The sequence below is a fragment of the Phytoactinopolyspora halophila genome, assembly GCF_003287285.1.
Classification (GTDB): Bacteria; Actinomycetota; Actinomycetes; order Jiangellales; family Jiangellaceae; genus Phytoactinopolyspora_A; species Phytoactinopolyspora_A halophila.
In genome coordinates, this window is sequence record NZ_QMIG01000006.1 from 1 (window position 1) to 57350 (window position 57350).

General features: G+C 66.1%; 52 protein-coding genes, 2 tRNA genes and 1 pseudogene (1 of these 55 running past the window's edge). 27 read left to right on the forward strand and 28 right to left on the reverse strand.

Going from position 1 to position 57350, the window contains the following annotated elements; genetic code table 11:
• Positions 1-108 precede the first annotated feature (108 nt).
• The 7 genes from DPM12_RS08670 to galU all read right to left on the reverse strand — a co-directional run bounded on the left by DPM12_RS08670 (position 109) and on the right by galU (position 5111).
• Positions 109-181: transfer RNA gene (locus DPM12_RS08670), tRNA-Ala, on the reverse strand.
• Positions 182-242: 61 nt separating this feature from the next.
• Positions 243-1133, reverse strand: coding sequence for a divisome protein SepX/GlpR (sepX, locus tag DPM12_RS08675; protein WP_112257928.1), 891 nt, complete (start codon positions 1131-1133; stop codon positions 243-245).
• 145 nt (positions 1134-1278) lie between these two features.
• Positions 1279-1896: a GNAT family N-acetyltransferase gene (locus tag DPM12_RS08680; RefSeq protein WP_112257929.1), complete on the reverse strand. Its 618-nt coding sequence runs from the start codon at positions 1894-1896 to the stop codon at positions 1279-1281.
• Positions 1893-2390, reverse strand: a complete 498-nt coding sequence (locus tag DPM12_RS08685; RefSeq protein ID WP_112258077.1) for a MogA/MoaB family molybdenum cofactor biosynthesis protein — start codon at positions 2388-2390, stop codon at positions 1893-1895. The genes DPM12_RS08680 and DPM12_RS08685 overlap by 4 nt, the downstream gene beginning before the upstream one ends.
• A 5-nt stretch (positions 2391-2395) precedes the next feature.
• Positions 2396-2866, reverse strand: a complete 471-nt coding sequence (gene moaC / locus DPM12_RS08690) for a cyclic pyranopterin monophosphate synthase MoaC (protein WP_112257930.1) — start codon at positions 2864-2866, stop codon at positions 2396-2398.
• Between the two features lie 6 nt (positions 2867-2872).
• On the reverse strand, positions 2873-4099 hold the full coding sequence (gene glp, locus DPM12_RS08695) for a molybdotransferase-like divisome protein Glp (RefSeq protein WP_112257931.1): 1227 nt from the start codon (positions 4097-4099) through the stop codon (positions 2873-2875).
• 94 nt (positions 4100-4193) lie between these two features.
• Entirely contained in the window at positions 4194-5111 is a 918-nt protein-coding gene (galU, locus tag DPM12_RS08700; protein ID WP_112257932.1) for a UTP--glucose-1-phosphate uridylyltransferase GalU, read from the reverse strand.
• A 92-nt stretch (positions 5112-5203) separates the two neighbouring features.
• Between galU and DPM12_RS08705 the strand changes: the two genes are divergently transcribed.
• On the forward strand, positions 5204-5827 hold the full coding sequence (locus tag DPM12_RS08705; protein WP_211658686.1) for a 5-formyltetrahydrofolate cyclo-ligase: 624 nt from the start codon (positions 5204-5206) through the stop codon (positions 5825-5827).
• An 8-nt stretch (positions 5828-5835) separates the two neighbouring features.
• On the opposite strand, the gene DPM12_RS08710 is transcribed toward DPM12_RS08705, so the two are convergent.
• Positions 5836-8346, reverse strand: a complete 2511-nt coding sequence (locus DPM12_RS08710) for a penicillin acylase family protein (RefSeq protein WP_211658688.1) — start codon at positions 8344-8346, stop codon at positions 5836-5838.
• 198 nt (positions 8347-8544) lie between these two features.
• On the opposite strand from DPM12_RS08710, the gene DPM12_RS08715 reads away from it, so the two are divergent.
• From DPM12_RS08715 to mscL, 5 genes are all read left to right on the forward strand, one after another.
• Entirely contained in the window at positions 8545-9126 is a 582-nt protein-coding gene (locus DPM12_RS08715) for a hypothetical protein (protein WP_112258079.1), read from the forward strand.
• A gap of 77 nt (positions 9127-9203) precedes the next feature.
• On the forward strand, positions 9204-9887 hold the full coding sequence (locus DPM12_RS08720) for a hypothetical protein (RefSeq protein WP_170313682.1): 684 nt from the start codon (positions 9204-9206) through the stop codon (positions 9885-9887).
• 138 nt (positions 9888-10025) lie between these two features.
• On the forward strand, positions 10026-10409 hold the full coding sequence (locus tag DPM12_RS24270; protein ID WP_112257934.1) for an FmdB family zinc ribbon protein: 384 nt from the start codon (positions 10026-10028) through the stop codon (positions 10407-10409).
• Between the two features lie 124 nt (positions 10410-10533).
• On the forward strand, positions 10534-11160 hold the full coding sequence (locus tag DPM12_RS08730) for an SAF domain-containing protein (protein ID WP_112257935.1): 627 nt from the start codon (positions 10534-10536) through the stop codon (positions 11158-11160).
• Between the two features lie 29 nt (positions 11161-11189).
• On the forward strand, positions 11190-11582 hold the full coding sequence (mscL, locus tag DPM12_RS08735) for a large conductance mechanosensitive channel protein MscL (RefSeq protein WP_112258081.1): 393 nt from the start codon (positions 11190-11192) through the stop codon (positions 11580-11582).
• A gap of 28 nt (positions 11583-11610) precedes the next feature.
• On the opposite strand, the gene DPM12_RS23420 is transcribed toward mscL, so the two are convergent.
• From DPM12_RS23420 to DPM12_RS08745, 3 genes are all read right to left on the reverse strand, one after another.
• Positions 11611-11751, reverse strand: a complete 141-nt coding sequence (locus DPM12_RS23420) for a hypothetical protein (RefSeq protein ID WP_164465317.1) — start codon at positions 11749-11751, stop codon at positions 11611-11613.
• 85 nt (positions 11752-11836) lie between these two features.
• Positions 11837-15847 carry a DUF4011 domain-containing protein gene (locus tag DPM12_RS08740; RefSeq protein ID WP_112257936.1) on the reverse strand — a complete coding sequence of 1337 codons (4011 nt, stop codon included), beginning with the start codon at positions 15845-15847 and terminating at the stop codon, positions 11837-11839.
• Between the two features lie 174 nt (positions 15848-16021).
• Positions 16022-16759, reverse strand: a complete 738-nt coding sequence (locus DPM12_RS08745) for a TetR/AcrR family transcriptional regulator (RefSeq protein ID WP_211658691.1) — start codon at positions 16757-16759, stop codon at positions 16022-16024.
• A 121-nt stretch (positions 16760-16880) separates the two neighbouring features.
• On the opposite strand from DPM12_RS08745, the gene DPM12_RS08750 reads away from it, so the two are divergent.
• From DPM12_RS08750 to DPM12_RS08780, 7 genes are all read left to right on the forward strand, one after another.
• Positions 16881-17852, forward strand: coding sequence for an NAD-dependent epimerase/dehydratase family protein (locus tag DPM12_RS08750; protein ID WP_112257937.1), 972 nt, complete (start codon positions 16881-16883; stop codon positions 17850-17852).
• A gap of 77 nt (positions 17853-17929) precedes the next feature.
• Positions 17930-18442, forward strand: coding sequence for a hypothetical protein (locus DPM12_RS08755; RefSeq protein ID WP_112257938.1), 513 nt, complete (start codon positions 17930-17932; stop codon positions 18440-18442).
• Positions 18443-18602: 160 nt separating this feature from the next.
• Positions 18603-18675, forward strand: a tRNA-Arg gene (locus DPM12_RS08760).
• Positions 18676-19079: 404 nt separating this feature from the next.
• Positions 19080-19373 carry a hypothetical protein gene (locus DPM12_RS08765; protein WP_123788596.1) on the forward strand — a complete coding sequence of 98 codons (294 nt, stop codon included), beginning with the start codon at positions 19080-19082 and terminating at the stop codon, positions 19371-19373.
• Entirely contained in the window at positions 19370-19648 is a 279-nt protein-coding gene (locus DPM12_RS08770; protein WP_112257940.1) for a winged helix-turn-helix domain-containing protein, read from the forward strand. Before DPM12_RS08765 ends, DPM12_RS08770 begins: the two co-directional genes overlap by 4 nt.
• Positions 19649-20137: 489 nt before the next feature.
• Positions 20138-20374, forward strand: coding sequence for a FitA-like ribbon-helix-helix domain-containing protein (locus DPM12_RS08775; RefSeq protein WP_211658692.1), 237 nt, complete (start codon positions 20138-20140; stop codon positions 20372-20374).
• Positions 20374-20769 carry a type II toxin-antitoxin system VapC family toxin gene (locus DPM12_RS08780; protein ID WP_211658696.1) on the forward strand — a complete coding sequence of 132 codons (396 nt, stop codon included), beginning with the start codon at positions 20374-20376 and terminating at the stop codon, positions 20767-20769. Before DPM12_RS08775 ends, DPM12_RS08780 begins: the two co-directional genes overlap by 1 nt.
• Before the next feature lie 121 nt (positions 20770-20890).
• On the opposite strand, the pseudogene DPM12_RS08785 reads toward DPM12_RS08780, so the two are convergent.
• Positions 20891-21187, reverse strand: a pseudogene (locus tag DPM12_RS08785) (SDR family NAD(P)-dependent oxidoreductase); the annotation flags it as partial.
• 99 nt (positions 21188-21286) lie between these two features.
• Here DPM12_RS08785 and DPM12_RS08790 point away from each other — a divergent pair.
• Positions 21287-21952: a TetR/AcrR family transcriptional regulator gene (locus tag DPM12_RS08790; RefSeq protein WP_112257942.1), complete on the forward strand. Its 666-nt coding sequence runs from the start codon at positions 21287-21289 to the stop codon at positions 21950-21952.
• Positions 21953-22099: 147 nt separating this feature from the next.
• Here the strand turns inward: DPM12_RS08790 and DPM12_RS08795 are convergent, their stop codons facing one another.
• Complete coding sequence (locus tag DPM12_RS08795; protein ID WP_211658701.1) at positions 22100-23335, reverse strand: sensor histidine kinase; 1236 nt, start codon at positions 23333-23335, stop codon at positions 22100-22102.
• A gap of 23 nt (positions 23336-23358) precedes the next feature.
• Positions 23359-24015 (reverse strand): response regulator transcription factor, encoded by a 657-nt coding sequence (locus DPM12_RS08800; protein WP_112257943.1) that lies wholly within the window; start codon positions 24013-24015, stop codon positions 23359-23361.
• A 154-nt stretch (positions 24016-24169) separates the two neighbouring features.
• Here DPM12_RS08800 and DPM12_RS08805 point away from each other — a divergent pair, with 154 nt between their 5' ends.
• From DPM12_RS08805 to DPM12_RS08830, 6 genes are all read left to right on the forward strand, one after another.
• The gene (locus DPM12_RS08805) at positions 24170-24736 is read left to right on the forward strand and encodes a hypothetical protein (protein ID WP_123788597.1); all 567 of its coding nucleotides are present in this window, start codon (positions 24170-24172) and stop codon (positions 24734-24736) included.
• Positions 24737-24759: 23 nt separating this feature from the next.
• Entirely contained in the window at positions 24760-25842 is a 1083-nt protein-coding gene (locus DPM12_RS08810; RefSeq protein WP_164465318.1) for a peptidoglycan-binding domain-containing protein, read from the forward strand.
• On the forward strand, positions 25839-26564 hold the full coding sequence (locus DPM12_RS08815) for an ABC transporter ATP-binding protein (RefSeq protein WP_112257946.1): 726 nt from the start codon (positions 25839-25841) through the stop codon (positions 26562-26564). Before DPM12_RS08810 ends, DPM12_RS08815 begins: the two co-directional genes overlap by 4 nt.
• Positions 26565-26608: 44 nt before the next feature.
• On the forward strand, positions 26609-27784 hold the full coding sequence (locus tag DPM12_RS08820; protein ID WP_112257947.1) for an ABC transporter permease: 1176 nt from the start codon (positions 26609-26611) through the stop codon (positions 27782-27784).
• Between the two features lie 28 nt (positions 27785-27812).
• On the forward strand, positions 27813-28463 hold the full coding sequence (locus DPM12_RS08825) for a phosphatase PAP2 family protein (protein WP_112257948.1): 651 nt from the start codon (positions 27813-27815) through the stop codon (positions 28461-28463).
• Between the two features lie 135 nt (positions 28464-28598).
• Positions 28599-29606: a TerC family protein gene (locus DPM12_RS08830; protein WP_112257949.1), complete on the forward strand. Its 1008-nt coding sequence runs from the start codon at positions 28599-28601 to the stop codon at positions 29604-29606.
• Between the two features lie 377 nt (positions 29607-29983).
• On the opposite strand, the gene DPM12_RS08835 is transcribed toward DPM12_RS08830, so the two are convergent.
• A complete protein-coding gene (locus DPM12_RS08835) occupies positions 29984-32251 on the reverse strand; it encodes a PQQ-binding-like beta-propeller repeat protein (protein WP_146751904.1) in 2268 nt (755 codons plus the stop codon).
• 632 nt (positions 32252-32883) lie between these two features.
• Here DPM12_RS08835 and DPM12_RS08840 point away from each other — a divergent pair.
• Positions 32884-33594 carry a DUF1961 family protein gene (locus tag DPM12_RS08840; RefSeq protein ID WP_112257951.1) on the forward strand — a complete coding sequence of 237 codons (711 nt, stop codon included), beginning with the start codon at positions 32884-32886 and terminating at the stop codon, positions 33592-33594.
• Here the strand turns inward: DPM12_RS08840 and DPM12_RS08845 are convergent.
• The 5 genes from DPM12_RS08845 to DPM12_RS08865 form a co-directional block, all read right to left on the reverse strand.
• Entirely contained in the window at positions 33591-35384 is a 1794-nt protein-coding gene (locus DPM12_RS08845) for a sulfatase (RefSeq protein WP_112257952.1), read from the reverse strand. The two genes, DPM12_RS08840 and DPM12_RS08845, sit on opposite strands and share 4 nt — an antisense overlap.
• A gap of 260 nt (positions 35385-35644) precedes the next feature.
• Positions 35645-35872: a hypothetical protein gene (locus DPM12_RS08850; RefSeq protein ID WP_112257953.1), complete on the reverse strand. Its 228-nt coding sequence runs from the start codon at positions 35870-35872 to the stop codon at positions 35645-35647.
• Positions 35853-36980 carry a transcriptional regulator gene (locus DPM12_RS08855; protein WP_123788599.1) on the reverse strand — a complete coding sequence of 376 codons (1128 nt, stop codon included), beginning with the start codon at positions 36978-36980 and terminating at the stop codon, positions 35853-35855. The genes DPM12_RS08850 and DPM12_RS08855 overlap by 20 nt, the downstream gene beginning before the upstream one ends.
• A gap of 63 nt (positions 36981-37043) precedes the next feature.
• Positions 37044-37970 carry a lysylphosphatidylglycerol synthase transmembrane domain-containing protein gene (locus DPM12_RS08860; RefSeq protein WP_158542828.1) on the reverse strand — a complete coding sequence of 309 codons (927 nt, stop codon included), beginning with the start codon at positions 37968-37970 and terminating at the stop codon, positions 37044-37046.
• A gap of 7 nt (positions 37971-37977) precedes the next feature.
• Positions 37978-39333: a Coenzyme F420 hydrogenase/dehydrogenase, beta subunit C-terminal domain gene (locus DPM12_RS08865; protein ID WP_158542829.1), complete on the reverse strand. Its 1356-nt coding sequence runs from the start codon at positions 39331-39333 to the stop codon at positions 37978-37980.
• Positions 39334-39467: 134 nt separating this feature from the next.
• Here DPM12_RS08865 and DPM12_RS08870 point away from each other — a divergent pair, with 134 nt between their 5' ends.
• Together DPM12_RS08870 and DPM12_RS08875 are read left to right on the forward strand one after the other, a co-directional pair.
• A complete protein-coding gene (locus DPM12_RS08870; RefSeq protein ID WP_112257957.1) occupies positions 39468-40730 on the forward strand; it encodes a polysaccharide pyruvyl transferase family protein in 1263 nt (420 codons plus the stop codon).
• Between the two features lie 21 nt (positions 40731-40751).
• Positions 40752-42485: a glycosyltransferase family protein gene (locus tag DPM12_RS08875; protein ID WP_112257958.1), complete on the forward strand. Its 1734-nt coding sequence runs from the start codon at positions 40752-40754 to the stop codon at positions 42483-42485.
• Positions 42486-42500: 15 nt separating this feature from the next.
• Here the strand turns inward: DPM12_RS08875 and DPM12_RS08880 are convergent, their stop codons facing one another.
• Together DPM12_RS08880 and DPM12_RS08885 are read right to left on the reverse strand one after the other, a co-directional pair.
• Entirely contained in the window at positions 42501-44144 is a 1644-nt protein-coding gene (locus DPM12_RS08880; RefSeq protein WP_112257959.1) for a glycosyltransferase family 39 protein, read from the reverse strand.
• 163 nt (positions 44145-44307) lie between these two features.
• Positions 44308-45417, reverse strand: coding sequence for a glycosyltransferase family 2 protein (locus DPM12_RS08885; protein WP_112257960.1), 1110 nt, complete (start codon positions 45415-45417; stop codon positions 44308-44310).
• Between the two features lie 347 nt (positions 45418-45764).
• Here DPM12_RS08885 and DPM12_RS08890 point away from each other — a divergent pair, with 347 nt between their 5' ends.
• The gene (locus DPM12_RS08890) at positions 45765-47156 is read left to right on the forward strand and encodes an endo-1,4-beta-xylanase (RefSeq protein WP_112257961.1); all 1392 of its coding nucleotides are present in this window, start codon (positions 45765-45767) and stop codon (positions 47154-47156) included.
• A gap of 107 nt (positions 47157-47263) precedes the next feature.
• Here DPM12_RS08890 and DPM12_RS08895 read toward each other — a convergent pair whose 3' ends face one another.
• On the reverse strand, positions 47264-49138 hold the full coding sequence (locus tag DPM12_RS08895) for an AMP-binding protein (protein WP_112257962.1): 1875 nt from the start codon (positions 49136-49138) through the stop codon (positions 47264-47266).
• A gap of 186 nt (positions 49139-49324) precedes the next feature.
• Here DPM12_RS08895 and DPM12_RS08900 point away from each other — a divergent pair, with 186 nt between their 5' ends.
• Positions 49325-50158: a LuxR C-terminal-related transcriptional regulator gene (locus DPM12_RS08900; protein WP_112257963.1), complete on the forward strand. Its 834-nt coding sequence runs from the start codon at positions 49325-49327 to the stop codon at positions 50156-50158.
• Here the strand turns inward: DPM12_RS08900 and DPM12_RS08905 are convergent.
• The 4 genes from DPM12_RS08905 to DPM12_RS08920 form a co-directional block, all read right to left on the reverse strand.
• Positions 50148-51836, reverse strand: coding sequence for an AMP-binding protein (locus DPM12_RS08905; RefSeq protein WP_112257964.1), 1689 nt, complete (start codon positions 51834-51836; stop codon positions 50148-50150). The genes DPM12_RS08900 and DPM12_RS08905 overlap by 11 nt on opposite strands.
• A gap of 79 nt (positions 51837-51915) precedes the next feature.
• Complete coding sequence (gene fahA, locus DPM12_RS08910; RefSeq protein ID WP_112258085.1) at positions 51916-53163, reverse strand: fumarylacetoacetase; 1248 nt, start codon at positions 53161-53163, stop codon at positions 51916-51918.
• Between the two features lie 32 nt (positions 53164-53195).
• Positions 53196-54056, reverse strand: a complete 861-nt coding sequence (locus DPM12_RS08915; protein WP_211658706.1) for a hypothetical protein — start codon at positions 54054-54056, stop codon at positions 53196-53198.
• Positions 54057-54082: 26 nt separating this feature from the next.
• A complete protein-coding gene (locus DPM12_RS08920; RefSeq protein WP_112257965.1) occupies positions 54083-55288 on the reverse strand; it encodes a homogentisate 1,2-dioxygenase in 1206 nt (401 codons plus the stop codon).
• A gap of 102 nt (positions 55289-55390) precedes the next feature.
• On the opposite strand from DPM12_RS08920, the gene DPM12_RS08925 reads away from it, so the two are divergent.
• A complete protein-coding gene (locus DPM12_RS08925) occupies positions 55391-56119 on the forward strand; it encodes an IclR family transcriptional regulator (RefSeq protein WP_112257966.1) in 729 nt (242 codons plus the stop codon).
• 27 nt (positions 56120-56146) lie between these two features.
• Here the strand turns inward: DPM12_RS08925 and DPM12_RS08930 are convergent, their stop codons facing one another.
• Positions 56147-56566, reverse strand: a complete 420-nt coding sequence (locus tag DPM12_RS08930) for an ArsR/SmtB family transcription factor (protein ID WP_112257967.1) — start codon at positions 56564-56566, stop codon at positions 56147-56149.
• Positions 56567-56707: 141 nt separating this feature from the next.
• Here DPM12_RS08930 and arsM point away from each other — a divergent pair, with 141 nt between their 5' ends.
• Positions 56708-57350, forward strand: partial view of an arsenite methyltransferase gene (gene arsM / locus DPM12_RS08935; protein ID WP_112257968.1) — the 5' portion only. The gene runs 158 nt beyond the window's last position; the window shows 643 of its 801 coding nt (coding positions 1-643); it begins with the start codon at positions 56708-56710; the stop codon falls past the right edge of the window.

Here is a 57350-nt window from a genome sequence, read left to right on the forward strand (position 1 = left end):
ACCCGCGACTACCAGCCCACCGGCCTGCCACGAGGACCCCACAAAAGCGAAACAGGGTGACCCTCCGAGGGTTCACCCTGTCGCCGATGTCTTGAGAGATCACAAGGGTGGAGCTGAGGGGACTCGAACCCCTGGCCTTCTCGTTGCGAACGAGACGCGCTACCAACTGCGCCACAGCCCCTCGTCAGACCGCCAGTCAGATTACCATTCCAGCGGCCCGAACGCCGAATCGCGCGAACCGATCACTCGCCTACCGCACGCCGCTTCTCCGGCGTCTCCTCGGCGCCGGCCTCGGACTCGCGTGCCTGCTGCGCGGACGCCGAGCCGTTCGCCGTGTGCGACGGCAGGTCGAACGATTTGCCGGGCTCCAGCCGGCCGGACGTCCACGAGCCAGGCTGGCTCAGATCGATCGTCCGGGTCGCACGGGGTGCCTTGGGCTTCGTCATGTACGTCGGAAGCGGCACCTTGACCGGCTCCCACGTGTCCTCGGCTGGCGCCTGAGGTTCTGGCGGGTCGAGGACGGCAATCCGCTTGCCGGTCTCCTCATCTGCCGCCGAGCCCTCGGATGCCTGCTCACTCGCCGCGTCGCGGGCACGCTGCCTCGCTATCCGGCGCCGCAGCACCGCGAGGCGGCGTTGCTGCTCGACCGCCGCCCGCCGGGCCAATGCCAGGAATCCGACGAGAGCGCCGATCGACAGTGCTGGTGCCCACCCGGGCAGCTGCCCGGCATAGGTCCCGGCGACGACTACCACGGTGGTCAGCATCACGAGGAACAGCATTCGCCGCCGGCGCATCGCCGCCCGGTTGAAGGAATCGCTCAACCGGCGCAGCGCCAGTTCGTCGCGCGTCAGGGGGCGCTTCGACCTCCCCCTCCTCGCGTTCGCCGGAGCAGGCATTTGATCATTATGCCCCTCCTCGTCGCTGCCGGTAACCCCCGACTCGCCGGTGGCGTCGGCTCGTGGTCGATGGGGAGCGTGTCGTGACTTCGACGGCTGATTCAGTACCCGGACACCGTTCGCGACATCGGTCTCGCGTGCACGCTCTACCTCTTCGTTGCGACGCACCCATCGAGGCACCAATACGGCAAGCCATGCAGCGACGATCGCCGCATAGATCAGGCCGCTGTACCCCATGGCATCAGACGGTACGGCGCTCGGCGTCCCAGGCGGTGGACCTGCTCCGGTGTGTCGCGGGTAACGGATGTGACGCCTGTGACGGAAGGCTCCGTATTCGTCCTGCCAGCAGCACCGACGTTATGCCCGTGACCAGCCAAGAAGTTCAGCGATCGTGCAGGCGCTGCGACTCTTTCCACCGGCACAACAGGCCCTCAGGGACATCCTCCACCGTGAGGGCGAACGAGCGATGGTCGCGCCAGGCGCCATCGATATGCAGGAGCCGTGGACGCATTCCCTCTTCACGAAAACCCAGCTTCTCCACGACCCGCAACGATGCATGGTTCTCCGGGCGGATGTTGACTTCCAGGCGGTGCAGCTCCGCCCGGAAGAAGCAGAAATCCACCGCCACGGCCAATGCCGTCGGCGCTATCCCCCGTCCCGCGAGCGCGCCGTCGACCCAGTAGCCGACGGTCCCAGAACGTGCCGAGCCCCAGACGATGTTCGTCACGCCGAGCTGTCCAGCCAGACGCCCCTGATAGGTGATAGCCCACGGCAATGCTTCATCCGCCCGGGCTTGTGCGGAATACATCCGGACCATCTGCCGAAAGCTCATACCGGAGGTCGCCGCCGACGGCGGCGTCGCCTCCCAGGGCTTCAGCCAGGTGGCGTTGCGGGCGCGGATCTCGGACCATGCCCGTGCGTCGCGATAGCGCAACGGCCGGAGCCCGACTGGCGGATGCTCCAGCTCGACTGGCCATCCCAGCCGGGATCCGCCTCTCATGGGGCGTGTCCCTCATCGCGCGGGTGGTCGCCTCCCCAGATCTGGTCCACGGCATGGTGCAGCACGGATGCGAGAACCGCGAGGCCATCACGCACGCCGCCGGACGATCCTGGCAGATTCACGACGAGAGCACGGCCGGCACGTCCGGCCACACCACGGGACAGAGCCGCCGTGGGCACGCCCTGTGCGACGCCGTACGCACGAATCCCCTCGGCCAGTCCCGGCACCTCGGCATCGATCACGCGCCGGGTCATCTCGGGGGTCGTGTCGTTCGGGTTCAACCCCGTGCCACCCGTGGTCACGATGACGTCATACCCATCATCGACCGCCGTGCGCAACGTCGACTCGACCGCCTCCCCATCGGGGATCACGGTGGGACCGTCCACCTCGAAGCCCAGCTCGCGCAGGCCGTCGACCAGAACCGGGCCACTGCGGTCGGCATAGACTCCCGTGGCCGAACGCGTCGAGACGGTGACCGCCAGTGCCCTCACCATCCGGTTCACTCTCGTTGCCACCTGCCCGAACGTCCACCGCTCTTCTCCTCGACCCGGACATCCGTGATCACGGCGGCACGATCGATCGCCTTGATCATGTCGACGACGGTGAGCGCCGCGGCGGATACAGCGGTCAATGCCTCCATCTCCACCCCGGTCCGGTCGGCCGTGCGGACGGTCGCATCGATCTCGACGGCACGATCGGCTACCTGCACCTCGACGTCGACCCCGTGGATGGCCAGCGGATGGCACAGCGGCACCAGATCCGGTGTGCGCTTGGCGGCCTGAATTCCCGCGATGCGGGCCACGGCGAGGACGTCCCCCTTGGGTACGTCGCCCGCGCGCAACGCATCGATGACAGCGTCGGAGACCAGCACCCGGCCCGAGGCCCGAGCGGTGCGCGCGGTCACCTCCTTGGCCGTGACATCGACCATGCGGGCCGAACCCTCGTCACTGATGTGCGTCAGCCGTGTCATGCGCCGTCAATCCCTCCGCTGTTCGAGCCGAACGGCGTCGACGACCTGGCCTGCGGCCACCTCGGTCAGGTGCTCGGGAACGACGACGAGCGCATTCGCGTAGGCGAGATCGGCGAGCCGGTGAGATTGTTGCGAGCTGAGCGGTGTCACCAGATACGAGCCATCCGACGAAGGCTGCAACTGGGCGCGGGCGAACTGACGACGGCCTTCCGGAGACCGCATCGATTGCTGCAAAACCGCTTTCACGCTGGATCGATGGAGGCGAGTCGCGCCGAACATCTTGCGGATCGCCGGGCGGACGAACACTTCGAACGACACGAAGGAGCTCACGGGGTTGCCGGGCAATGTGAAGATCGGAGTCGATTCTTCACCGATGGTGCCGAAGCCCTGAGGCTTGCCCGGCTGCATCGCCACCTCGTCGAACCTCACCGACCCGAGATCGGAGAGCACTTCCTTGACGACATCGTAGGCACCCTTGCTGACCCCACCCGTGGTGATGACCAGGTCGGCGCGGACGAGCTGGTCCTCGATGACGCTCATGAGCTGCTCGGAGTCGTCGGGAACTGGAGGTATGCGGTAAGCGATGGCGCCCGCTTCGCGGGCCGCGGCGGTCAGGGTGAACGAGTTCGAGTCGATGATCTGTCCCAAGCCCACCGGTTGGCCGGGTTCCACCAGCTCGCTTCCCGTCGAGATGACGACGATGCGGGGCTTGGGACGGACGACGACGCGATCGCGGCCAACTGCCGCGAGGAGGCCGATCTGCGTCGCTCCCAGGGACGTGCCCGCACTCAAGACGACCTCGCCTTCTTTCACGTCCTCGCCCGCCCGGCGGATGTGCGCGCCGAGTTTGGGCGGCGACGTCACGCGGACCCGGGCCGTGCCGCCGTCGGTGTGCTCGACCGGGACGATGGCATCCGCGCGCGCCGGAATCGGTGCGCCGGTCATGATCCGCGCCGACAGGTTCGGGCCGATGGCGCTGACGTCGAGGTCTCCCGCCGCGATGTCCGCGACCACCGGGAGCTCCACCGGGTTCTCCTCGGATGCCTCGGCCACGTCCTCGGCGCACACGGCGTAGCCGTCCATGGCCGAATTGTCGAACTGGGGCAATGGCCACGGAGCCGCGACGTCTTCGGTCAGGATGCATCCCTGCGAATCCAGCAGGTGCACGTCCAGAACCGGCAACGGCTGGATCGTCTCGAGGACGTCCGAAAGGTGATCAGCAACTCGTTTCACGTGGACACCTTGGCAATCTGGCGAGAGGGATCAGCGTTCGGGGGGTTGCCCGCTCGCGGCGTGGGCGGCCCGATTGCAGCGTGGCTAGCCCGCATCAGCCTTCCTCCGGAGGGAGCTCGGCGACGAATTCCCGAAGCCACGCCCGAAAGTCCGGGCCCAGGTCCTTGCGTTCACTCGCGAGCCGCACCGTTGTGCGGAGATAGTCGAGGCGATCACCCGTGTCGTAACGGCGGCCGCGGAAGACCACTGCCCGAACCCCGCCGCCAGACTCTGCGGGCATACCTGCCAGCGTCTTCAAGGCGTCGGTGAGCTGGATCTCGCCACCACGTCCCGGAGAGGTCTGGCGGAGAACGCCGAACACGGCTGGGTGCAGGACGTAGCGTCCGATGATCGCGAGATTGCTCGGCGCGTCGTGTGGATCCGGCTTCTCCACGAGGTCGGTGACCTCGACCACGTCCTCGCCCTCCAGCGCGTGCACCGCGGCGCAGCCATAGAGGTTGACGTGTTCCGGGTCGACTTCGATCAATGCGACGACGCTTCCCCCGTACTGCTGCTGCACCTCCAGCATCCGCGACAGCAGCGCATCACGAGGGTCGATCATGTCGTCACCGAGCATCACGGCGAACGGCTCGTTACCGACGTGCAAGGCACCGCACAGCACGGCATGTCCGAGCCCGCGTGGATCGCCCTGGCGCACGTAGTGAATGTCACCCAGAATCTGGGACTTGCGTACCCGTTCGAGTCGCTGGTCGTCACCCTTCTGCTCTAGCGCCGCCTCGAGTTCCCACGCGCGGTCGAAATGGTTCTCCAGCGAACTCTTGTTACGGCCGGTGACGAGCAGGATGTCGTCAAGCCCGGACGCCACGGCTTCCTCCACGACGTACTGGATGGCCGGCTTGTCCACCACCGGCAACATCTCTTTCGGCGTGGCCTTCGTCGCGGGGAGGAACCGCGTGCCCAGACCAGCTGCGGGGATAACGGCCTTCGTCACGGACTTGGTGAACCCACTCATGACGTCACCTTACTAACTGATCGCGCGATACACCCGCCACCACGGCTCGTCGACCGATACGCTCGGCACCACAGCATCGATCCGCCCCGTCCGTGAAGATCGGCGACGACAAGTACGGTGACAAGATGCCGGTTTCCATACGTGAATCGAAACGCGCCTTACGCGAGCGCGTCACCGCCAACCGTGGCCAGCTTTCGGCGCAGGCGCTTGCCGCCGGCGCACGCGAACTGCGCGACTTGGCGCTGGAACTGCCCGAGATGGCCACCGCACGGCGCGTGGCGACCTATGTCTCGGTCGGCGCCGAGCCCGGCACCGGGCCACTGATCGAAGCGTTGTACGAGCGCGGCGTCGAGCTCCTTCTCCCGGTGCTGCTCCCCGACTACGATCTCGATTGGGGCTACTATCGTGGCCCGTCGTCGCTGGCTAGCGCCCCTAAGGGGCTGCTCGAACCCACCGGGCCGACCCTGGGAGCCGAAGCGATCGCCGAGGCTGATCTCCTCCTCGTTCCCGCCCTGGCGGTCGATCGACACGGCACGCGCCTGGGCAAGGGAGCCGGTTGCTACGACCGCGTGCTCGCGCGACTCGCCGGGCAGGCGCCCGCGTTCGTTCTCCTGCACGACGGCGAGATCCTCGACATCCCTATCCCCAAGGAGCCCCACGACGTGCCGGTCGATCGCGCGCTCACGCCCTCGGGCATACACCACCTGCGACCGTGAGCGCGCCGTCACCGCACGTTCAACGTCTCGCGCGGGACAAGGGTGAATCGATGCTCGCCCGCCCGCGCGATCGCGTCGTCACTCCATCGCATGGGCAGCATCTCCCCGGTGCGCCAGAGCTCGGTCTGATCACCATAGTGCCGATGCCGCGGATGTCCGCTCACTCCCGTGAGATCCACCCACCGCGAGGCATCAAGATCGTCGAGGTCGACCACCATCCGCATCGACGGCACCCAGACCACCTCGTAGCCCTCGATCGAATTCCAGGCGTTCGCCTGCACCGTGGCCGAACCACCACCGACCGCCACGGGATCCAGGTTGAACAGGTCTTCCACCAACCCGATGCCGGATGTCCCGAACGTCTCGTTGGTGAGAGTCAACGTATGTGAGCGTCCCCACTCCCACATTTCCGGGTCCTTGCCCTGCAACCGGGTCATCTCGTCACGAGCCTTTTCTGCTGCCCGAGCGAGGATGTCATCGCGGCCTTCGACGTCGGCCGTCTCGGGCGTGTCCCAGAACGGATCGTCGGGGCTGTCGAGCAGATCCCGCATCACCTCGATCCATCGGGCACCTCCGCTCGGGCCAAGCGCGTCGGGCAGCTCGTCGCGGAAGGTGAGGTCGAGCACGCTCCGCCAGACCGCGTTGAAGTACGCCGCCGCCCCGGATTCCGGCTCTTGCATGTAGTCCCACGTGCGCAACATGCGCAACCCATCGCCGTAGTAATCCGGTGGCGCCGGGAGATCGAGCAGGTACGGTACGAGCACCTCGGCAGCGGCACTGTACGTGTCCATCTGGATGTCGACCATGGTGTCCGCGTCGATCCGCGCGTCGCCTTCGGTCGCGTTGGCGAGCAGTTCCCGGATGCGACCGGCCCGATGGCCATGGTCGAAATCCGCGGTGAGAAGGAACGGGTACTCGCCACTCGCGACGGGCTGGTTCGCCGTCACGATCATTCCCTCGTCCGGGTTGAACACGCTCGGCAGATCGTCGAACGGAATGTAGCCGCGCCACTGATGATCGTTCGTCCACCCCGGAACCGGATAGCGCCCGTCGCCGGCGCCGCGCACCGGAATCTTTCCCGGCGCCTGGTAACCGATATTGCCGTCGACGTCAGCATAGACGAGGTTCTGCGCGGGCACCTCGAAAAGCTCCGCCGCAGCACGGAACGACTGCCAGTCCTGTGCCGCGTTGAGCGCGAAGATCGCATCGGCAGTGCGTCCGGTGTCGAGCGCAGTCCATCTGAGGGCGACCCCGTAGCCCTCGCCTCCCTCCGGCGCCCCATCGGCCGGCGCCTCGGATCCGGCCTCGCGCATCTCCTCCGAGTGGTCGGAGAGCAGCGGCCCGTTCTGGGTGGAGCGGACGGTAATGGTGACGTCCTCGCCGCCGGCCACACGAATCCGCTCCTCGCGTACCTGCATGGGAAACCAGCGATCACCGACGCGATACTCGTCGTCCCGCACGTCTTCGAGGTACAGATCCGTGACGTCAGCACCCAGGTTGGTGAAGCCCCAGGCGATCTGGTTGTTGTGACCGATGACGACGCCGGGCAGCCCCGAAAACGAATACCCTGCCACCTCGAACGGACATTCCGGGCTGACCTCGCGGCAGTGCAGCCCGACCTGATACCAGATCGACGGCATGGCGGGGCCGAGGTGCGGATCGTTCGCCAGCATCGGTGCTCCCGTCTCGGTCAGGGATCCGTCAACGACCCACGAGTTGGAGCCGATTCCCGACCCCTCACCCAAGGTGGCCGGCGCAGCCCGCAACGCCTCCGCCGCGGAGCGCAGCGCTACGTCGACGTGCTCGATGTCGAACGGTTCGCCGTCCTCGTCGACGAGGTGCTCCGGCTCACGCGTGGTCAGATACTCGTCGGCGACGATCGGCGAGGCGACCGCGTCGTCGGACTCCGGATAGAGCTGCTCCACCTGTTCGCGCGGCATTTCGGCGGCCAGCAGTGCTCGATCGATCTCGTCCTCGACGTTTCCCCGGAGATCCCAGGCCATCGCCTTCAGCCAGCTCAGGGAGTCCACGGGGGACCACCGCTCCACGGTCGTGTCCGCACCGTTCAACCCGAGCAGGGTGTAGGCGAGCCCGAGCTCGCCGCCCGATCGCTCGCCCAGCCAGGCGTTGACCCCATCCGAATAGGCTTGCAGGTATCGCCGGGTTTCGGGATCGAGCAGCGGGAGTTCTTCCCGGGCCACGTCGCGCCATCCCATGGTGCGGATGAACGCGTCGGTTTCCACCTGGTCAGCTCCGAAGAGCTCGGATAGCCGGCCCGACGTGACATGCCGGCGGAAGTCCATCTCCCAGAACCGGTCCTGGGCATGAACATAGCCTTGAGCCCGGAACAGGTCCTCCGCGGTATCGGCGTAGATATGCGGTATGCCGTGTTCGTCCCGGATGATCTCGACTTCGGCGGACAGGCGGGGGACGTCCACGGTGCCGTCGTAGTCGGGAAACGGCCGGCGAATCGACCAGACTGCCAGGATGGTGGCGGCGATGAGCGCGACTACGATCACGCCGACAAGGATGAGCGACGCGACAGTGATCCGGCGACGAGTCACTGGCACAGGTTAGGTGACGGGCGCGGTGTCCGGAAGATCCGGGGTTTGGATCTCGACCCTGGAATCACTCGACGAAAGGCTCAAGGCTTTCACTGAGTCGTGAAAGGTTATAGGCTTGCTACCCTTCACGCAGGGCATTACGCTTTCGCCATGGTGTATGTCCTCACCGTCGACCAGCGGCGCAGTCGACGTGGCCGGGATCTGGTCGGCGAGGCCGTGGACATGCTCGCCGAACATCTTCCGAACCCGCTCCTGCCGTTCGAGCGGACCGCCGGCGACGAGTTCCAGGGCGTGCTGGCCGATCCCGGGGACGCCCTGGAGGCGGCATTGGCGCTCGTCCGGCACGGGTCGTGGAGCATCGGCATCGGTACCGGAGACGCGGAGCAGCCCTTGCCCACCAGCACCCGCTCCGCACGCGGTCCGGCATTCATCCACGCGCGACACGCGCTCGACACCGCCAAACACCGCCCGCACCGCATCGCCGTGAACGGCATCGACGACCGCACGAAGGATGCCGATGCCCTGCTCACGCTCATCGCCGCAGTCATCGACAAGCGCACCGACGCTGGTTGGGAAGCCATCGATCTGATCGAATCAGGCTGCGGCCTCACCGGCGCGGCCGAGCGGCTCGGCATCAGCCGCCAGGCAGTCGGCCAGCGCCTGTCCGTCGCCTTGTGGCAGCAGGAGAAGGACGTCCACCCGTTGGCGATACGACTCCTGGAGGAAGCATCGTGAGTACCCGGCTTCAGCAAAACGCACCCGTGCTGCCCGCTCGGGCATAGCCGACGAGGAGCCCGAGGAGGCATCGAGCCTTGACCACCATCGCACTCGTGACGTTTGCGGCCGTCGCCGTGGCCGGAGCCGTCCTGTGGTACGCGATCGACCGCCGGCGCGAGGAGATCCCCACCTTCGCTCTCGTTCTCGCCTCGGGCGTGCCGACCTTGTTGCTCGCCGCAGCCGCGCTCTTCGCCTTCGCCGGCGACGAGCCCGCGCGGGATCTCGTCGCACTCGCACGCGTCCTTGCTGTCGCCGCGGCCGTTCCTGGCGGGGCACTGGTCGCCACCACCTTCCTCCGCCTGACCGACCGCGTCCGGAAGGGGCACGGCTGGACCGACGCCCCCACCTATCCGGAATCGCCGGCACCGCCATTCAGCCTCGGCACGAGCGTCGTATCTCCTGCCCCGCCACCACCGCCTCCTCCACCACCACATACGGCAGCGTCCGCTCCAGCCACCACGCGGCCACGCTCCCGCGCGGCCGATCCCGACACGTTGCGCGGCGGGACGACCATCGGGGCACTCGAGCGCGCCGCCGTCGTCATTACGCTGCTCAGCGGCTGGCCAGAAGGGCTGGCCTTGATCCTTGCCGTCAAGGGCTTCGGGCGCTATCCCGAGTTGCGACGGCCGTCGGCTCCGGAACGTTTCATCATCGGCACGTTCGCGAGCATCCTGTGGGCGGCGGGCGTCGCTGGCGTCGTGGTGCTCCTGCGCGGGTGAGCAGCACGCGTGAGCACTACGGATGCGGCCAGCTCGCTCGCCGCGTGGACAAAAGGGCCCTCGAAGGCGCATTATTAGCAGTCGGGGTCCGAGAGTGCTAGCCCGGACCGATACGGATCAGCCCGGGGAGGATCAGGAGTGCCCACATACCAATACACGTGTACCGACTGCGGTGAACCTCTCGAGGTCGTTCAGAGCTTCACGGACGATCCGCTGACGGAATGCCCGACGTGCCAAGGCCGGCTGCGCAAGGTGTTCTCTGCTGTCGGCGTCGTCTTCAAGGGATCGGGCTTCTATCGAACGGACAGCCGCAACGAGTCGAGAAACGGCAGTTCGTCGAAGAACGGGACGAGCAAGGACACGAGCTCGTCCGGCAACGACTCCGGTGGCGACTCGTCGACCGGAGATTCGTCGTCCGCGTCTTCGTCCACGAGTTCCTCCGATTCGGCCAGCTCCTCCGGCACGTCCGGGGGTTCTGGAAGCTCGTCGTCCGCGACCTCCTCACAACCATCAGCCGCCTGAGGTCATCGCCGGCGTCGAGACCGTCGGCCGGAAGTCACGATCGCGACGTCCGTCGAGACCTGGGGTGAAATCTGCCTGTGGATAACCGCCACAGGGGAGCGCCAACCGGCTATGGTCGCGCTCCATGGAAGACCGGCGCGGACATCTCACCCGACTGGCCAGGGCAGCGGCACGGCACCGGCGCCTGCTCGCTGCCGGCCTGGCCGCTGGAGCCATGGCTCTCGCGATCGAGGCGGCCTCGCGCTCCGCACCGTCCGGCATCGACGTGCTCGTCGCAGCGCATGATCTCGACGGCGGCACGACGATAAGCCAGGACGACCTCACCACAACGTCCTTTCCTCCCGATGCCGTGCCCGACAGCGTTCTCGATCTCACCGAGGCCACTGGCGGCACGCTGGCAGCTCCCATGCGTGCCGGGGAGCCAGTGACCGACCAGCGCCTGCTGGGCCCCTCGCTGCTCGACGGGTGGGGAGACCATCTCGTGGCGGCACCGGTGCGAGTGACCGAAACGGGAGCCGCAGCCCTGATACGACCGGGTGATCGAATCAACGTTCTCGCAGCACCGGCCGACGGGCTGAACCCACCGCGTGTCATTGCCGAAGACGTCCCCGTGTTGACCGTTGCCGATGACTCCACCCCGGCCAAGGGCACCGTACTCGTCGTGGGCGCGACCGCCGAGCAGGCAACCGAGCTGGCCCACGCTGCCGTCACATCACGGGTGTCGTTCACGATGGGCGTCCCGGATACGTGATCGGCTCAGCTCGTGGCTATGGTGCTCCCATGCTCAAAGGATTCCGTGAGTTTCTCAGCCGGGGCAACGTCGTCGATCTCGCGGTTGCCATCGTCGTGGGCACGGCCTTCACTGCGGTGATCAACTCGATTGTCGACGGATTGATCAATCCGCTCGTAGCCGCGGTCTTCGGTGAGCGAGACCTGACACAGGTCGCGACCTTCACGATCAACAACGCCCAATTCTCGCTCGGGCTGATTCTCGACGCGCTCTTCAACTTCGTCATCATCGCGGCTGCCGTCTACTTCCTGGTGATCATGCCGATCAACAAGCTCCGGGCGCTCAAAGCACGCGAAGCGGAACAAGAGGCGGCGGTCGCCGAACCGTCCGAGGAGGTCGTGCTGCTACGGGAGATTCGCAACTCGTTGCAGAGCCGCACCTGAACCGCATGTGAACCGAGCGAGCGGCGATCTACTCCCAGTGAGGAGGCCGTTCCTCGATGAGACGCTGATCATTCTGGGTTTCGTCGTCGCCCCACCCGCGCCCGGTCTCGTCGTCGGTGATATCGGGGAGAACCACGAAATCGTCCTCCCAGCCTGCAGATGTACTCACGGGAACAGGATAACGAGCGGGTGCCTCGAACGCTGCCGTTCCCCATACGGCTTCGCCCCATTCATGCCAGATGAACGAGCGCGGCTCATTGCTCGGTGCGTGGGGACGCTTCGGCCCGGCCGACCCGAACCGCGTGGCGCAGCACGTCCCTGGTGCGGGAATCGTCGAGCGGCAGCTCCAGTTCGGCGGCCATCAGATCCACCACCTCCGCGTCCTCGCGAGCCACATCGTCGGACTCGACCCACCGGGCCAGCGCTGCCAGCTGCCGCCCGGTGTAGTCCGAGATGGTCCAACCGGGAATGATGGACGGCCGCTCCACCTCCCCCTCACCGGTCTCGACGTCGTCACGAAGCTCGTCATCGAGATCACTAGGAGATCCGGCATCAACGTCGGCATCGGCCGCAGCGACCGCCCAATCGTACGCGTCTGCCGCGTTCACGGCTTCCTCGTACGCCTGGACCAGCCGCTTCGCCTCTCCTTCGGGATCCGTGGCCCACGCCTCCGCGTATACACGGTGCACACTCCACCCTCGACGTTCGAGAAGGGCGGGGCGGATGCGCTCCCTCTCACGCACGGACAGCTGCGCCGGTCCACCCGGAGCATCGGTCTCGACCGCGAGAACGAACCGGTCACGCCGGGTCGGATGGCGAACCGCCACGGTCACGCCCGAGGCCCCCATCCCGCCGTACGCGATGTCGACGGCAGCGCCCGCCCGGCGCAGCCGCGCCGCGATCGCCTCGGCAAGTGCGTCGACACCGGGAGGGGGAGCGCCCGCGCTGGAGACCGTCGCCTCGTGCGGCAGCCGTCCGCCCTGCTCGACATATGCGAGAAAATCGCGCAGCGCCTGGGCACCGGAGCTCGTGAGCCGCCGCGGGCTGAGATCATCCGCACCGAACGTCGACACGACCGTGAACCGTTCCCGCGCCCGCGTGGTGGCAGATGCCAGCCGGCGTTCACCTCCGGGACGCCCCAGAGCGCCGAACCGGTACAGGATACGCCCGTCCACCGAACGCCCGTAGCCCAGACTGAGAATGATCGCGTCGCGCACGTCTCCGGCCACACGATCGACATCCTTCACGAAGAACGCTTCGTTACGATCTTCCCGCAGAAGATCGGCTATATCGGGGGCGCGCACGAGCGCCCGGCGCAGCGCCGCGTCGAGGCGTTCGGCGTGGCGAGGGCCAAGGGTGATGACTCCGAGGCTCTCATACGGCCGATGACGCAAGTGCTCCACGACGAGATCGATCACCCGCTTGACCTCAACCGACGAGCTGTCGACGGGGTCGTCGCCACCCGTGGGGGCATCGACCAGTTCGAGTGCCACCCGCCCGGACCCCCAGGCTGCGGGCACGCTGGTCATCCGCCCGGAATACGTGGTACGTGCCGCGAAACCCACCAGGCGATCGTCGCGCGCGCGATATTGCGTGCGCAGTGCCAATGCCGGCATCACATCCCGCAGCGCCTCGACCACCGACACCGGCGGGTCGTTCGCCCACGGGCCTTCCTGCTCGTCCGGATCCGGAGCCGGTTCCACGGCCGTCGTGAACGGTGGCTGCGCCAGCTCCTCGTCCGCCACCAGCACGACCCGGCCAGCACGCGCCAGCGCCGGAATCGCCTCCGGCACCGGCATGCGTGCCGCATCGTCCACGATCACCACGTCGAACAGCCGCCGCGCGGGCAACGCGCCGGCCACCGACAGTGGCGACATGACCCAGCACGGGATGGCCGCCAGAGCGATGTCCGGCGCGAGGTCCACGAGCCGGCGCGGTGTACGTGGAACGTCCCGCGCCCCTTCGCCCACCAGCACCTCGGCCTGCCCTTCAAACTCGGCACATGCCTCGCGGACGTGCGTGGCATGGGCGCGCAGCACCCGTTTCGCGCCGTCAAGCACGCGTGCCTGATCGGCCGCTCTAAACTCCTCGGCGAGCCGCCGGTGTTCAGCCAGGTCAAACCCGCGCAAGGCGGGGTCGGTCGCGCGCCAGTGGTCGAGCAGTGACGCGAACTGGACGTATTCGAGCGTCTGTACCGCACGCTCCGGGCGGACACCGCGGTTGCGCAGCTCCTCCAGCAGGGGGTCGAGACCGGCGGCATTGAGCTCGCCTTCCAACGTCGTGAGCCGGGGCAGTGCCCGCAGGTGACGATCATCCATGGCGAGTGCATTCAGGCGCCGGCTGAGCTCTGCGAACAACAATTCCGGGAACCCACGAGTGCGGGAATTCGCCTCGGCAAGGACGGCAAGGCGACGACGAACCTCCGTCATCGCATCCGCCGCCTTTGCCAGGTACTCACCCGTGCGAGGCAACTTCCCGTCCCGGGCCCGCTGTTTCCATTCCTCCAGGCGATCGCGGGCGGCAATCAGCTGCTGGTGCAACGACTCGCGCTGTTGCCGGCCCGCTCCGCCGGCCAGCTCGCTGGCCCGCCGGCGTAGCCGCCGCCGGGCCAGCAGACCGGGCTTGCTCGTCATTCCGGCCCGCGCGGCGCGGCTGCCCGTGGCCGCGACGAGATCGTCGAGAGGCTCGCTCCAGATCTGTGTCCCGAACGTATCGACCGTCGATTTCACCGACGTCAGCAGCTCGACGATCTCCTCGCATTCGGCCACCGTCGACGGCCCGCTCAGCCCAACCTCGACGGCCGCGCGGGTCACGGCGTCGCGCAACGCGGGAACGTAGGTGTCGCGCAACCCCACGACGGTGGTGGCAAGGGAGTCAGCTGCCGACGGCGTGCGCACATCCGCACCCCACCAGGGGGAGCCCTCCTTGGTGAGCGTCAACCCTTCGAGTTCGGCATATTCCCGCATCCGGGCACGCAAATCCGAGGGCGAGGTCATCTGCTCGAGCGCCTCGGCCGGCATCCGGACCGATGTGCGTGCCCCCTCGGGAGCGGTCGCGATCGCGACCATCGCATCGTAGGCGCTGATGTTCCACGGCTGTCGCGTCCGGTGGACGGCATCGCGATACGCGTCCAGACGCCGCCCGTGTTCGGCTGCGTCCCCGTCGCCCTCGCCATCCTCGTGGGATTGTTCCTCGTCGGCCGGTTCCGGCGTTTGCAGCTGGCGCGCCGTCGTGACCACGCGTTGCACCGCCTCGCCCGGGCTCGTGTCACCCACGTCGAGGACGAGATCGCCCAGTCCGGCACAGCTCAGGCGAGTGGCCACATCCGCCGCCGTAGCGCGCTTCGAGCTGACCACGAGCACGCGCTTGCCGCGCCCCATGAGTTCCGCCGCCATTCCCGCGACCGTCTGCGTGCGCCCGGTTCCGGGCGGCGCGTCGAGGAGAAAGCTGCCCTCCCCGGCCGCGGCCGCGATCGCATCGAGCTGATCGGCGTCCGTGTCGACGGAAACGTATTCCGGTGTCGCGCGGGTCGGTGGTACCGCGACCGCTTCGCGCGCCTTCTCGTCCCCAGCAAGAGCCGCGACGACGTCATGCTGCGCCAGCTCGCCGCCAAAGTTGTCGAGATCACGGCTGAGCAACAGGGGTTCGGTGGCAAACGTCGCGAGCACGGCGCGATGCGCGATGGAGAAGCCGTCAACGACATGAGCTGGCGCGAACTCGCGCAGTCGCTCGACCGCGGTGGTGTATTTGAGCTGACCCGCATGATCACGAAGGTCGTCGGCGTGGAACCGGAGTCCGATCTGGGTGTCGAGCGCGTGCAGCAGCACCGGGTTGACCATTGGGTCTTCCCGCACCGTGATGAGGAAATCCGTTTCAGCAGCATCGCGAGCCTCGACCGAGGCCGTGCGCAGCAACAGCGGCGCCGTGGGCCGGTGCGCGAGGAAAGGATTGGACCATGTGGTGATCCCCACTGCCAGCAGGCTCACCACGAGGCCACGCTCCTCGAAGAGCTCACGCGCCTTGTCCCGTACCGCCCGGGCCGAACGCAGCGCGGAGCTGCGCAGCGGTTCGTGTGGAAACAGGCTCGACAGCGGCACGGGCGCACCGTCGAGCAGTTCGCGGCGCGCTTCGGGCTCGGCGGCCGCAAGGTCGAGCGTGCCAACCTTGAGATCGCGGAACGACAGCAGCGGATCACGTCCACCCAGAGCGGCGAGCTCGTCTCTCCACCGCTCGATAACTTCGGTTGCGCGTTCGCCGTGTCTCACCCCGCCGAGAGTAGTTGAGGTCAGCGCTCAGAGCGACGCGGACAAGCCGTGGTCAGCAACAATGCTCCAAACTTGCCGGTCGGCTCGCCGGGTGCGGTGCCGGATATTTGTCGCGCTCGCTCCGATTTGTCCAGATCTGTCGGCGCGTGCCGACCGGGAATCGTGTCGCGCCGATCAGTGCAGACCCAAAGGCGCGGCGGCCTTTCGCGCCAGCCGTTCCAGATTGTCGCCTCGCGCGTCGATGACGCGCCGGTAGTGACCGAAGAGCTCGAAACTGACCGCACCGAAAAGCATCGTCCATGCGTCGATGACATGCAGGATCGCCGATGTCGGGGTACGAGCCAACGCCTCCGCGAGATCCGGAGGAGCGACAGACGGAAAGGTACTCTTCAACGCCTCGATGTCGGCGGCGAGGGCATCGCTGACACCTCCGGACTCGGCCGGAAGCGAGCCGTCCGTCCGCCCATTTCCAGCCGCCGCATCCAACGCGATCTCGGCCAGGAGCAACGCCACGTCGCTGGCCGGAGCCGCAGTGTCGTCTGGTGCGGCGTAGCCAGGAACCGGCGATCCGTAGATCAACGCGTACTCGTGCGGATGCGACCGAGCCCACTCCCGGACAGCCCGGAAGACGGTGAGCCACCGGTCGAGATGCCGCTCCCGAGCAATCTTCGACTCCGCGCGTCTTGCGGCCTCTCCCACACCCTCGTAAGCGTCGACGATCAGCGCGGTGAGGAGGGCATCGCGGCTGGGAAAGTACCGGTAGACAGCGGAGGACGCCATGCCCAGCTCGCGCGTCACGGCGCGCACCGAGAGCCCGGCAGCACCCCGTTCGGCCAGTTGACGGCGAGCAGCGTCCTTGATCTCGCCGATCAGCTCGTCACGAACTCGTTCCCGCAAACCACGTGTGGACACGAGAGCAGTCTGCCACAGCGATGAGCAACGAACTAATTCGAGAGCAGTGCTCTTGACAAATGTCGACCAGTAGTGAACAGTTAACCATGAAGAGAGCACTGCTCACAGATTGGATACTCGGATGCCCCTCCACGTCATCGTCGGCGCCGGACCCGTCGGAACGACACTCGCCACCACCCTGGCCGACGACGGGCACGATGTCCGCATCGTTACCCGTTCCGGCTCCGGTCCCCAGCACCAACGGATCGAACGCGTCCAGGCCGACGCCTCCGACTCAACAGCGCTTCGGCCCCTCGTGAAGGGAGCCGCCGCGCTCTACAACTGCGCCAACCCGCCGAGCTACCAGCACTGGGCTCGTGTCTGGCCACCGCTAGCAGCATCACTACTCGACGCCGCCGAATCGGCCAGCACCGTCCTGGTGACCATGGGAAACCTCTACGGCTACGGGCCCGCCACCGAGCCGATCACGCGTGACCACCCGTTGAACGCCACCGACCACAAGGGCACGCTGCGCAACGCCATGTGGCAGGACGCGCTCGCCGCACATCAGGCCGGCAGGATCCGCGCCACCGAAGCACGTGCCTCCGACTTCATCGGTCCGGGCGTGCAACCGGAGGCCGGGATGAGTGCCCGCTATGTGAAGACCGCCCTTGCCGGCAAGACCGTCTACATGTTCGGCGACCCCGACGCCGAACACAGCTGGAGCTACATCCCCGACGTGGCCCGCACCCTTGCTGTCTTGGGAACCGACGAGCGTGCCTGGGGGCAGGCATGGCACGTCCCGTCGCCGCCGCCCGTCTCACCGAGAGAACTCGTGGAATCGGCGTCCCGGGCGGCGGGCCTCCAGGCGCCCCGGATTCGCCGCGTACCCCGGAACGTGCTGCGCCTCTTCCACCCCTTCTCCGGGCTGCTACGTGAGCTCGATGGCGTGCTGTATCAATGGGAGCGACCGTTCGAAATCGACGCCACAGCTACGACGGATACGTTCGGCCTGACGCCGGCACCATGGCCTGAGGTCATCGAGCGGACACTCGAATACTGGCAATCCGCCCATGTCCGGCGCGGCGCTGGACAACGCCACCAGACCAGCTAGAGTTGCTCCCCGTGACGGGGGGACACATTCCGGCGATCTTTCGAGCCACACTCTCGCGTCTGTGAGGAGTTACCCGAGTGAAGCTGCTGGACGAGATCTCCTCGACCAAGGTGGCACGCCCCACGCGAGGACGCGTCTTCGCCACCATGTCGATCACACTGACACTGGTGCTCGGTGGCACCTTCTTCGGTTACGCGATGGTCACCGGCACCGACGACGACCCCGGTGATTCGCCGGTGCCGATGTCGTCGTGGGTCGAGGAAGCCACCGCCGCGTGCGTCACCGTCACGGAAGAACACCCGGTACTCACTCAGGGCCCCGACGCGAGGACCGACGGCGACAACGCCGAGGACGTCGATGCCGGGGTCACGGCGCTCGCGACCGCTATCAGCGAACTGCCCACCCCCGAAGATGCCAGCGACGAAGACACGGTGAACGAAATCATCGAGCTCGGCAACGGAGCGGCCGAGGCGTGGAACTCCGCCGCCGAAGGAGGCTCCGAGGACGACGTCGACGAAGCGTCCTCGCTGACAAGTACCTTCGTCGACGAGCTCGTCGACCTGGGCGCGGACTGTTCGGCGCTCAACTGATGCTCCAGAGGGGCCTCCACTGCCACCTCCGCCACCGCAGGGGAGGCCAGCCGGGACGACGAGGTCTTTATGCCTGCACGGCAACCACTTCGACCCGGTGGGCCGGGCCCGATAAGCTAGTTCCGGGTCAAAGCTGGTTCAGCGTTGTGAGGCATATCGGGCCCCCGTAGCTCAGGGGATAGAGCATCCGCCTCCTAAGCGGAGTGCCGCAGGTTCGAATCCTGCCGGGGGCGCCCTCTGACCAGCGTCGATACCGGCGCTCGTCTTCTTTCATTCACCCTCATTACCCCTCGCTGACCGACCCTTGGGGCACGTGGGGGGCACGCGTCGGCGAGGGTCGCGCGATATTGCGCATCAAATCTTTCGGCCGACCAACGCCATGGTGCGGCCATCACTGGCCCGGGATTCATCCACGGCGACCGCCTCGTGGTCCTCCCTCATTCCGAGCGACCGCATACCCCGTAATCGTTAGGCGGCCCCGACACGGCGACCTCACCACCGGTCGGGGCCTCGACCGAACCTGTACAGGAGGAATCGGCCGTGAAATCCCAACTTACACACCTTCACCGCGACCGCGAGATGGGCACGTCAGGGCTGGGTCGTGGTGTGCGACGAATATCCGAATGTCCGCGTTTCGGTGCGTACGCTCTCACGGGCGGGTGCTGAGCAGCGCCGGGCGTTGGCGGACATGTTGGAAGTGGCGGGCGAGTTGGTCACCGTTGAGGTGATCCCGATACTTCCGGACGAGATCCAGAAGCGCGTGGACCGTTCCCGGCGCTTTCGGCGCTACGCGGTGCTGGCGCAACGGCGCGCGAGCCGAGAGTGGCGTCTGGCCGCCCGCGAGTTGTACGCGTCGGGGATGAGCATGCGCGATGTGGCCACCGTGCTGGGGGTGTCTCATCAGCGCATCTCGCAACTGGTGGCACCATGACCGGCCTGCGTGAACACTCGCCGATACCACCGTTCACGTGCGACGATGAGGGTCCCGAGTATCTGTACATTACGGTTGCTGAACACCTCGCTGCGCGTATCCGTTCCGGCGAGCTGCCGGTGCGTGCCCGTTTGCCGGGTGAGCGTGATCTTGCGGTCGAGTATGGCGTGGCGATTGGCACCGTTCGTCGTGCTACCCGTGTTTTGCGCGCGCGGGGCCTGGTGGTGACGTTGCCCGCGAAGGGCACCTACGTGCTGCGAGCTCCTTGCCGGTGACCGGCACCACGGCATGCCGGACGAGGACCTCGACGACGGGTGAGAGCGTGGGGCCAGGTGAGGGGTGTTGCCCTCGTAGCTGCCATCTGTCGGTCGAAGCTGCGGGGGGTTCCAGGGTGATCGAAGATCATCACGAAGTGACGCCGGTAGGCGCCCTTGACCCCCGCAGCGCAGGCCGAACAATGGCCGCGTCGAGGGCAACACCGCGCTGGCAGGGCAGGCAGACACCGCGACCCGGGGGCGGCTGCCGACGACGGACAGCCCGCTGAGCGACAAGGGGTCTTCGTGATGCGTGGTTGGGTGCGTGCCCGGGTGCCCGGAACGGCCCGCCAGGGGCGCATGCCCGGCACCCGGGCACGCACCCGGCGGCGAGCGCAGCGAGCCGCCCTTGATCTCTAAGAGGTCAACTCGGCAATCTTCGCTTCAAGACATCGGTTCGGACGACCGCGATGCTGGTGCACGTTCGGCGAGTAGCGCTAAAGTAGCGCTATGAGAACGATCCAGGTGCGGGAGATCCCCGACGACGCCTACGACACCATCCGCGCCCGTGCACGGGCGGAGGGCAAGTCGTTGCAGGCATACATGCGTGATCAGGTCATCTCGATGGCCCGGCGCCCGTCCAAGCGTGAGGCCGTGACCGCAATCGAAGAGGCGCTGGCTCATTTTGGTCCAGTATCCACCACGGCGACGGAGATCAGTGACGACGTGCAGGCTGACCGCCGCTGATGTCGTTCGTCGTTGACGCCTCGGCGCTGATGTACGCGAACATCGCCAACGAGGACGCCGCTGCTCGGCTGCGTAACCGGCTCCGTGATGAAACCGTTCACGCGCCACACCTCATCGACGCCGAGCTTGGAAACGTGCTGCGTCGCCAGGTCATGCGTGGAACCATGACAGCTGATCATGGCGCTGCAGTGCTTCGGCACGCCCCCAGGCTCATTGACCATCGATACGACCACACGGGATCTATCGCGACGGCAGCGTGGGCGCTTCGGGAGAATGTCACCTTCTATGACGCGATCTACGTCGCGCTCGCCGCCGCCCTGGACGTGCCGCTCATGACGGCCGACCAGCGATTGTCCACCGCGCCGAGGTTGCCTTGTGCGCTTGAGACGCCGTAGGTAGCTGCTCGGTCGGTCAGATCAGATCGGCACGCCAGTAGATGGCGGTGGCATGGTTGGGGTGTGCTGGTTCGGTCGTGTACGAAATGTGCATGGTCCAGTCCTCTTCCAGCAACGTACCTACGCCAGCGTTGTTGATCAGCACGTCGATCTTCGAATGCGGGCCGTGCAGCTCAGCGGCAGCTGCGCGGATCGATTCCAGCGACGTCAGGTCCAACTCCTGCACCACGGTGTCGCCGGCGATACGGGCGGCTGCCCGCTTGCCCTTCTCGACGTCTCGCACCGCAAGCACTACCGACGCTCCATTTTCGGCAAGGGCCCGGGCGGCTTCGAAGCCGAGACCAGTGTTGGCGCCGGTCACGACCGCTACTCGGCCCTTCTGATCGGGGATGTCGCGTTCGGTCCATTTCTCGTCCATGACATCCTCCATTTACGGACCGCCGGTCTGTTACTTGCCACGACTTTAAGAGACCGGCGGTCTGTTGTCAAGAGACCGCCGGTCTGTAAAATGCAGCGTATGACGTTCCAGCGGGCACGCAGCGTGGAGCAGCGGCAGGTCCGCCGCCAGGCGATCTTGGACACGGCGGCGTCGATGCTCGCCGAAATGCCAGTAGCCGAGGTGAGCCTCAACGAGATGAGCCGGAGAGTCGGCTTGGCCAAGTCGAACGTATTGCGCTACTTCGAGTCTCGTGAGGCGGTGCTGCTCGAACTGCTGGACGGTGCCCTGCAGGCGTGGCTGGCGGAGATATCGGACGAACTCGCCGCGAGTGTCGATCCACAGCTATCAGCGAGGGAACGCGGAGACCAGCTAGCTGCGGTCCTTAGTCGGTCACTCGCAGGTGCCACCACGCTGTGCGATCTCATCAACGCACAGCCCGGTGTTCTGGAGCACAATGTGTCAGTCGACGTGGTCGTGCACTACAAACGATCAGCCTTACACCTTCTCGCCACCATGATCGACCTCGTGCGCAGCCACCTACCCGAACTGCGCGACCATGCCAGGATGGTGTGCATGACGACCTTGATCCTAGCAGGCGCGCTGTCGACCTACGGCCGACCTTCCGCCAGCACCCTCGCAGCCTACGAGGTGGACCCCACCCTGGCCGAGCTCCACCTGGACCTGGCCAGCATGCTGGAGAGTGCCGTCGGCACCCTGATCACAGGCGCGCTCGCCAGCGACTAGCGCCTGAGGGGCACCCAGGGAATGAATCTAGGCGAGGTCTGTTGAACTGCGGCGGGAACCAAGTGCTTCGTCATCGACACCACGATGCGGGCTACCGACGGGAAGGTGCAGCTAGCTCTGTCGTCCGGCCGCCGAATCAAGGCGGTACTACCGTCCCACTGTCGGCTCGCCCCCGAACGATGCATATTCGGCCCTTAGCGGGATATGCACCGTCACGTCCATCCCTCCGTCCGGCCTTCCGCGAGCGGACACGGCACCTCCGTGCGTCGTGACGATGGCTTTGACGATGGACAGGCCGAGCCCGAAGCTGTGGCGCCCGTTTACGGCGTCTTCGGACCGTCGCCGTTGGAACGGTTCGAAGAGGTTATCCACTTCGTAATCATGTAGGACCGGGCCCGAGTTGCTGATTGTCAGATATGCCTGCGTGTACTCGATTCCGGTCGTCACAAGCGCCCAGCCGTTGTCCACGTTGTGTCGCAGCGCGTTCTCAACCAGATTCCGGGTCAGCTGTTCCAGCAACACCGGGTCACCTCGTATGGGCGCGACATGAAGCTCGGACTCCAGCATCACTCCCAGTTCGTCCGCCATCGTGTGGTGTGCCGCCGCGACATGATGCGCGACGTCGTCCAAGTCCACAGCTACCGGCCTCTCCAGTACGTTCTGGCTGTTCGCCAGAAACAGCATCCCGTTGACGAGCCTGGTGTGGCGTTCATTGATCTCGAGCAACGAGCGGGCGAAGTGGATCGAGTCCGGCGTCGCGGAAGGTCTGGTCATCTCGAGTTCGATCAATCCACGCTCCATGGCAAGCGGCGTGCGTAACTCATGGGACGCGTGGGCAACGAATTGCCGCTGTGCGTCGAAGGCCTCATCAAGGTTGTCGAGCATCGCGTCGAAGGTATCGGCGAGTCTCTTGATCTCGTCGTCACGGCCGGTGAGCGCAATACGTTCACTGAGGTCTCGCTCCACACCACTGGAATTCGCGATGCGCTGCGCAGTGGTGGTGATCGCCCGCAACGGCCGCAGCCCGCGGCCGGCGACGGCCCATCCGGTTGCCGCAGCGACCAAGCCCACGCCGAGCACGGCGAGGCTTCCCTGGGTGGCCAAGGCGTTCAGAGCGGCATCCTTGATCTCCTCTTGCTCCGCCTGAGCTTGGGCGACCACCTGTTCTAACGGGACCTCGGAGCCGTCCGGCATCGTGACCGTCGAGTCCTCGGACCGGGCCGCCTCTTCCCGCAGCTGTGCAATGCGAGAGTCTTCTCCGCCGCCGGTGAGCTGCTCGTCAAGGCGATGCTGGACGACAACATAGAGGGTGGCCAGGGACAAGGCCCCAGCCAGCACGAACATCCCGCCATAGAGCAGGGTCAGCCGCAAGCGCAAACTCACCGGCCGCGCGTGGCGCACAGCTGTCAGGGGATGCGGTACCCGGCTCCGGGCACCGTCTCGATCACCGGGGGATTGCCCAGCTTGCGCCGGAGCTTCATCACCGTCACTCGCACCGTGTTCGTGAACGGGTCGATGTTCTCGTCCCATGCCTTCTCCAGTAACGTCTCGGCCGAGATGACCGCGCCGTCTGCACGCAGCAGCTCGGTGAGCACCGCGAACTCTCGATTCCCCAGGGCGATAGGGCGGCCGTCACGCGTGGCTTCGCGCCTGTGCGGGTCGATGCGAATGCCGGCCCGTTCGAGTGTCGGCTGGACTGGAGTGACCGAACGCCGGGCGAGCGCGTGCACCCGTGCCGACATCTCCGCGAACGCGAACGGCTTGGTCAGGTAGTCGTCAGCACCGATCGCGAGTCCCTCCACCCTGGCTCGCACTGTCGTGGCCGCAGTCAGCATGAGAACCCTGGCCCGCGAGTCCCCGTCCACTATCGCCCGGCAGACGTCGTCGCCGTGCATCTTCGGGAGGTATCGGTCTAGTACGACCACGTCGTAGTCATTCACCATGATCCTCTCCAGCGCTTGCTCGCCGTCGTAGGCCATGTCCACGGCGAATGACTCGCGCTGCAACCACTGCGCAATCGCATCCGCCAGTACGGGCTCATCCTCGACGACGAGTACCCGCATGCGCCGACCACCTCCTGCCTTCGATTGTTCACCAGGACACATAACCACGAGATAACCGCCGGGCGCGGTGGTTACGGCCTGGTTATCCGGCTGGCGCTGCACTGGACGAAGAACGCGGCAACCGCCAGACGAGAACTCTCGGAGGAACGACGAAGTGAGGACTACAACGATCAAGGCACGAGCACTCGTGACCGCCGTGATGACGGCCATGGTGTTCACCGGGTGCGGCTCGGGGGACTCGACTGACGACTGGAGCCCGCAGGTCGAAGCTTCCCCAAGTGATGAAGCTCAGCCGGACTCGCCGCAGGAACCATCCGATACGGATTCGTCCGAGTCCGAATCCGGCGGGCCGGAGGCGGAGGATCAGACATTCGCCGAATGTATGCGTGATCATGGCATCGATATGTCCGATCCGGACCCCCAGACGGGGATACCGGAGCTGGACCCTTCCGTCGATCCGGACAACCCGACTGTGCGCGACGCTATGGACGAGTGTGAACACCTCATGGAAGGCGGTGGGCGGGCGGCCCCGGACGACCAGGACATGGCCGCATATCTGGAGTTCGCCCAGTGCATGCGAGAGAACGGGCTGCCCGATTTCCCCGATCCGCAACCAGGCTCCGATGGCGTGTTCGGCGATGCGGACGTGGACCGGAGCGATCCAGCGTTCCAGCAGGCCGCTGAGGCGTGCCAGCACCTGCTCGACGAGTCCCGAGAGTGATCATGCACAGCGCAAACACGGTCATGTCCACCCTCATCTTGCGATTTCGTCGGCGATGGATGCTGGTCACCGGCGTCCTCCTGGTCGCACTCGTGGTGGCGTTCGCCGCCGCCGGGTTCGGCGGCGGCGAGCCCAGCACGACGGCCAGCAGCGGCGACGGGCTCCCGCCGGCGACGGCAGAGATCACGACCGAAACGTTAACCCAGACCCAGCACATCGACGGGATCCTCTCTCACGGAGAGCCGGAACCGCTGATCGTGCAGGCGACCTCCGGCGTGGTGACGTGGATCGCGGCGCCGGGAACGATCCTCGAGGAGGGCGAGGCCGTCTACGAGGTGGACGGCACGCCCGTGATCCTGGTCCACGGTTCCGAGCCACCGCACCGCACGCTCGACGTCCAGACTGTCGGCTCGGACGTCGAGCAGTTCGAGTCCAGCCTCGCCGACCTCGGATACGAGGGCTTCGACGTGGACGACACGTACAACGAGGATACGGCGACAGCGGTGGAAGCGTGGCAGGAGGACTCGGGCCTCGATCCGACGGGTGAGGTCCCACCCGGACAAATCGCCGTGGTGGAGCACGACATCCGTATCGCGCTCCACGGTCTCGACATCGGCAGCCGTCTCGGTGCCGAGCTCAATCAGACTGTCCTGACGTACTCCGGCACCAAGAAGCTGGTGAGCGTCCCGCTCGACGTCGACAAACAGCAGTATGTCGCGGAGGGGGACTCCGGCACGGTGACCCTTCCAGACGGCACCACTGTCGAAGGCACCGTGACGTACGTGGCTGCGGCGACGCAGGAGATCGAAGGTGAAGGTGGTGGCGAGTTCATCCCGGTCGAGGTGTCGATCGAGAACCAGGAGACCCTGGACGGCTACAACGCCGCACCCGTCACGCTCGACATCGTCACCGGCGAGGCTACAGACGTCCATTCCGTACCGGTGACCGCTCTAGTGGCACTCGGCGGCGGTGGTTACGGACTCGAAGTGCTCGAGAACGGTGAGACAAGCTACGTGCACGTGGAAACGGGGATGTTCGCCGACGGCATGGTCGAGATCAGCGGTCCGGGCATCTCCGAGGGCATGACCGTGGGGGTGGCGGAATGACCGTGAAGCAAAAACCCGTCGTCGTTCTGGACTCGGTGTCGAAGGTCTACGCCGCCGGAATCCGGGCGCTCGATGACGTCAGCATCACTATCGAAGCCGGCGAGCTGGTGGGGATCGTCGGCCCGTCCGGGTCAGGGAAATCGACCATGCTCAACGTCCTGGGCACACTGGACCGCCCGACGTCGGGAAAGGTCTTCGTCAACGGACATCACGTGGGTGAGCTGACCGACCGGCAGCTGTCGGCGCTGCGGGCGCGCACCATCGGCTTCGTGTTCCAGCAGTTCCACCTGGCGCCCGGAGTATCCGCGCTCGACAACGTCGCCGACGGGCAACTGTATGCCGGTGTCACCCGCGCCGTTCGGTTGCGCAACGCCGAGCGGGCGCTGATCCGTGTCGGGCTCGGCCACCGGATCGGGCATCGCCCACACGAGCTGTCCGGTGGCGAGCGTCAACGGGTGGCGATTGCTCGCGCGATCCTCGGTGATCCAATGCTGCTACTGGCCGACGAACCGACCGGAAACCTGGACACGACAGCAGGGGAAAGCGTCGTTGCGCTCCTACGCGAGCTGCATACGTCGGGTACCGCCGTGGTGGTCATCACGCATGATCATGAAATCGCTGATTCGCTGCCGCGACAGGTACACATGCGCGACGGGCGCATGATCTCGGAGGCGGCCATCGTGGCCGCAGTCGGACGGGGAAGCCAGGAGGTGTCGTCGTGAATGCCGACCGGAGACCAGGGGGCCGGGAGCTCACCCCGGCCCGCATGAACCTCGGTGACCTTATCCGCGTCGGGAGTGCCGGGCTACGGTCCCGCCCCACCCGGATCCTGCTGTCCGCGCTCGGTATCGCCGTCGGTATCGCCGCGATGATCTCGGTCATTGGTATCTCGTCGTCCAGCCGCGAGGACTTCAACCAGCAGATCGCCGCACTTGGCACCAACCTGCTCACTGTCAGTCCCGGGCAGGACCTGTTCGGGGAGGAGGCGCATCTGCCGGAGACGGCCGAGAGCATGATCGACCGGATCGGGCCGGTGGAGTCGGCTACCTCGGTGGGCATCCTGTCGGACACGATGGTCTATCGCAACGATCACGTCCCCGAGGAGAAGTCTGGCAGCATCGCGGTGATGAGGGCCCAGACCGGCCTGCTCGACACCATCGGTGGCACCGTGGCCGCTGGCTCATTCCTTACCGAGGCGATGCAGGACTTTCCTGCCGTGGTACTCGGAGCCACCGCGGCCGACCGGCTCGGTGTCGGGTCGGTCGGCCCGGAACAGCAAGTCTACCTCGGTGAGCAGTGGTTTACCGTCATCGGCATCCTCGACCCGGTCCCGCTAGCGCCGGAGATCGACACAGCGGCCCTCGTCGGCTGGCCTGTCGCGACCGACATACTCGATTTTGACGGCCACGCCACGACGATCTACACCCGCACGGATCCGGATGCAGTAGAGGCGGTACAGGATGTCCTCGGACCCACCGCAAATCCGGAGGCGCCACACGAGGTGGACGTGTCCCGCCCGTCCGACGCCCTGGCGGCGCAGCACGCCGCCGACGACACGCTCAGTGCGTTACTGCTGGGTCTCGGATCGGTGGCGCTGCTGGTAGGCGGCATTGGAGTAGCCAACACGATGGTGATCTCGGTTCTGGAACGCCGCGGGGAGATCGGACTCCGACGTTCGCTGGGAGCCACCCGTGGCAACATCCGCAACCAATTCCTCGCGGAGGCGCTGTTCCTGTCGACACTGGGAGGAGCCGGCGGGCTAGTCCTCGGGGTGGGTGTCACCACCCTGTACTCCACCATCCAAGGATGGCCGACCCTGGTTCCGGCGTGGGCCATCGCCAGCGGTATCGGGGCCACCTTGATCATCGGGGCGCTCGCCGGCCTGTATCCGGCGGTGCGAGCATCCCGACTTGCCCCGACCGAAGCGCTAGCCGTCCCCTGACGTCCGGGCCCTGGGTCACACTGGTGCCATGGAGGCAGCTACGTCCGGCCGGACGAATCGTGGTTTGTACGCCGGACTGGCCGCCGGCACGGCAGGTGCCGTGGTATTGGCCACCGTGGGTCTACTGCTCGACGATCACCTGCCACTGGTCGACGTATGGGCGCTGGATGTATTACGCACCACGCAGGGCGAGCCGGCCTACACCGTCGTGACCGCGGTGAGCGACGGGCTCGGCGCGGTGTGCGTCGGCGGTGCCGCAGCGGCCATAGCGTGGCTGGTCTGGCAGGCACCGCGGCACGCGTGGAGACTTGCACTGGGATATGTCCTGCTGTTTCTCCTCCTTGCCGGCTCGGCGGAACTGTTGAAAGCGGTGTTCGCCCGGCCCCATCCCGTCGGCATGGCCGACTGGAGTTTTCCGAGCGCGCACGTCGCCATCGTGGCCACGGCGACGCTTATCACCGTCGGGATCCTCGGAAGGCTCATCACACGATGGCGAAGGCATCTCGTGATGCTGGCGGTCATCGTCGTCGCCGTCATCGCCGTGACCCGGGTGTGGCTGGGTGAGCATCATGTCACCGACGTGGTCGCGACGGCGGCTGGTTACGCGGGTCTCGGATATGCCGGCCTGCGCTTGCTCGACACCTGGCTGGTCGCGCGCTCGGTGGACCGTGCCCCCTGAGCCGGCTGGCGATACCGTGAGAGTGTTCAACGCCATACGCGAAACCGCGGAGGGGCACCCGGGCGGAACCGGCCGTCGGACTACGCTTGGTTCTCGCGGATGTAGTACAGCGGATCTGCGCGGAGCGGAGGCAGCGTGCTCGATATCAGTGGGCTGACGTGGGGGGTGACGATCGGTCTGATCGTCGCACTGTTCACGGTCGACCTCGTCCTGTCCGCCACGCGTCCGCACGAGGTCAGGTTCCGCGAGGCGAGCCTGTGGACGGTGTTCTACATCCTCGTCGCGGTCGCCTTCGGCGTATGGTTCGCAGCCCAGCACGGTGGCGACTTCGGCACGGAATACTTCACCGGTTACATCGTCGAGAAGAGCCTCTCCGTCGACAACCTGTTCGTCTTCGTCATCATCATGGCCACCTTTGCCGTGCCGATCGAGCACCAGCGCATGGTGCTGACCATCGGCATCGCGCTGGCTCTGGTCATGCGAGCGATCTTTATCGCGCTCGGCGCCACCCTCTTGTCGCTGTTCTCCTTCATGTTCCTGCTGTTCGGCCTGCTACTCATCTACACGGCCGTGCAGCTGTTCAGGCACCGCGACGAAGACCCCGATATCGAGGACAATGCCGTCGTCAAGGTTGCCCGCCGCGTGCTGCCGATCACGCAGGAGTACGTCGGGGGGCGGCTGCTCACCCGCGTCGACGGCCGCCGCATGGTGACTCCGATGTTCATCGTGCTGATCGCGATCGGCAGCGTCGACCTGCTGTTCGCACTCGATTCCATTCCAGCGGTGTTCGGCATCACCGGAGAGCCCTACATCGTCTTCACGGTCAACGCCTTCGCCTTGCTCGGCTTGCGCGCGTTGTACTTCCTCGTGAAGGGGCTACTCGACCGGCTGGTGTACCTGTCTACCGGCCTGTCGGTGATCCTCGCGTTCATCGGTGTCAAGCTGATCCTGCATTGGGCACACGTCGACATCGACGAGCGTTTCCCCGAAATTCCCACGCTCGTCAGCCTCGCCGTCATCATTGTGGTGCTGTCCGCGGCGACGGTGGCGAGCGTGATCAAAGCCCGGCGGGACCCCGAAGCCAAGGCCCACTCCGGATCGTTGCGCGCACACCGCCAGGACCAGTCGACCGATCACCACTGAGGGGATGCCAACCAGGCATCATTAGGATTTGAGTCGATTGGCCACGTCGATGATTAGCGCTTCATGAGCCACGTCGAAATCGACTTCATCGATCACCGAGATCAGCCGATCCAAAACCGCTTCCATGGCCCGCCCTTTTCCGCGCTCAATCAATTTTAGTGAAACTTCCAGATGATCGGGCCAATCCTTCTAGGAAATATTCGACCGCGCGGACAAGCGCGGCCGGCGGCCCGAGACCCACGTAGGCTGTGTTGCCGATAGTCGAACGTTCCGGTTCCCCTCGTAGGGAAGTGTGAACGTTTCGCAGCGCGCAATGGAAGTCACCGATGCCCGACGCCGGTGGGTGACGGGGCATCCCCGTCACCCACCGGTCAGGATCAAGAAGACTGGCTGTAGGTCTGCACCTGTGACGAGTTCCAGGCGTCGTCGATAGCCCGGTACTCGAGCGTCTCTCCCCGCTTCACCACGACCGGCCGGGAGCCGTCGTACTCCGTCCAGTCGCCACCGTCAACGCGGTAGTGGATCGCAGGGTCGTCGTCGGTGTCGTCGTCGGCGCGCAACCACAGCACGGCGGCACCTCGACTCTTCGACGACGCAGGCTCGGCCGACACCTCCGGCGCGGTCGTGTCATCCGGCATCGTGTATCGCAGCAGGCGGGTGCTGGATCCGATGATGTACAGGTCGCCGTACCGATCGCGGGCCAGCTCCTGCACGCGCGGGCCGTCGTCGCCACCATAGAGAGTGGTGACCTCGCCGGTGATCTGGTCGAGCACAAACAGCTGGCTCGCGGCAGAGCCGAACAGACGGCCCTCGTCGAACAGCAACCGATTGTCATCACCGTAGCGATCGATCCCGGCGTCAGGGTCGATGTCGATCGTGCGGATGGTCTCTTTGGCTTCCAGGTCGAACTCGAAGACCGTCCGGCTGTCGGCGATGCCCCACAGGTGGCCGTCGTCGTCCATCGCCAGCCCCGACACGGTCGAGGCACCTGGCACCGGAACCTCCGACCACAGGGTTTCGGTTGACACCGGGTCCCAGGCAAACAGCACAGCCTCGTCGGTCACCGGGTCGACGCCGTAGCCACCTTCGATCGACGTACCGCCGAACAGCAAACCGTCGTGCTGGACCAGCGACACCGGCGACTGGTTCTCGACCACGTCGCGATACACCTGATGCGTGCCCTCGTCCGGCTGCCAGTGGGTGATGGCGCCGCCATGCTGGCCCGTCGTCGGGACAGACGCAATCGCGACCGTGCCGGGTACGGCGTCGAGCTCGACAAAGGCCTTGGTCCGGTTCTGGTCATCGCCGATCCGCAGCGGCGACGGCGGATTGGTCCGGTAATCCCACGGTTGCGACGGATCGTAGCGGTAGAGGTAACCCTGCGGGTAGCGACCGAAGACGAGATCATCACCGAACGTCCCGAAACCTTCGACCTGGCTGGTGCCATTCAGCAGCTCAAAGCCCTCGCCGTCCGGATCGTACTTACCCATACCGGGCGGGCTCAGGAAGGCGCCGGCGTAGATGTTCCCGAGCGGTCCGGCACCGAGGCTGATCAACGGGGCACCGGCGCCCATCAGGTCCGGTACCTGGTACGAGCCTTCTCCGGTTTCGAGGTTCCAGGCGTACGTGCGGCCCTGTCGCCAGTAGGTGAGCGCGAGCCAAGGACCGGTGCCGTCGAGATCGACCCACCCCCACGACTCCGGCGTGGCGTTGGGACTCTTGCCGGTACCGGTCAGCTCACCGGTACTGAGATCGTAGCGTGTGACCTCACCGTTCAGCCGCAGGTAGACCGCATCGGGGTCGGTCGGGGAGATCGGCGACACCCGCGCGTTCGCGCCGCTGAGCCGGTCCACCCATTCACCGGTCGTCACGTCCATGACGTGCATGTCAGTGGTGCTGACGAACAGGAGATCGTCACGCAGGTCCAATGCCGTGATCTTGTCCCCGGAGTGGTCCTCCGGCAATGCGATCTCGGTGAAGTCACCGCTGTTCCGGTCGTACTCGGCGAGGCGCGCGTTCGGCTGGGTGCCGACGTAGACCGTGTCACCGTCAGGGAAGATGGACCCGATGTACTGCTCGCCCTCGAGCGCCTGGCCGTGGTCGGTGATATCACCGGAGTCGGGATCGAGTGAATACAGCCGCCCGCCCGGGTAGGTACCGAACCAGACGGTCTCGTCGGGGCCGACCGCCACCGACCACACACGCTGGCCTTCCGGAGCCGGCCCGAGATGTTCGATCTCGGTGTCACCAGGCTGATATCGATACAGATGGCTGACGTCCGACGTGGCGAAGTAGATGGTGCCGTCCACCGGAGACTTCCCCAGGGTCCGCTGGCTGCTGTTGCCATACGGCACCCGGGTCTGCAGCACGTTCTCGTTCGTGCGCAGATTCATGACGGTGAACTCGGCGTTGGTGTTGGGATTTCCGGAGACGACGTAGTAGCCGAGGGGCGTACCGTCCGGCGTTTCCCCGATCGCCGAACTCAGCGTCTGCGCCTTGCGTACGGGCTCGCCGAGGTTGGTGATCGAGCTCTCGTCGGTGGTCGATACGGCCCCGGGTGCCGCGGCCGTACTCCCAGCGGACAGCCCGACAACCATAGCGGTCGCGGCTATGAGGGAGAATAGTACGCGGATCGGGCTCGTCATACAGACCCCTTTCCAGTAGGGACGGAATACAATTCCGTCATGTCCTAAACGTGGGTACAGAGTTTTCTCGGTCACAGGCATCCGCGTCAAGGGTTTCACGCGCCAATATGCCGCTTCCCTTCCCCGATCATGGTGCCAAGGCGCCAACCACACCGACGGAAACACACGTACGTGTGCTGCGATGATGCGGGCCGGCACGGCAACGTGACACGCGGATCGAAAGACACCATTCGGCGAGCAACAAAGCCCTGCTATCGCAGACAGCCGCCCGTAGACGACCACGCCGAGATGTCGAGCCCGGGCCTCGCACGGCACGAGATCATCCATTGACCGCTGCCGCGGATCCGAAGTACTACGACCGGCTGGTCGCGACCTTGCGAGACGGCACTGCACCGCGGAAGCACGCCGCGAGTGAGTACAATTACGGCGACATTTTAATTGAATTAAAGTCATTGACCTAATGGGTTCGCCTCGATATGGTCGTGCCCAACCACGAAGCCCCGCACCACGGGTGCGCCAGACGCCGGGAGAACGATGCGACCGTCCGGCACCGCTAATTGGCCAAGCGTCGTGTTCGGGCTGAGGAGGACATGTACGTGATCGATCCCACCTATGCGGGTGCTCTCCGGTAGATGGACCCGGAGGAGCGTCCCTATCGGATCGGCCGGCAGATCTATGCGAACCCGTTGTCATCAGAGGCCGACGTCGCCGATTTCCGCCTGGAAGGTTCGGCACACGTGACCTTTCCGCACGGTCGCATGCGGCTGGCGAACGTCCTCGATCCCGCGGAGGGGCAGCGAGCGAACTTCGTGCTCTGGTGTCCGCATGACCTCCCACCAGACATCGCGATCTCGTGGACGGTACTTCCGGTGCACGAGCCCGGCCTTTGCATGCTCTTCTTCGCGGCGGCCGGCAGGAACGGCGAGGACATCTTCGACTCCACGCTGAACGCGCGCGACGGGGAGTACGACCACTATCGCTACGGGGACATCAACGCTCTGCACGTGTCCTACTTCCGGCGCACTACTGCTGAAGCGCGCGCGTTCCGCACGTGCAACCTGCGTAAGAGCCACGGATTCCACCTTGTCGCTCAAGGCGGTGATCCCCTACCGGACGTCGACGAGATGCTCGAACCGTACCGGGCCACAGTCCTCACCTGCGGCCCCGACGTCGAGTTGTGGATCAACGATCTGCAGATCTTCACCTGGCACGACGACGGCCACAGCTACGGTCCGCCTCTCGGCGGCGGGAAGATCGGCTTCCGTCAGATGGCGCCCCTCGTGGCCGAGTACGAAGATCTTCAGGTGCACAGCGTCGAGCGACTCGCCGGACAGTCTCTCTAAGGCTCGGTGCTCGTCGGATCGAGCGCCGCGAGCTCCTCGGCGATGGCACGCACCGTCGGCCACGGCAGCAGCCCGATGGCCAGGGCGGCGGCACGGTACAGGGACAGATCCCCAGCGAGCCTCGCCACCGGGCCCGTGGAGATCTGCGGTGCGTGCCGGTCCAGGATCTCCGCCGCCGGCGCATGCGAGAGCAGGTCTGCCAGTGGCGAGTGGACGCTATAGGCGCCCTCCGGGAAATCCGCCGCAGCAGGTGGGGGTGCGGCGGCGCTCACGGCACGCTCGTAGTGTGCCCCGGCGAGGAGATGGGCGCCCGTGATCGGCCCATCGGCCGGCAACCCGAGCCGTTCGTACTGGCTCGCTGGCGCGTCGTTCGTCCGCATCAGCTCGACGAGTGCGCCAGCCATCCGCATTTCCAGTTCGTCGTCGACGAGCGGTGCCTCCTGCTGCGGGTCGTGGCGCAAATCGAACAGCAGGGTGCCGAAGGCATACGGGTTGGTAGCGCTGTATCCGGGAACCCTGAGCAGCGGCACGCCCTTGGTGAAGTCGAACGGTGCGGCGAGTTCGGCCGGACGGAGCTCCTGGGGCGCGAAGTGTCCACGCATGTGCGTGGGCATGAGCGTGTGCTCGAACAGGGGCGTGTTGGACTCGGACACGGGCGAGCGCATGTACACGTAACGGCCGTCGGTCACGCTGACGTGACCGCCGAAAGCTCCGAACAGGCCGAACTGGCGTACGGGGGTGTCGTCGGCGATTGTGCCGGCGAGCGGCGCCCCCTGAACGTCATCCGGGATGGTGACGCCAAAAAAGTCCAGCATGGTCGGCGCCAGGTCGATGGTCTGCACCAGGCTCGCCCGGCGCTCGCCCGCCACCCGGGAACGCGGATCCCACATGAACAGGGGCGTGTGGATCGTCTCGTCGTACCAGGGAGGCGCGGCCTTGCCCCACCATTCATGCTCACCTAGCAGGAAACCGTGGTCGGTGCAGACGATGAGCATCGTGTCATCCCACAGCGAGAGCTCGTCCATCAGATCGAGCACCCGGCCTAGGGAGTCGTCGCACATGCTCAGCAGCGCCGCGTACCGGTGGCGCACGTGCGCCGCGGTGGCGTCGTCCTCGACAACCTGCTGGTAGTCAGGCCAGTCATGCTCCGGGCCGGAATAGTCCTCCGGGTACAGCTTGTGGAAGCTGGGATGGCTGAAGAAGGGCTCATGCGGGTCGAACGTCTCGATCTGCACCATCCAGCCGTCCTCGCCGGCATTGGTCCGGATGAACTCGCAGCCGGCGTCGAACGTGCGCGTCTGCGGGTGGGTGCTGAGGTCGTCCATGTACCGGCGATTGATCAGATCCTGCCGCCACTGGCGGTGCCGATCGACCCTGAGCGTCTCCGGGATGTCCGGGCCCGCCACGCAGCCCTTCCAGGGATCGCCCTCCTGTCCGCGGACCAGCTCGAACGTGCTGTAGCGCGGATGGTACGTGGCGCCCCCGTCTTCCCAATAGTGCTGATGGTCCGTGGCTAGGTGCGTGTGCACGCCCGCCTGTCCCAGCAGTTCCGGCATCGAATCGTCGTACGGTTCGAGCGGTCCCCAACTGCGGTGGAGGAAGTTGTACCGTCCGGTGTGAAGCTCGCGCCTGGCTGGAGCGCAGGGCATCGAGCCGGCATAGCAGTTGTCGAAGGTCGCCGCCCGCTCAGCCAGGCGGCTGAAGTTCGGCGCATGGACCCAATCCGCACCGCCGTAAGGGGGAAGGTAGCGCCGGTTGAGGCTGTCGAACATCACCAAGATGGCCTTCATGAACCCGAATCCCTCTCATTTCCCGCCCGACGCGGTGGTTATCTTCTTCATGCCTTGCGTACCTCCTCGCCGAATCAGGCGAGATCCAGGGCGACGAATATCGGACTGGCTTAAATTACTGTTGCGGACAGTCCTAGTCAAAGGATCCCCTGGAACAACGGTGGCATGCCCGTGACATTTTCCAGACACACGCGGCACAGATTCACAGTCACCGGCCGGGAGGCACCAGGAACGAGCGCGACCGGGAGGAGCGCCGCTCCTCAGCGAGGAAGTTTGTCGACGAGAAGCTGATACGGCCGCGGTGGGCGACCGACCTTACTGGATCGCGCAGGCGGCATCGGCCACGCCAACCCCTCGTCGACGAGGGTGTTCAGCATCCGTCGCGCCGTTCGCAGGGTCACGCCCAGAAGCTCGGAGACTCGCTCCGCATCGACGACCCGCTCGTCGCCGGGCTCCTCACCCAGCTTGTCAGCGAGGCGCGCCAGCATCTCGATGGCCTTCGCGTCCTTCGCCGGCGGCTGGACCGGCTGGGCGGGACCGGCCTGGCGCCCCGCCGGCAGTTGGAGGATGGTTTCGCCGGGAGCCACCAGGTAGGCCACGTCCCCGTTGACCGTAGCCGCCTTGTCGACAGCCGACTGCGCGTTGAGGCTCTGCCTCGCGGGTGGTGCGGCCGAGCCCCAGCCCCACTTCCAGATTCACGCCAACCTCGCTCGTCAACCGTCCGAGGAACGGCGCGACGGTGAGCTCGTCCGTGGCGATATTGAGCGAGCCCATCGTGGTCACGATCAAGTAGCTGTGCTCGTCGCGCGGGAGCACCGCCGCATCCATGGGCCGGGCCTCGCGGAGCAGCTCCCGGTACAGCGACAGCTTCAGCTCCTGATACCAGTAGTTGCTCGGGCTCGCGTGCGGGAACGCGCCGCTAGGTACCCGGACGATCGCGGTGACGATGCGGGACTCTTCCAGCTTGGCGCCGCTGCCCATGAGCGCGGCGGTCTGCAGCACGTGCCGCAGGGTCGCGCCCGCCGGAGTCATCTTCAGCGACGGCACGCCGGTATCGGCGAGGGCGGCGGCCACACTGGGCACCGTGGTGACCGCACCGGTCGTCTCGCCGCGCTCGTACAGGCCGCGGTGGAATTCGAAGAACTCCTCCGCCGACTCGGGCTCCACGTACTGCTTGACGTGCACCTGACGCGGGTCGAGCTCCAGCTCGCGATATGCCGCGTGCAGATCATCAGGTGACACGGAGTCGACGCTGATCCGCAACGGGTCGAAGATCTCTTCCAGGGCACCGCGCAGGAGCGTGCCGTACAGCGCGGCTCCCCCGACCGGAGCGTATGTGGCGGGAACGGGCAGATCGCCGTGGCGCATTGCGACGTCGTACGGCAGCGGCCCGGCGAACAGGATGACGTCCACCCTCGATGCGATCTTGGCCGCCTGTGCGGGCGCCTCGTGCTCGTCGCCGTAAACGGCAGCGACCAGCCGCCAGGATGGGTTTCCGGAGTTGCGCGCGACGCCCATGATCCGATGGACGATCTCATCGCCCCCGACGACACCGATGGTGATCTCCTCGCGCGTCCCACTCCCCGGTTGGTGCATGAGCTGCTCCTGCTGATAATCGCGCGTACCTATGCCGTCCATGGTCGCACCGGTGATCGGGGGCTACGCCCGGCCACGTACCACGCCACCCACGACCGCGGCACTCACGACGTCGACCACGATGAACAGCACCCGGACGGTGAGCGCCACGGCCGCCGCGACCCCTGCGGAGCTCAGGCTCGCCGCCAGCGCGACGAAGACTGCCTCACGTACGCCGATACCGCCGGGAGAACCGACGACGACGAACCCGACGAACCACGACACGACCGCAGCGAATACCAGGTTGCGCGGATCCGGCGCGACCGGAGCGAGGGACACCGCCACCAGCCAGGTCGACATGCCGATGGCCACCCACGCCGGAACGTGCCACAGGACCAGCACGACAGACTCAGGCCACCGCGGCACCGGCACGTCCAGCTTGCGGCCGCTCACCCTGCGGCCGAGCCGCAACACGCCGTTCACCACGCGTGGGTGCAGGCCGAGCACGCCCACGGGCAGCACTAGCAGCACGAGCCACCAGTCACCGGCCGTGGTACCCGCATCCACTACGTCGAGCAGCAGCGCGACCACCGCGGTGAGCAGGGCCGCCAGATAGGTCACGACCATCGACAGCACCGTGCTTGCGTAGGCCGCCGCGCCCGGAACTCCACCACGCCGGGCCATCTCACCGCGGCCAACCACCGGCCAGATCCCGCCCGGCACGTACTTGCCGAGCTGGCCAACGTAGTAACGGTACAGGGTGTCGACGACGGAACGTCGAACCCCCAGCACGGCGAGGCACCGCCGCCACCCCAGGCCAACGAGCAGCATCCCACCGGCCCCCACCAGCACAGCCGCCACGAGAGGCACCGGCGTCGCGCCCGAGAGCGACGACCTCACGTCGTCCCAGCTCCGCAGTAACTCACGAAGGACGAAGGCCAGGCCAGCCACCGCGATGAGCGAGCCGATCCACCGGCCGGCCCGCCGCACCGTCAAGGGTTTCCCGGACACGGCCGCACTACCGGAACATGGCGGTGGTCTCGCGGGTGGCCGCACGATCCGCGGAGGGGTCGCGGCCGGCGCGCAACACCCGGTGGGTGAACCAGTCCCAGTACCGGGAGAAGTATCGCCCGAGTTCCTTGGTGGCCTTGCGCCAGAACAGGTAGCGGTAGCGGCGGGCACGCTGCAGCTCCAGCTTGCGTTCCAGCTCGTGGTGGAACTCCTCGACCTCGCTGCGGCTGGCCAACTGCGCGGCCGGACGGTTCGGCCCGTCCATCACCGGACGGTGCAGCCCTCGCTCGTCGAGGTAATCGGCGTACGCATACGCGAAATTGCCGAACGCGATCCGCGGCTTCTGGGACTCGCGGATCTCGTTGACCGTGACCTCGGTGAAGACCACCCGATCGGAGTCTGCCAAGTCCCGCACCAGCTCGTCGCTCTCGGGGCGCCGATTGATCACCAGACTGATACCGGCTTTGGTCGACAGCGTGCTCGCCAGCCAGGCATCACCCACCACGATGTCGGCGAGGAAGTTCGCATGGTTGATGCACAGATGGCAGCGCCGGGTGTTGAAGCTGCGGTCGAAGGCCACCTGGTAGCCGAAGTCGAGCCGGCGACTCGTCGCGTGCTCGCGCCCGTCGTCGGTCCAGATGCGAAGCTTGCCGATGGGCCCGCCACCCCGGTAGGAGACGTCGACGATCCGATCGGGGTCGATGCCCTTGAACTCGCAGATCGCCCGGATCGAGTGCCAGTTGTACTGCCAGCCGCATAGCAGTCCGATGGTGGTGTGGATGCGTCCCCTCAGGTGCGGTTCGTGGGTGAAGATGTAGTTGTAGATGCCCTCCAGTTCGCACGGAATCGCGGCGACAACGTAGCGGCCCTCGTTCTCCCGCAACAGTTCCAGCACCCGGTGTTTGGGGAGGTTGTGGTAAATCGATCCGGGTAGCTGATCGACCTCGGCCACGTCGGTGATCAGCCCCGGCGCGAAGTTCAGGCCCTCGACATGCTTGAGCACGATCGCGCCGTCGACGTCGTCCCGCGACAGAAGTTCGATCAGGAGTTCCTTGATCATCCCTCCCGAGCTGGCCTGGTGATTGCGATCGCCATCGGTACTCTGGGCCAGCATCACGCTGTGCACCACACCATAGGCGCCCTGCTCCGCACCGGGGAACAGGAGATCTTGCAGGCGGGTGAAGTCGACCTCGATCGCCGGGCAGACGTCGGCTGCTGCTTGATTCCCGGGATGGGACGGCTCGAAGATCTGCTTTTCCGGGTGGAGCTTCAGCTCGATCGACGGGTCGGCCAGCACGCAGGCACCGCACGCGATGCACAGGTCGTTCTCCAGAACGCCGCGCAGGTCCGCCGGTCGACTCATGATCTTTTGCTCCGTCATCGTGATTACCACACCCACGCTCAGCACAGCTAGCTGTGACACCATACGCTGAGGCCGCTCAGCTTCGCATCACCGGCAGGAGAGGCTCGCGGGCGACGAGGGGAGGAACGAGGCTGATGACCATGTACGCCATCGTCGGCGGCACGCTGTGGGGGAACCGGGGTGCGGAGGCCATGGTCACGACGACGATCGGCCGGATACGCGAGCGCGACTCCGATGCGTCGTTCCTGCTGATGTCCTACTTCCCGGATCGCGATCGCGAACTCGTGCAGGACGACGCCGTGCAGGTCGTCGATGCTCGGCCGGCGCGAACGGTGGTGCAATGGCTGTTCTCGCTGTCGAGCCGCATCACCCGAATCCTCGGTCTCCGCCTACCAGATTCGATGCTTCCCTCATCGGTGCGCTCGCTACGCCGATGCGACGCCCTGTTCGACGTATCGGGTATCTCCTTTCACGACGGCCGTCTGGCCGTCGTCGCCTACAACCTGATGTGTGTCTGGCCCGCCCTGCTGTTGAAGGTTCCGGTCGTCCGGCTCTCGCAGGCGATGGGGCCCTTCCGGCACCCGCTGAACCGCATACCGGCACGATGGGTGACATCTCGCTCGTTGCACACGTTCGCGCGTGGGAACCTCACCGCCGGGTACGTCCGCCAGCTCGGTGTCCGATCCGACAGGTGGAGCATCGCGGCGGATCTCGCCTTCGCCTATCGCCCGGGCGACAGTTTGACCTCGGAAAACGAAGAGGCGGTGAACAAGTTACGGGCCCACCTCGAACGTATCCGGGACGGCGGGACTTCCGTCGTAGCGCTGGTTCCCAGCTCCCTCGTCTGGAAGAAGATGGCCCGCGAGGGCGGTGACTACGTCTCGTTGCTCCACGGGCTGATCGGTGATCTCCATCAGCGCGGGCTGCACGTGCTCGTCATGCCAAACGCGACCCGCGCCGATACCGATGCCTCGCGCAACAACGACATCGCCGTGATCAGAAAACTGCGGGAACGCATCGACACCGACCCCGCCAACGTCGACTCGGACGGCGTGAGCTATGTGGACGTCGACCTCAACACGGCCTCGATCCGGTCCCTGGTCGGCCTGTGTACACTCCTCGTCACCTCCCGCTTTCACGCCATGGTGGCGGCTCTGGCGCTGGGCGTACCCACCCTGGTCATGGGCTGGAGCCACAAGTATGAAGAGGTTCTGGACATGTTCGGAAGCACCGCCGACGCGGTGGACTTCTCCGCGGCCGAGAAGAACGTTCTTCCAATGGTCGATCGCCTGCTCGCCGAGCATGATGCGGTCCGCGGGCGCATTCTTGAGGCCCTCCCCCACGCCGTCGCATCGGCCGAATCCCAATTCGAGCTCGTCGATCGACTCCATCGGTAACCGGAAGGAAAGCGGGACGACGTGCTGTCGAGAGCGTCCGGGACGGCTTCCCGGAACGAGGTCGCCAACGAGCGCGTGATGCGCTGGGCGCCCACGGCGCTCGGCGTCGTCGCGGGGCTTGTCCTCGTGGTCCTTGCTGGACAGGCGTTCCTCGGTGCGGCCCAGATCGGGATATCCACCGACGAGCCCGTACACCAGGCGCGAATGAATCAATGGTTCGCCAACGGTTGGTACCTCCCGCCGTACTTCTTCGATCACGGTGTCATCGACCCGGCCATCGCGACCGGCCGCAAGCACTCCTACGGCGCGGCGTTCGGCATTTTCGGCCACGTGGCCGCCGTCATCACCGGCGCCGAGAGCTGGGGAACCACGGAACCGACCGCCGCGGCTTACACGGCGCGTGGATTCGCCCTCGTCACGCTCGGACTGCTCGGGGCGCTGGCCGTGGGATACGCACTTCTCGTCACCACGGGCAGGTGGGTCATCGGAGCCTGGGCCGCCGCGGCAACCTTCGCGATCCCGCTGTGGGTGGGCTACAGCATGTTCGCGGTGAAAGACATCCCGGTTGCGACGGGATGGACCCTCGTCACGACCGGCATGATCATCGCGCTCGTCCCCACAACGCGAAGATTGCGCCCGGTCACCGTCACGCTCCTGTGTTTCGCTGGTGTGTGGTTCTCGTTCGGCGCGCGGACCGCGCTGTGGATACCGCTCGCCGCGTCGGCGATCACGTTCGCCTTTCTGGTGGGCTGTAGCCCGTTCCGGCAACGGATCGCCACGAGCGTCAGGGGCGTGGCCATCGGCTTGGCTTCGGGCTTGGTGGCCGTCGCGATCTTGCATTACCGCAATGTGGCCACCCCCGTGGAGTGGCTGGTTAGTGCAGTCTGGACGGCAGGAGATTTCCACTGGACGGGAACCACGTTGACTGCCGGGCAGCTCGTGAGCGAGAAACCGCCCTGGTGGTACATACCAGCCTGGCTCGGCGGATCCACCCCGTTGCTGGTGCTCCTGCTGTCAATCATCGGCACCATCCTGGTCGCCCGGCTCGTGCTGCGTCGCCAGCACCACACGACCGGTGCGCTCAGTGATCGCCTGAGCCACCCGCACGCCGGGATGCTCCTGTGGGTTCAGCAGGCACTTCTCCTGCCGGCCGTCTCCACCATCGGCGACGCCACGATGTACGCGGGGCTGCGCCAACACCTGTACATCGTGCCCGCACTAGCTGCTGTCGCCGGGTTCGGTGCGTACTGTATCGTGCAACGCTTCGGGCGCGGATGGCCCAGCGCCGCCGTCACCGTGCTGCTGATCCTCGCCATCGCGGTGCCGGCGTGGGAGCAGAGCCGGCTGTTCCCGTACAACTTCGTCTACAAGAACGTCGCGGCCGGCCCGGTCAACGACCGCTGGGAAACGGATATGCACTGGGTATCAGCGCGCGAAGCGCTCGCCCGCGTGCCTTCCGACGAATCGGTGCGTTGTTACACGAACGCGGTCGTGCAGCCTCCAGACGATGTCGTCGAAGCATCCGTGCACTGGTGTGACGAGGACGACCAGGTGCGCGCGTTCCTCGACGAACAGGGCAGTGACGGCACGCCGGAGCGAGCTCCCGGCCAGGCGTGGGTCATCGCACGCAAGTACCGGGGCACGCCACCTGCCGAGGGGTGTGTGGAGCACGACAACATCACCCGGCCCCTCCGTGGCGAGAACGTCGTGATCTCCTACGTACTGACCTGCGAGCCTGCCGCCCTGCAAGAGTGATCCCGCGAGCGCCGGCTACTGCTGGTCGACGGCGAAGACGATGAACCCCCTGCCGCGACTGTCGAGTTGGGGATGGTGCAGATCGTAGCGTTCGCCGAGCCATTCGAGGGTATCCGGGAAATCCGCGGTACCCAGGTGTGGAAACAAGAGAATCAGATAGTCGTGCTCGGCTATCACCGGCTCGACGCGAGCCAACGTCCGTAGCTCTCCCTCGCGTTCCTCGTCGATGGACAACGGCTCGTGAACGCGCACGCTGTCGCTGAACTTCTCGAAGTAGAACGTCGCCAGGGACATGTCGCGGTGCGACGCCTCGAGCACGATATACCTGCTGTCCTCGTCGGCGTGCACGACGTCGACGACTCGCTGCACGGACCCGCGCCAGTCGTCCTTCGTGGCGGTCGCGGCGCGGTACGTCCCGGGAAGGATCAACGTCGCGATCACGACGACTGTCACGACCGCCGGAGTCGCTGCCGGGAGCTCACTGCCACGCACCCGCCTCCACGCCCGTCCTACCTGGCGAACCGCTTCTTCGACCGTCAACACGACGAGCGGTGCCAGCGGAACGACGCAGAACAGGAAGTAGCGCATGTTGTAGCGCTCGACACCGAGTGTCGAGAAGACGATATAAACCGCAACCATGGGAAGGACGAGCCACGCCACGAGATAGGCAACGCTCCAGGCCCGCTGTCGATCGACGCTGAGACCACGTCCACGAGCGAGCTCCACCAGCGAGCGCGCGAGCAGCAGGATGGCCGCGACCAGCCCGGCCCACGCTACGAGACGCGGGGGGTCGATATTCGGATACACGACGCTATCGAGTAGCAACTCCCCCGGAGACAGCACCCGACCTTCGACCGGATAGGCGTCCGCGCGGCGATCGACGTCGTCGATCAACACCCGCCCCCACACCACGGCGAAGATCGCGCCCTGCAGCAGATACATTCCGATCGCCGTGCCCAGTCCCGGTAGCCAGCGCCGGACGGGCCACTCGCGTAGGACGAAGACTCCCACGAAGGCGGCCTGGGCCACCCAGAAGAAGACCGTGTAGTAGTGCGTGAGCAGCAGGGCCGCATTGGTGACGGTGAACAGTATCGCTGGTGGTGAAAGCAGCGTGACCCGCCAGCCGGAACTCGCGCCGGACCGCAGCATCCGCGACAGGAGATATGACGAGAGGGTCACCAGGAAGACCGTCTGGGCATATGACCGAGTCTCGAGCGCGTAGTAGAAAGGCAGGTACATCAACGCGAAGATGGCCGCGGATGCCAGCGCCACGCGCCGCGCGAAGGCATGTCTGAGCAACGCGTAGAGGCACAGGGTCGCCAGGGTGACGTACAGGTTCGACAGCGTCCTGGTGGCAGCCTCGGAATCCCCGAACCAGTTCATCCAGTGGAAGAGAGTGAACTGGTACAGCGGGGGGTGGACCGAATTCTCGGCCAGATTACGTACGGCCTCGATGGCTCCGTCGTTCCATCGGCCGTAGACCGCGACCGAGTACAGCTCGTCGAGCCAGTACGAATTCCACCCGGACAGCAGCCATCGGGCCAGGAACGAGCCCACGAGTATCGCGATGATTACTATCTCGTCCCGGAGCCACGTGCCGAGATGGCGGGAAAGCCCGCGCCCGGACGACGCTTCCCCCGCTACGCGTGTGCCCGTCATCGCGCCGCCGGAGATCGCCGCATGGTTTCAGTCTAGATGCGCCATCTATGCGGCCTGGACTGGGAGGTTTCTCCTGCCCTGCACGCTGAGTGCCCCTAAGCGACGATCGGAAAGCGCTTGCTCACGTGCGTTCAACGTGCAACGCACGCCATGAGAGCGGCCCCTACGCTTGGCCTGCCGGCGTGGGAGGGCCGACGCCGACCTCGCCATCCTGCGGCCGGGAAATCGACCGTACTGGTAACGGATGGACGCGTTCGGCCACATGCCGAAGTGGGTCCTCCCGCGCGACCTCCCGATTGATGATCATTTCGGCGAGCAGACCCAAGCTGACCAGTTGCATCGCCAGCACGACGAACAACACGCCCAGCAGCAGCAGTGGCCGGTCGCCGATGGCCTCGTCCGCGAACAGCCACAGTCCGGTGAGATAGCTCAGAATCGCCATTCCGAGCAGTCCCATGAGGAGCCCGACACCGCCGAACAGGTGGGCGGGGCGGTGGGTGTAGCGCGTGAGGCTCATGATCGTGAGCAGGTCCAGCCCGCCGCGGGCATAACGTTCGAGCCCGAACTTCGAGGATCCATACTGGCGCGGCCGGTGGTTGACCGACTGCTCCACCACCCGGAAGCCTTGCGCATGGCTGATCGCGGCGAAATATCGATGCATCTCGCCGTAGAGTGGCGTGTTCACGAAGACTTCACGGCGCGCGACCTTCAACCCGCAGTTGTGATCGCGGAGCTTCAACCCCGTCACCGCGCCAGTGAGAAAGTTGAACACCTTGGACGGGATTCGCTTACCCAGCGGGTCCCGACGCTGAGCCTTGTGGCCTGCCACGACATCAGCTGGTTCGGCCAAGCGCGCGATCATTCCCGGGATCTCCGCGGGATCATCCTGCAGATCGCCGTCGAGCGTGACGATGATCTTTCCAGTCGATGCCGCGAACGCCGCTGCCAACGCTGCCGACTTGCCGAGGTTTCGGCGGAAACGAAGGCCACGAATCCGGGAGTCCGGCCCGCTCAACCGCACGATCTCCGACCACGATCCGTCCGTGCTGCCATCGTCGACGAAGACGAGCTCCCACTCCCGGCCGGCGACATCGTCAGCTGTCCGGGAGTCCAAGACGGTGGTGATCTCCCACGTCAACTGCTCCAGGGACGCGGCCTCGTCCTTGACGGGAACCAGAACGGAGATGTCGACCGCCGTCATCGCCGCGGTCATCTCGGACATCTCCGTGTCCGAATACGTGGACACGTCAGAAGATGAGTTGATCAGTGTCATCGAGATTCCTTGCTCGATCGTCAGGAGTGCATGCCGCGCATCCCGTCGGGAAATGCTCCACCAGCATCGAGGATCGAGGATCCCGGTCCACGCGTTCCGCCGTCGACCGTTCCGCGATGCATGTCATACGTTTTGCGAGCTCGGCGCATGGCACGTCCATGTCATCACGCCCGGCCCGTGCCGTCCAGTCCGGCCACCGCCAGTGGGTATTGCTCCACTCCGAAAGTTGCGGCATACTCTATGAAAGTTTCATGAAACTCTCGGCGTTGGCTCAGGTCAGCGGGCCGGACGCCAACGGTGACGTGGCTAGCCATGACGGCAAGAGTCCCCGTTCGTAAGGTCCCAGCATGATCACTCACACACCACACCGAGTGGCCCTCACCAGCGCGGCGCTCGTCGCCGCCGGGCTCATCGTCACCAGCAGCTCGGCCACCGCCCAGGAGACACTGCGCGGCGCGGCCGACGAACAAGGCCTGCGCATCGGCGCTGCCGTTGCCAACGGTCCCCTCAGCAACGAGTCCCAGTACCGCGACGTCCTCAGCACCGAGTACAACGGTGTTACGGCCGAGAATTCCATGAAATGGGAGTCCCTGCAGCCCAGCCAGGGACAGTTCAACTGGTCCGACGCGGATGAGATCGTCGACTTCGCCCAGTCCAACGGCCAGTCCGTGCACGGTCACACGCTCGTGTGGCACAGCCAGACGCCGAACTGGGTGCAGAACCTGCAGGGTCAAGACCTGCAGGATGCGATGGAAAACCACATCAACACCGTGATGGGACGCTACGCGGGCGACGTGGAATCTTGGGACGTCGTCAACGAACCGATCGGGGACGACGCGAACTTGCGGAACTCGTTCTGGATGCAGGAACTGGGCGAGGACTACATCGCCGAGGCGTTCCAGATCGCACGATCCGCCGACCCGAACGCCAAGCTGTACATCAACGACTACAACATCGACGGCATCAACGCGAAGAGCGATGCCTACTACGATCTCGTGTCAGACCTGCTCGACCAGGGCGTGCCGATCGACGGGATCGGTTTCCAGGGCCACCGGGTGCTGGGAGACGTGCCCAGCTCGCTCGAGGACAACATCCGCCGGTTCGCCCAGCTCGGCCTGGAAGTCCAGCTCACCGAGATAGACATCCGGATCGACACTCCTGCCAGCGACAGCGAGTTGGAGCAGCAGCGGGACAACTACGAGGAGATGGTGAACGCCTGCGTCTCGGTGAACGGCTGTGTCGGCGTCACCACATGGGGAATCACGGATCGGCACTCCTGGGTGCCCGACCAGTTCGACGGGCAGGGCGCGGCCCTCCCCTTCGACGAGAACTACAACAAGAAGCCCGCCTACTACGGGATCTTGGAAGCGCTCGGCGGCGAGGGAGACCCCGGCAACGGAAACGGTAACGGCGACACCGCCTGCGAGGTGAACTATTCCGCCAATGACTGGGGTGGCGCACCCGGATTCACTGCCTCGGTGGATATCACCAATACCGGGTCGGGCACGATCGATGGCTGGACGCTGGAATTCACCTTCCCCGGCGATCAGACCATCACCGACAGTTGGTCCGCCGATTGGTCGCAGAGCGGCGCCGACGTGACCGCGACCAACGCGAGCTGGAACGGCACCATCGGGCCGAACCAGTCGATCTCCATCGGCTTCAACGGTTCCTATACCGACAGCAACCCGGCACCCACCGAGTTCACCCTCAACGGGGAGCCCTGCACCACAGGTTGATTCTCATGTGACCCCGGACCGCGACTCCGGGGTCACCACTTGTCCCTTACTCCATCCTTCGTGCGTGCGCTGGTCAGCAGGCGATGCTGACCAGCGCACGCACGATGTCAGGCTCGTAGAATCGGGCGCAGGGCATCCAGTACTCCTGGATCCTCGATCGTGGACGGCACCGGAGCGTCGCCCTCGTCGGCGATGGCCCGCATGGTCTTGCGCAAGATCTTGCCCGAACGCGTCTTCGGGAGCCCGTCCACAACGGAGATGTCCCGCACGGCCGCGATCGCACCGATCTCGGTGCGTACCGCGGTGGCGAGCTCGTCACACAGGTCGTCGTGGTCGATGTCGATTCCCGACTTGAGGACGACGAATCCGCGCGGCAGCTGCCCCTTCAGGGGATCCTGCACACCGATCACCGCGCATTCCGCCACGGCAGGATGCGCGGCGAGCACCGCCTCGATCGAACCCGTCGACAGCCGATGTCCCGCCACGTTGATCACGTCGTCGGTGCGGCCCATGACGTACAGGTAGCCGTCGCCGTCGATGTACCCGCCGTCGCCGGTGACGTAGTAGCCGTCGTGCCGGGAGAGGTAGGACTCGATGAATCGCTGGTCGTCTCCCCACAAGGTCGGCAACGTTCCGGGCGGCAGTGGGAGCTTGATCGCAATATCGCCTTCGCCCCCAGCCGGCAGCGGATTTCCCGTCGGGTCCAGAATTCGAACGTCATAGCCGGGAACGGGCACGCTCGGCGAGCCCGGCTTGATCGGCATCGGCTCCAGGCCACGGAGATTCGCGCAGATGGGCCAGCCCGTCTCGGTCTGCCACCAGTGATCCACCACGGGAACGCCCAAGGTCGTGCCGGCCCAGTGATACGTCTCCGGATCCAGCCGTTCACCGGCAAGAAACAGGGTCTCGAACGTCGAGAGATCGTAGTGGCCGAGCAACTCGCCGTGCGGGTCCGCCTTGCGGATCGCCCGGAACGCGGTCGGCGCGGTGAACAGTGCCTTGGCGCCGTGGTCCGAGATCACGCGCCAGAACGCGCCGGCGTCCGGCGTGCCGACCGGTTTGCCCTCGTACAGCACCGTGGTCGCGCCCGCGATGAGCGGTGCGTAGACGATGTACGAGTGTCCCACGACCCACCCGACGTCGGACGCGGTGAAGAATACCTCGCCCGGGGCGATGTTGTAGACATTGGCCAGTGACCATGCCATGGCCACGGCATGCCCGCCGTTGTCGCGAACGACACCCTTGGGTTTTCCGGTGGTTCCCGAGGTGTAGAGCACGTACAGCGGATCGGTCGCCGCCACGGGCACGCATGACACCGGCTCGGCGGCGTCGACCGCGTCGTTCCAGTCCACGGTCCGCTCACCGAGCTTGGCTGGTGCCTGTTCCCGCTGAAACATCACGAGTCGATCCGGCTGGTGCTCCGTGATCGACAAGGCCTGCTCCAGGATCGGCCCGTACTCGACCACCCGGGTGGGTTCGATCCCGCAGGACGCCGCCACGATCACCGCGGGCCGCGCGTCGTCGATCCGGCTGGCCAGCTCGCGTGCGGCGAACCCGCCGAACACAACCGAATGCACCGCGCCCAGCCGGGCACAGGCCAGCATCGCGACCACGGTCTGAGGGATCATCGGCATGTAGATGACCACCCGATCGCCATAGCTCACACCCAGCTTCGCGAGCGCTCCGGCACATCGCTCGACCCGGGCGAGCAGGTCTCGATAGGTGTAGCGCTCCATGCGTCCGGTCACCGGCGAGTCATAGATCAGGGCGACCTGCTCGCCCCGGCCCGCATTGACATGACGGTCGAGCGCGTTGTGACACGTATTGAGCACACCGTCGGGAAACCAGCGGTAAAGCGGCGCCTCGGAGGAGTCCAGGGCACGGCTCGGGAAATCGACCCAGTCGACCGACCGTGCCGCGGTCAGCCAGAAGCTCTCGGGGTCGGTCAGGCTCTGGTGATACAGCTCGGCGTAGCGGCCCATCGGTGTTACCTCCCGATCCACCTGGCGTCCTGAGCATGACACCCGGTGATAGCGAGCGCACCCGTCACGCGGCAACGGGCCACCCACTTTCGAAGGCACGAACTCACGGGACCGCCGGCCCGAATCGATTGCGTCCTCCGCAAAGCCGGTCCATACTCCAGACAGGCTCCGCGACGGGAGGTGACGATGGAATCCCACACACTTACCCCGCGCGAACAGCTCGATCGGCTGGTCACCGACCTGCCGCAGCAGGCGGGCATCCACGCGGCCTTCGCCGGATTCGTCACCACACCCGGCGACAGCCTGATCATCGAGAGCCTGTCCGGTACCGATCTCGCGCCGCTGGCGAACTTGCGGGTGGACGCGGGAGCTGGCCTGGGTGGCAAGGCCCTCACACTTGGCAAGCCGGCATCCGTCAGCGACTACGAGCGCGCCGGCGGCATCACGCACCATTACGACCGGCAGGTGATAGCTGCCAGGCTGCGCTCGATGGTGGCCATTCCCGTGTCGCTCGATGGGCGCCCGCACGCCATGGTGTACGGCGCCCTGCGCACACCCGTGCCGTTCAGCGACGTCCGATTGTCCATCCTGCGCCGCGCCGCGCGCTCGTACGAGCTCGACCTTCGGGTTGCCACGGAGGTCGAACGCCGCCTGGCCGAACTCGACCCGTCCGGCTCGCTGGTTCAGATGCGCCAGGAGCTGCGCGACCTTCGCGCCGAGGTTCGTTCACTCGCCGGACGGGTCGCAGACCCGGACCTCCGTGCCCGTTTGGAACGGCTGGGTGAACGGACAGCAGCCGGCGAAGGAGACCGAGAGGGACCGGTTCCGGCGCTGCGTCCTCGGGAACTCGAGACGATCGAACAGGTGGCCGCCGGCAGCAGCAACGCCGACGTCGCACGCCGTCTGGGGATCGAGACTTCCACCGTGAAGGCCTACCTGAAATCGGCGATGCGCAAGATGGGCGTGCACAACCGGGTCGCGCTCGTGGTCACCTGCCGGCGGCACGGGCTCATCCCGTAGATCGCGCGTCCATATCGCGATACTCGCCTGGCGGGCGGGCATCGCCGGAGCGTTGCGCCTCGGCCGACCTGAGCTCCACCCGCCGGATCTTGCCGGAGATCGTCTTGGGAAGCTCGGCGAACTCCAGCCTGCGGATCCGCTTGAAGGGGGCAAGGTGCTCGCGGGTGTAATCGAAGATCGCCCGCGCGGTCGGCTCGTCGGCGTTCCACCCCTGGGCGACCACGACGTACGCCTTCGGAACGGCCAGACGTATCGGATCCGGCGACGGCACCACGGCCGCCTCCGCGACGGCGTCGTGTTCCAGCAGCACGCTCTCCAACTCGAACGGAGAGATCCGGTAATCCGACGCCTTGAAGACGTCATCCGTGCGGCCCACGTACGTGATGTAGCCGTCCGGGTCTCGCGTGCCGATATCGCCGGTATGGTAATAGCCGCCACGCATCACCTCCGCGTTGAGATCCGCGTCGTCGTGGTAGCCGACCATCAACCCCAGCGGACGTGATGCGAGGTCGATGCAGATCTCACCTTCCCCACCCGGTTCCCCCGTGACCGGGTCGAGCAGCTCGATCTGGTATCCCGGAGCGGGCCGCCCCATGGAGCCCGGTTTGATCGGCTGGCCGGGCGGATTGGCCACCTGCACCGTGCTCTCCGTCTGGCCGAACCCGTCGCGGACGGTCACGCCCCAGGCCTTGGCAACGTGCTCGATCACCTCCGGATTGAGTGGCTCGCCGGCACCCACCACCTTCGTCGGCGGCGTGGTCAGCCGGCGGAGATCGGCCTGGATCAGCATTCGCCACACCGTCGGAGGCGCGCAGAAACTCGTCACGGCGCACCGGTCCATCTCGGCCAGCAAGCGAGCCGCATCGAAACGTGTGTAGTTGTAGATGAAGACGGTGGCCTCGGCATTCCACGGCGCGAACACGTTGCTCCAGGCGTGCTTCGCCCAGCCCGGCGAGGAGATGTTCAGATGAACATCGCCGGGCTCCAGCCCGATCCAGTACATGGTGGACAGATGGCCAGCCGGGTACGACGCGTGCGTGTGCTCCACGAGCTTCGGTGTGGACGTCGTGCCCGACGTGAAGTAGAGCAACAGCGTATCGGTGGCCCGGGTGGACCCGTCGGGCTCGAACGCCTCCGGCGCACCGTCCGCGTCGGCATAGCTCAACCAGCCCTCGACCGGCTCACCCACGGAGATCCGCGTGTAATCACCGGGCACGTCGGCGAACGTTCCCGTCTGCGTGGCGGACGTGATGACGTGCGCCACGCGACCACGGTCGACCCGGTCACGCAGATCCGCTGGTGTGAGAAGCGTCGTCGCCGGAATGACAACGGCGCCGAGCTTCATCGCGGCGAGCAGCGACTCCCACAGCTCCACCTGGTTACCCAGCATGAGGATGATCCGGTCACCACGGCGCACGTTCTGGGCGCGCAGCCAGTTGGCCACCTGGTCAGACCGGCGGGATAGCTCCTGGTACGACCACCACGCCTCCGAGCCGTCCTCCTCGACGATCCACAGCGCACGGGTGTCGTTGCCGCGAGCGATGACGTCGAACCAGTCCAGCGCCCAGTTGAACTCGTCCAGCTCGGGCCAGGCGAATTGCGCGTACGCGGTCTCGTAGTCCGTCCGGTGCCGCAGAAGGAGGTCCCGGGCCGCGCGAAGGCTGGATGTGCCGCTCATGCACCGGTCTTAACGGGACCTCGATCGGCAAGGCAACCGGACATCCACTAAAGGAGGTAGTGCCACCGCCACGGGGCAGTCACGCCCTCACCACGCGACCGGTCACGTCGCCGAAGTCAATTCGAGATCCGTCGGCACCCGGTGCCGTCGCCGTGATCCGCACCTGGTCGCCGTCCTGGAGGAATGCCCGCGTGCTCCCATCGGCCAGGGTGAGATGTTCGGCCCCGTTCCACGTCAGTTCGAGCAACGATCCTCGCTGCTGCTTCTCCGGACCCGATACCGTTCCGGACGCGTAGAGATCGCCGGTGCGTACCGACGCGCCGTTGACCGTCATGTGCGCGAGCATCTGGGCCGGCGACCAGTACATCTCCCGGTACTGCGGGCGGGCGACGACGTCGCCGTTGAGTTCGAGCGCGAGATCGAGGTCGAGGTTCCACGCCTCGTGTTCGGTCAGATACCCCATGGGCTCGGGATCCTGCGGCGGCACCGGTGTCCGCGCGTCCTGCAACGCCTGCAGCGGCACGATCCACGGCGAGATGGACGTGGCGAACGATTTGCCGAGGAACGGCCCGAGGGGCACGTACTCCCAGGCCTGAATGTCCCGGGCGGACCAGTCGTTGACCAAGCAGGCGCCGAACACGTGGCCGGCGAAGTCCGCGGTGGTGAGGGGCGTACCGAGCGTACTGGGAACGCCGACGACGAATCCGACCTCCACCTCGACGTCGAGTTTCGCCGAGGGACCGAACGACGGCGTGTCGTCGGACGGCGCCTTGCGCTGCCCGGACGGGCGAACCACGGGGGTATCCGACACGACCACGGTGCCCGAGCGGCCGTGGTAGCCCACCGGAAGGTGTTTCCAGTTCGGCAGCAAGGGGGTGGCGTCCGGGCGGAATATCCGTCCGACATTGGTGGCATGGTGCTCGCTGGCGTAGAAGTCCACGTAGTCGGCGACCTCGATCGGCAGGTGCAGCGTGACCTCGTCGAGTGGATGAAGTGCCGAACCGAGAGCGTCGCGGTGTGCGGAGTCCGTGAGCAGCTCGACGATGCGGGTCCGAACGCTCGTCCACGCCGCCGGGCCCGTGGCCATGAAGGCGTTCAGCGATGGCCGGGCGAACACGTCGTTGTCGATCTCCGGCTGATCGGCGAACGCGGCGGCGAGATCCAGCACGTGATCGCCGATACGCACGCCCACGCGGGGCTCGGCGCCCGCGGGCGCGAACACCCCGTACGGCAGGTTCTGCAATCCGAACCCGGAACCCTCCGGTATGGGTACCCACGTCTCGTTCACTCGTCGATCATCCTTTCTCCCACCCCTCTCCTTTCCCATGATCATGAACACTAGTCGGCTCATATCCTCGACTAGTGTTCATGATCATGGGAAAGGAGGGTGAGGTTGCGGGCCTCGGCCAGCGGTGTGCTCGTGCTGCACGAACCGTAACTGACCAGTATCGCCCGCGCCCGCTCGGCAGCCTCGTCATCCACGTCTTTCACCCGGCGGATCAGCTGGGACGCGTCGTCCATCCGCAGCGTCCGGGCGACGACGTCGGCGTCCGCTCCGAGCACGGCGTCGACAGTGGCCACGAGCACGTTCACGTAGCCGTGATGCACGAAGCCGGTGCTCGCGTCGGTGTGCCGGACCGCGTGGTGCAGTCCTGCCGTCGCCTTCACCATCACACCTGTACGTGCCGCCGCGACCAGGGCGAGGGCGAGCTGCTCCGGCGACGGGAACAGCTCAGCGCGGACGCCGCCACAGCGTAGCTTTACCCCGACCGGCCGCCCCTGCGCTCCCGCCGCGATGGCCTCGACCAGGATCGGGACGTCGTTCCACGACACCGGCTCGACAAAGAGGGGAACCTCGTCCGCGACCCCCGCCTCTGATACGGCAGTCAGCGCGGCGCCCAGCGCCGCACCGGGATCACCATGCCCGGTACGCGCCAGCGGGAACTCCACTCCAGCCAGCGCCAGCCGCTCATCTGCCGCGACCTGTGCGACGGCATCGGCGAGACCATCCGCACCCGAGTCCGCGATCAGGCCGACGTCGAAGTGATCGGTACCGGCCAGCGCTTCCCGCAGCTCGGTGATGCGCGAGACGGGGCACAGAAACCGATGGGTGAGAACGGGGCTGGCCGCGCCCAGATCGGCTCGATGGCGGGCGACGGCGTCGGGCATGTCCAGCGCCGTGGGCGGAAAGAGGCCGGCGTCGTCCACGAGCGCTCGCATCAGGCTTGAGGCGACCGGTGCCGGGCTCATCCCTGGGCCCTCCGCGCCCACGTCCACGCATACTCCGGATCCTCGCACGCCAGGCCACCCTCGCCGAGCTGCAACGGGGCGAAGGTGTCTACCATGACGGCCAACTCGTCGAAGTACTCGACGCCGATACTGCGCTCGTAGGCACCCGGCTGCGGCCCGTGCGACCAGCCTCCCGGGTGCAGCGAGATAGAACCCTGGCCGATACCGGAACCCTTGCGGGCCTCGTAGTTGCCGCCGCAGTAGAACATGACCTCATCGGAGTCGACGTTCGAGTGGTAGTAAGGCACGGGGATGGACAGCGGGTGGTAATCCACCTTCCTCGGCACGAAGTTGCAGATGACGAAGTTGTGGCCCTCGAAAGCCTGATGGACCGGCGGGGGCTGGTGAACCCGCCCGGTGATCGGTTCGAAATCGGAGACGTTGAACGTGAACGGATACAGGCACCCGTCCCAGCCGACGACATCGAACGGATGCTTCGAGTAGACGAATCGGGTGCCCACGAGACCCTGTGCACCGCGATGCTTGACATACACCTCGACGTCGTCGCCATCGATCACGAGCGGTTCCGTCGGCCCGTGCAGGTCGCGCTCGCAGTACGGGGCGTGCTCTAGGAACTGGCCGTAGCGGGACAGGTATCGCTTGGGCGGTGCGATGTGCGAGTTGGCCTCGATCACGTAGGCACGCAGTGGCTCGTCGCCGTGTGGGAGCCAGCGGTGCGTCGTCGCCCGCGGCACGATCACTTGGTCACCCTGCCGGACCGGGAGCACACCGAAGACCGTTTCGACGGTGCCGGAGCCGGATTCGATGTACACGCACTCGTCGCCCACGGCATTGCGATACAGCGGCGACGTCTCGCCTGCAACGACGTAGGAGATACGCACGTCGGCATTACCGAGGACGAGCCTGCGGCCGGTGACGACGTCGATCGACTTCCACGCCATCTCCCCGGCATCCGCGAACAGATCGTGCAGCTTCAAGTGCCGGGGTTTGAGGGGGTGATTTGCCGTGAGCGAGAGATCGGGGAGCTCCCACGGCTGGGCATCGGCGATGGTCGACGGGATGGTGCGGTGATAGAGCAAGGACGAGTCGCTGGAGAACCCTTCCTCACCCATGAGTTCTTCGTAGTACAGGCCACCGTCTGGGCGGCGGTGTTGCGTGTGCCGTTTCGGTGGGACATCGCCCACGCATCGGTAATGCGCCATCGTCGGCCTCCTCGCCACGATGCTTGACCAGAGCGAATATCGCACTTAATGTGCGTTTAAGGCACTATTGACACTAGGTACCGGCCGGAAGCCCGTCAAGACATGACCGACCCCGAGTACGCCACGACGACGCCCGTGGCCCCATCGATGCCTGCCACCGCACCCACCGCGGGGTCGAAGACGCTGGACAACGGCGTACGATTACTCAAGACACTGGCCCGGCATCCGCGCGGGCTAACCATGACCGACCTGGCCACAGCACTGGGTGTACATCGCACCGGCGTCTACCGCCTGCTCGGCACGCTTACGCGCCACGGCCTGGTCACGCAGACACCCGACAATCGCTACCGGCTCGGCCTCGCCGTCATCGAGCTGTCCGGTGCCGTCCGGCCCGACCTACAGTCCATCGCCCATCCCGTGCTGCGAGAGCTGGCCGACCATACCGACGCCACCGCATTCCTCTCGCTCCTCGACGGGGACGACGTGGTCAGCACCCTGGTGGTCGAACCGCTGCATGCCGACGCGCACGTGGCATACCGGGTAGGAACCCGCCATCCGGCGACGCGCGGCTCCGCGGGCATGGCAATTCTCGGCGCGCTTCCGCCTCGTGCCGGTGAACGGGAAGAGATCGCCGTCGCGCGCGAGCGTGGCTACTCGGTCAGTCAGGGCGAGATCCAGCGAGGTGCCTGGGGTCTTGCCGCCCCCGTGCGACCCCGCACCGGCACTCCGGAGGCTTCTGTCGGTGTCGTGGCACTCCAGCCACTCGACGAGGACGAGGTCGCACGCCTCGTGATCGACGCGGCCGGCGCGATCGGCGCGCTCGTGCCCTGATGACCAGCGGTACGTCACCGCGTACAGCTAAGAGGCGCCAACGACGGCCGGGGCATCCACCATGTCCAGCGTGCGGCGAGCGGCAGCCACCGCCGCGGGGCGGGTCCAGTAATAGACCCACGTGCCGCGGCGCTCACCATCGATCAGGCCCGCTTCACGCAACACCTTGAGGTGGTGGCTGATGGTGGGTTGCCGAAGTTGGAAGCTCGCGACCAGGTCACACACGCAGATGCCGTCCTTCGAATTCGCGGCGATCAGCGCCAGGAGCTGTAGCCGCACCGGATCGGCGAGCGCCTTGAACAGCGCGGCTTGTTCGACCGCGTCCTCCGCACCCAGCGGCGCGGGTTCGGCCCCACAACAGCTCACCCGATCCGCCGCCGTGTCCGGCGACGTGTGCTCGGGCTCGCAGCAACTCGCCGGGTCGGTGGCTCCATCGTGGATCGACATGTTTCTATATTGACATCTATCGATGAATGGTGCCACAGTTGCCTCTTATATAGATGCCTATCTATTAAAGAAGTTCACGATGCCGCGACAGACTCCGCGACATTGGCCACACCCGTCATCCGCCACCCCGAACGGAGACTCATGAGTACCAACGACCTACGCGAACAAGTTCGGCAAAGCTACGCGGCCTCCGCCCGTGCCGTGACCACACCGGCCGAACCGGCCGACGCCGTGAAGCAAGGCGGCTGTTGCGACTCAAGCACGGCATCCAGCAGCTGCGGCCCCAGCGACGTCGAAGTCGTCGACGGCTTCGGCGCACAGCTGTACGAGACCGAAGATCAAGACCTGCTGCCCGCCGAAGCGCTAGCTGCCAGCCTCGGCTGCGGCAATCCCCTTGCCGTGGCCGAGCTACGCCCCGGCGAGACCGTTCTCGACCTCGGCTCCGGTGGCGGCATCGACGTGCTGCTTTCCGCGCAGCGCGTCGGACCGGAAGGCAAAGTGTACGGCCTGGACATGACCGAAGAGATGCTCGCTCTCGCACTCGCCAACGCGCGCCAGGCCGGCGCCAGCAACGTCGAGTTCCTCAAGGGAACCATCGAAGAGGTACCGCTACCGGCCGGCACCATCGACGTCGTGATCTCCAACTGCGTCGTCAACCTCTCCACCGACAAGCCGGCCGTGTTTGCCGAGATGTACCGCGTTCTCAAGCCCGGTGGACGCGTCGGCATCACCGACGTCCTCGCCGAGGACCACCTGAGCCCGGCCAAGCGGGCCGAGCGGGGCT

What these genes read in the sequence shown, in the direction of transcription:
- DPM12_RS08685 (WP_112258077.1), bottom strand. Translation starts at nt 2,390, where the DNA reads ATGGTGAGGGCACTGGCGGTCACCGTCTCGACGCGTTCGGCCACGGGA.
- DPM12_RS08890 (WP_112257961.1), top strand. Translation starts at nt 45,765, where the DNA reads ATGATCACTCACACACCACACCGAGTGGCCCTCACCAGCGCGGCGCTC.
- DPM12_RS08775 (WP_211658692.1), top strand. Translation starts at nt 20,138, where the DNA reads ATGAGAACGATCCAGGTGCGGGAGATCCCCGACGACGCCTACGACACC.
- DPM12_RS08930 (WP_112257967.1), bottom strand. Translation starts at nt 56,566, where the DNA reads ATGTCGATCCACGATGGAGCCACCGACCCGGCGAGTTGCTGCGAGCCC.
- DPM12_RS08915 (WP_211658706.1), bottom strand. Translation starts at nt 54,056, where the DNA reads ATGCGAGCGCTCGTGGACGACGCCGGCCTCTTTCCGCCCACGGCGCTG.
- DPM12_RS08880 (WP_112257959.1), bottom strand. Translation starts at nt 44,144, where the DNA reads ATGACGGGCACACGCGTAGCGGGGGAAGCGTCGTCCGGGCGCGGGCTT.
- DPM12_RS08790 (WP_112257942.1), top strand. Translation starts at nt 21,287, where the DNA reads ATGACGTTCCAGCGGGCACGCAGCGTGGAGCAGCGGCAGGTCCGCCGC.
- mscL (WP_112258081.1), top strand. Translation starts at nt 11,190, where the DNA reads ATGCTCAAAGGATTCCGTGAGTTTCTCAGCCGGGGCAACGTCGTCGAT.
- galU (WP_112257932.1), bottom strand. Translation starts at nt 5,111, where the DNA reads ATGAGTGGGTTCACCAAGTCCGTGACGAAGGCCGTTATCCCCGCAGCT.
- DPM12_RS08885 (WP_112257960.1), bottom strand. Translation starts at nt 45,417, where the DNA reads ATGACACTGATCAACTCATCTTCTGACGTGTCCACGTATTCGGACACG.
- DPM12_RS08800 (WP_112257943.1), bottom strand. Translation starts at nt 24,015, where the DNA reads ATGCGGGTACTCGTCGTCGAGGATGAGCCCGTACTGGCGGATGCGATT.
- DPM12_RS08825 (WP_112257948.1), top strand. Translation starts at nt 27,813, where the DNA reads ATGGAGGCAGCTACGTCCGGCCGGACGAATCGTGGTTTGTACGCCGGA.
- sepX (WP_112257928.1), bottom strand. Translation starts at nt 1,133, where the DNA reads ATGGGGTACAGCGGCCTGATCTATGCGGCGATCGTCGCTGCATGGCTT.
- DPM12_RS08905 (WP_112257964.1), bottom strand. Translation starts at nt 51,836, where the DNA reads ATGAGCGGCACATCCAGCCTTCGCGCGGCCCGGGACCTCCTTCTGCGG.
- DPM12_RS08895 (WP_112257962.1), bottom strand. Translation starts at nt 49,138, where the DNA reads ATGGGCCGCTACGCCGAGCTGTATCACCAGAGCCTGACCGACCCCGAG.
- DPM12_RS08855 (WP_123788599.1), bottom strand. Translation starts at nt 36,980, where the DNA reads ATGCACCAACCGGGGAGTGGGACGCGCGAGGAGATCACCATCGGTGTC.
- DPM12_RS08865 (WP_158542829.1), bottom strand. Translation starts at nt 39,333, where the DNA reads ATGAGTCGACCGGCGGACCTGCGCGGCGTTCTGGAGAACGACCTGTGC.
- DPM12_RS08925 (WP_112257966.1), top strand. Translation starts at nt 55,391, where the DNA reads ATGACCGACCCCGAGTACGCCACGACGACGCCCGTGGCCCCATCGATG.
- DPM12_RS08900 (WP_112257963.1), top strand. Translation starts at nt 49,325, where the DNA reads ATGGAATCCCACACACTTACCCCGCGCGAACAGCTCGATCGGCTGGTC.
- DPM12_RS08835 (WP_146751904.1), bottom strand. Translation starts at nt 32,251, where the DNA reads ATGACGAGCCCGATCCGCGTACTATTCTCCCTCATAGCCGCGACCGCT.
- DPM12_RS08770 (WP_112257940.1), top strand. Translation starts at nt 19,370, where the DNA reads ATGACCGGCCTGCGTGAACACTCGCCGATACCACCGTTCACGTGCGAC.
- DPM12_RS08870 (WP_112257957.1), top strand. Translation starts at nt 39,468, where the DNA reads ATGACCATGTACGCCATCGTCGGCGGCACGCTGTGGGGGAACCGGGGT.
- DPM12_RS08780 (WP_211658696.1), top strand. Translation starts at nt 20,374, where the DNA reads ATGTCGTTCGTCGTTGACGCCTCGGCGCTGATGTACGCGAACATCGCC.
- DPM12_RS08730 (WP_112257935.1), top strand. Translation starts at nt 10,534, where the DNA reads ATGGAAGACCGGCGCGGACATCTCACCCGACTGGCCAGGGCAGCGGCA.
- DPM12_RS08820 (WP_112257947.1), top strand. Translation starts at nt 26,609, where the DNA reads ATGAACCTCGGTGACCTTATCCGCGTCGGGAGTGCCGGGCTACGGTCC.
- DPM12_RS08850 (WP_112257953.1), bottom strand. Translation starts at nt 35,872, where the DNA reads ATGCTGGCGCGCCTCGCTGACAAGCTGGGTGAGGAGCCCGGCGACGAG.
- DPM12_RS08750 (WP_112257937.1), top strand. Translation starts at nt 16,881, where the DNA reads ATGCCCCTCCACGTCATCGTCGGCGCCGGACCCGTCGGAACGACACTC.
- DPM12_RS08845 (WP_112257952.1), bottom strand. Translation starts at nt 35,384, where the DNA reads ATGAAGGCCATCTTGGTGATGTTCGACAGCCTCAACCGGCGCTACCTT.
- DPM12_RS08810 (WP_164465318.1), top strand. Translation starts at nt 24,760, where the DNA reads ATGTCCACCCTCATCTTGCGATTTCGTCGGCGATGGATGCTGGTCACC.
- moaC (WP_112257930.1), bottom strand. Translation starts at nt 2,866, where the DNA reads ATGACACGGCTGACGCACATCAGTGACGAGGGTTCGGCCCGCATGGTC.
- DPM12_RS08680 (WP_112257929.1), bottom strand. Translation starts at nt 1,896, where the DNA reads ATGAGAGGCGGATCCCGGCTGGGATGGCCAGTCGAGCTGGAGCATCCG.
- DPM12_RS08920 (WP_112257965.1), bottom strand. Translation starts at nt 55,288, where the DNA reads ATGGCGCATTACCGATGCGTGGGCGATGTCCCACCGAAACGGCACACG.
- DPM12_RS08815 (WP_112257946.1), top strand. Translation starts at nt 25,839, where the DNA reads ATGACCGTGAAGCAAAAACCCGTCGTCGTTCTGGACTCGGTGTCGAAG.
- DPM12_RS08840 (WP_112257951.1), top strand. Translation starts at nt 32,884, where the DNA reads ATGGACCCGGAGGAGCGTCCCTATCGGATCGGCCGGCAGATCTATGCG.
- fahA (WP_112258085.1), bottom strand. Translation starts at nt 53,163, where the DNA reads ATGGGAAAGGAGAGGGGTGGGAGAAAGGATGATCGACGAGTGAACGAG.